This is a genomic window from Mycobacterium bulgaricum, assembly GCF_041287165.2.
Lineage (GTDB): Bacteria > Actinomycetota > Actinomycetes > Mycobacteriales > Mycobacteriaceae > Mycobacterium > Mycobacterium bulgaricum.
On the sequence record NZ_JBGGKV020000005.1, the window covers coordinates 57672 to 115342 of the forward strand.

Consider the following 57671-nt stretch of genomic DNA (forward strand, 5'->3'; position numbering starts at 1 on the left):
CACGCTGGGGTTGCGGTGCACGCAATGCATCACCAGCGGCTCGCCGAGTTCGCCACCGTCCAGTAGGGCCTTGAGGCGCATGTACTCGTCGTCGAAGCGGCGCATGAAACCCACCTGGATCAGCGGGCGCTCCAGTTCGGCTTCCCGCCTGACGATCTCCAGTGAGGTCGCCACATCCGTCGTCAGAGGCTTCTCGCACATGACAGGCTTGCGGTGCTCCAGGCAGGCCAGGAGTTGCTTCTCATGCGTAGAGCCGGGGGTGGCGAGCACGACGGCGTCGACGTCGGGGTCGGCGATCGCGTCGAGTGGGTCGGCGACGGCCCGGCAGCCCTCGATCTCGGAGGCGATCTGTTCGGCCTTCTCGGCGACGTAGTCGTTGACCACAGCCACCCGGGCACCCGAGATGCGAGAAGCGATGCGCGCGACGTGATCGGCGCCCATGACACCGACGCCGAGGACGGCAATGCGTAAGTCGGACATGATCAAAACCTCATCCTCTGTGTTCTCGAGGCTAGCGGTCGGACGGGTTGATCAAGGGCCGCTGGACCTTCTTCCAGTCCGCGTACCTCTCGTAGGCCTGCTGCGTCGATTCCAGCGTCGACACCTCGCTGACCGGCACGTCCCACCACGAATGGCTGTCCGGCGCGTAGATCAGCGGATCGGTCTCGACGTAGATGACCGTGGTGCGGTCACTGGCCTTGGCGACCTTCACCGCATCGGCGAACTCCGCCGGGGTGCTCACCTTGATGACGTCTGCGCCGAGGCTGGCGGCGTTGGCCGCCAGGTCCACGGGCAGATGCCCGCCGTCGAGTCGGCCCTCTTCGCCGCGGTACTGATACGAAGTGCCGAATCGCTGCGAGCCCAACGATTCCGACAGCCCGCCGATCGAGGCGAAGCCGTGGTTCTGGACCAGGACGGGGATGACCTTGACCCCTTCCTGCACCGCGGTGACCAGCTCGGTGGCCATCATGAGGTAGGAGCCGTCACCGACCATGATGAACACATCGCGGTCGGGCGCGGCCATCCGTACCCCGATGCCGCCGGCGATCTCGTAACCCATGCAGGAGAAACCGTATTCGACGTGATACCCCTTGCGGTCGCGCATGCGCCACAGCTTGTGCAGATCGCCGGGCATGGAGCCCGCGGCGCACACCACGACGTCGCGCGGATCGGACAGGGTGTTGACCAGACCGATCACCTGGTTCTGGTTCAGTGCCACACCGTCCTCGGCGCGGAACGCCTCCGACACGGTGTCGTTCCACTCGTCCATCAGTTCACGGACACGCAAGGTGTATTCGTCGCTGACCGCGTAGTCGCCGAGTAATTCGGTGAGCGCATCGAGCGCCTCCCGGGCGTCGGAGACGACGCTGATCCCGCCTTGTTTGACCGAGTCCAGCGACGCCACGTTGATGTTGACGAAGCGGACGTCGGGATTGTTGAACGCAGTTCGCGACGCCGACGTGAAATCGCTGTAGCGGGTGCCGATTCCGATGATGACGTCGGCGTCGCCGGCCAACGCGTTGGCGGCGGTGGTGCCCGTCGAGCCAACAGCGCCGACCGAGCGGGGATCCTCGTGCAGCAGTGACCCCTTACCCGCCTGGCTCTCGCATACCGGGATCCCGGTGCCCGCCACGAAGCGGGCCAGAGCTTCGTTGGCGCCGGAGTAGATGACACCGCCGCCGGCGACGATCAACGGCTTGGTCGCCGATCGGATGACGTCGGCGGCCTTGGCGATCACGGAACGCTCCGGCAGTGGGCGCGCGATATGCCAGGTGCGTTCGGCGAACAGCGACACGGGCCAGTCGAAGGACTCGGCCTGAACATCTTGGGGGAGTGCCACTGTCGCCGCGCCGGTCTCGGCCGGATCGGTCAGCACGCGCATTGCGCCGAGGAGCGCAGCAGGCAGTTGCTCCGGGCGCCATACCCGGTCGAAGTAGCGGGACAACGGCTTGAACGCATCGTTGACGGTGACGTCGCCCGAAGACGGCAACTCCAGTTCCTGAAGCACCGGGGAGCTCACTCTGGTCGCGAAGGTGTCCGAGGGCAACAGCAGCACCGGGAGTCGGTTGATCGTCGCCAGCGCCGCGCCGGTCAGCATGTTCGTCGAGCCGGGGCCCACACTGGCGGTCACGGCCCAAGCCTGCGTGCGGTCCTGCTGGCGCGCGAACGCGACCGCGGTGTGCACCATGGCCTGCTCGTTGCGGCCGAGCACATACTTGAGACCGGGATCGGTACCCGCCTGCCGGGCCTCGACCTCGTCCTGCAGCAGAGCCTGGCCGATGCCCGCCACGTTGCCGTGGCCGAAGATGCCGAAGCACCCGGCGAAGAATTTGTGCCGTTCGCCGTCGTGTTCGACGTACTGGTTGGCCAGGAAGCGCACGGTCGCCTGCGAGACGGTGAGCCGTACGGTGGGTTCGTTGTCGACGAGCTTCTCGGTCGACTTCGGCGCGGTGGAAACCACGGTGTCATTCCCCTTTTCGCGAAGACGGAGTAAACGGCAGGCGCGGGTCGATCTCCTGGTGCTCCCAGCTGCCACGCAACCAGGTGTGGTCGGGATCGTCACAGATGAGCCAGGCGCGGGTGGGTCCGGAGCCTGCCATCACGTTCAGGTAGTACATGTGGTGACCGGGTGCCGCGATGGACGGGCCGTGGTAGCCGTGGGGCACCAGGACGACGTCACCGGTGCGGACCTCTTCGAGCACCTCGATGGGGCGTTCCGGGGTGCCGTACACCCGGTGATAGCCGAATCCCGGTGTACCCGCCGGAGAGTCGTCGACCTCGAAATAGTAGATCTCTTCGAGCTGGGTCTCCACGTCGGTGTTCTCGTCGTGCTTGTGCGCGGGGTAGCTCGACCAGTTCCCGCCGGGCGTGATCACCTCGCACGCGATCAGCGAGTCGGCGTCGAACGCGGTCGCGGTGCCGAAGTTGTGTACCTGGCGGCTGCAGTTGCCCGCACCGCGAAGTTCGACGGACACGTCGGCCGCGGCGACGCGGCGATTCGGGAACGCGTTCGTCGCTCGCGCGCCGCAGATCGCGATGCGTCCGTGGCCCGAGATCGTGTAGGTCTGCCGGACACCGAGATACACCATATCGGCAGGGCCATCGAACACCGACGCGCGCGGCGACAGTTCGAAGCTCTCCTCGCCACACGTGACGGCACCGCCGCCGGACAGGGGCAGGATCATCACCTCGGTGTTACCGGTCTCCAGCGACACGGAGCCCTCACGGCCGAGATCGACCACATGCAAGGATGATTCGGCCCACCCAGCGTCCTCTGGCGTGATCGCCACGGTGAACGGAGCCGGCGCGCTGTTGGCGGGGATGTAGAGCTTGGAGTTCATCGGACCATCGCCACTGCGGTCGCGACGGCGGAGCTGACGTCGTCGTCGGGTGGGTACAGCAGAGTGCGGCCGACGATCAGGCCGCGCACCGACGGAAGCGACAGCGCCTTCTCCCAGCTGGCGAACGCCTCCTCGGGATCGGTCGGGTCGCCACCGAGCAACAGCGTGGGCATGGTGGTCGACTCCATGACGCGATCCATCTCGTCCACGACAGGCAGTTTCATCCAGGTGTAGGCCGACGTCGAGCCGAGGCCCTGGCCGATGTGCACCGACTTGATCACGGCATCGGGGGAGAGGTCGTTCTTGACCTTGCCGCCGACCCGGGAGGACATGAACGGTTCCAGCATCGCGATCAGGCCGTTGGCGGCGAGTTCGTCGACGGCCTTGGCGCATGCCGCCATCGTCGCGACAGTGCCCGGGTCGTCGAGGTCGATGCGGCACAACATCTTTCCACCGTTCATGTTCGCTGCCGCAGTGGAGGCGGCCGTGGCACCGGTCATCCGATCGTCGAGCTCGAACGAGGCGCCGGCCAGGCCGCCCCTGTTGAACGACGAGAACACGACCTTGTCTTCTAGCGCACCGAGCAGCACCAGATCGTCCAGGATGTCGGCGGTGGCGAGCACGCCGTCCACGCCGGGATCGGCGAGTGCGGCGCGCAGCCGGTCGAGGAGGTCGGTGCGGCTGTTCATCGCGGTGGGACGCGATCCCACCGCGAGCGCACCGCGTGCCGGGTGATCAGCCGCCACGATCATCAGCCGTCCGTTGCCACGCACGGTCGGGCGTGCTGAGCGATGCTCCCAAGCGCGCGCGACGGCGCCCGGGTCGGTGGCTCGGAGCTCATTGATCTGGACGTAGTCAAGGCACATGGCGGACTTAGACATTGACGGCCTCCACAGCGGTCTGTTCGGCCAGTTCCGCTACCTCGGCGGCAGTCGGCATGGCGGTCGAGCACTCGAGCCGGCCGGCGACGATCGCTCCTGCGGCGTTGGCGTAGCGAAGCGTCTTCTCCAGCGACCATCCGTTGAGGAGGCCGTGGCACAGGCTTCCGCCGAACGCATCACCGGCGCCCAGGCCGTTGATGACGTCAACCTCGTTGGGCGGCACTGTGACCGATGAGTGGCGGGTCTTCCCAAGAACTCCGCGCGGCCCCTGTTTGACGATCGCCAGCTCGACACCGAGGTCGAGCAATGCCTCCGCAGCCTTGTGCGGGTTGGACTCGCCAACGGCGATCTCGCACTCCTCCCGGTTGCCGACGGCGACGGTCACGTGTGCCAGCGCCTTGCGCACCTGCTCGGTGGCGGCGGCAGGTGTCGCCCAGAACATCGGCCGGTAGTCCAGGTCGAGCACGGTCAGCGGTGCCCGTGAGCGTGCCTCCCACGCTGCGAAATGCGCACTGCGACTGGGCTCTTCGGACAAACCTGTGACCGTCGACCAGTAGAGGCGCGCCGAGCGCACCGCGTCGCCGTCGATCTCGTCGGGTCGGATCTGCAAGTCCGGCGCACTGGGCCTGCGGTAGAAGTACAGCGGGAAATCGTCGGGAGGGAAGATCTCGCAGAACGTCACCGGGGTGGGGAACTCGCCGTGCGTTGCGACGTAGCGGTTGTCGACGTCGAGGCGGGCGAGTTCCGCGCGGACATAGCGGCCGAACGGATCGTCGCCGACGCCGGAGATCAATGCGGAGCGATTGCCCAGGCGTGCCGCGGCGACCGCAACGTTGGCGGCGCTGCCGCCGAGGAACTTCCCGAACGTCTCGACCTCCTCAAGGCCGACTCCGACCTGGAGGGGGTACACGTCGACGCCGCTGCGCCCGATGGCGAGTACGTCATATGGCTGATTGGTCATCACAAGTCACTCCGACGGAATAGGTGTGGGTGGCTGCCTAAGACTGTGCCCCGGGTCACGGTGCCATGTCAAGACTTTGTCCTGACATTCTATCTTTATCTCAATCGGTGTTAGTATTCAGCTACTGTTGACTGGCCCAACACGAGATCGGAGCCGACGTGCCCTTGACGGTGGAGCTCGACAGGTCAAGCCCGGTTCCTCTCTACTATCAGCTCGCCCAGGCGATCGAGGCCGCCATCAGAGATGGCGAACTCTCACCCGGGGATCGGTTCGAAAACGAACTCGCGCTGGCCAAGCGGCTGACACTGTCTCGCCCCACCACGAGGCGCGCCATCCAGGAACTCGTCGACAAAGGTCTGCTGGTCCGCAAGCGGGGGGTGGGCACCCAGGTCGTCCAGAACCCGGTCCATCGACGCGTGGAGCTCACCAGCTTGTTCGACGACCTCGCGCGGGCAGGCCAGGAGCCCACCACAAAACTGCTGAAGTACCAGATCGGGCCCCCGGAGGAAGAGGTCGCGCGCGAGCTGAACATCGCCGAGGATCGCGAGGTGGCGTCCATCCACCGGCTGCGGTGCGCCAACGGCGAACCGCTGGCGCTGATGGTCAACCACCTGCCCGCCGACATTGCACCCGATGCCGAAGAGCTTGAGAGCAACGGCCTCTATCAGTCGCTGCGGGCGCGCGGGGTGCACATTCGACTCGCCCGACAGCGCATCGGCGCCCGCAGCGCCACGCGCGCCGAGGCGCAGCTGCTCGACGAGAAGCAGAACGCTCCGCTGTTGACCATGGCGCGCACGGCTTTCGACGATTCCGGCGCCGCGGTGGAGTACGGCAACCATTGCTACCGCGCGTCGCGCTACTACTTCGACACCACGCTCGTCGACCGCTGACCGAGCCCGGCAACGGTCAGCTGAAGGCGACGCGGAATGCCTCCAGTGCTGTCTCGCTACCCGCGACGCCGGCCCCTGAGGCCCAGGCCTCCATGCCGATCGTTCCCGTATAGCCGATTTCGCGCAGCGCCGCGGCGACGGCCGCATAGTTGATCTCACCGGTTCCGGGCTCGCATCGACCCGGCACATCGGCGATCTGAACCTCGCCGATGGCATCGGAGCACCGGCGCACCAACTCGATGAGGTTTCCCTCACCGATCTGTGCGTGGTAGAGGTCCAGCATCATCTTGACGTGGGGATGGCCGACACTCTCGATCAGGGCGAGCGTGTCCTTGGCGCGGGCCAGCGGAACCCCGGGGTGGTCGACGATGGTGTTCAGGTTCTCGACGCAGAACGTCACGCCGGCCGCGGCCCCGAGCTCACCGATGCGCTCCAGGGTGCGGGCCGCGGTCAGCCACATCTGGCCGGTGGCACGCTGCCGGGGCCGCGCCGCCTGACCGTCGACGAGTTCGGCGGTGTGCAGGTTCAGCCGCGTGACGCCCAGTGTCGCAGCGGCTTTGATGCTCAGCTCGGCGGTGCGAACCACCTCGTCACAGGTGGCAGGGTCGATCAGGTCGCCGTGCAGGTAGCCCGTCATCGACGTGAAAGTCGCGCCCGTGGCAGCCAGTGCGTTCAGGTCCTTGTCGTGCCAACTCCAGATCTCCGCGGCGAAGCCGAGCTCGTCGATGCGCTTGACGCGATCCACGATCGGCAGGTCCCGGAACACCATCTCCGAACACACCGCCAGCTGAAAGCTCACTGCAGCACTCCGTTCAGGACGATGGGGGTCTTGGTTTCAACCGATTCCTGTGCCGCAAGCGCGATTTCGAGGGCTTTCCGGGCGTCTACACCTGTCACGGACGGTTCGACGCCAACGGCGGCAAGGCGCGTAGTGGGCAGGCGGCCGGCCAGTGTCTCGCCCTGGAAGCTGCCGATCCACCCGGCGCCGGTGAGCCCGAAGGACAGGGGAGCGGGCATATGAGCCTCCAGATGTGGCTGAACAACTAGAACGTTCTAGTACGGTAGGGCCTCGCGGGGGAATTCGTCAATGACAACGCTGGAACGTTCTAGGCTGTAATGCGTGAATCGCCGACCGACGTTGGAGGACGTCGCCGCCCGTGCCGGCGTCTCGCGCGCCCTGGTCTCGATCGTGATGCGCGCCGCTCCCGGTGCCAGCAGCCAGACCCGCGAGCGGGTGAGGCGCGCGGCCGACGACATCGGTTACCGTCCTGACCCCCGGGCCCGCAGGCTGCGGCAGCACCGCTCGCATCTGATCGGCCTGACTTTCGCTGCGGGGCAGGAGTTTCACGCCGACTTGGTCGACGGTGTGTACGTCGCGGCCGACGCGCTGGGGTACGACGTCGTGCTCAGTGCGGTCACCCCGCACCGTGACGAACTGCGCGCGGTGCGCACCCTCGTCGACGACCGGTGCGAGGGGCTCGTCCTCATCGGGCCGCAGATGCGCGCGGGTCGGCTCATCGACCTCGCATCGCGAATGCCTGTCGTCGTGATGGCGCGCAGGGTTCGCGGCGTGGATGCGGTGCGCAGCGACGATGTGACGGGCGCCCTCGTGGGCACGGATCATCTTCTCGGGCTGGGGCACCGCCGGATTCTCTATCTCGACGGGGGTGGCGCTCCCGGAGCGGCGGAACGGCTGCGGGGCTACCGGCGGGCGGCCAGGAGAGCCGAGGTAGCCGAGCTCGTGCGGCCCGGCGGTCTCACCGAACGGGAGGGCGCCGCCGCGGCGGCGGCGATGCTCGACGCCGGCGACCTGCCCGACGCCGTGTTCGCGTTCAACGACCGGTGCGCACTCGGGGTGATGGACGTTCTGATCAGATCCGGAGTGTCTGTGCCGCAACAGATTTCGATACTGGGTTTCGACGACAGCCCATTGGCCGGGTTGGCGCACATCCAGTTGACCACCATCCGGCAGGACTCGGCGGGCCTCGCGGCCGCGGCGGTGGGCCGTCTTGTGGCCCGCCTGGACGGCGACGACGCCGGTGGTGCGACAGCCGACATCGTTCGTGAGCCCACCTTGGTGGTCCGCGGATCGACAGCGCCGCCGATCGCGTGATCTGCGACGATGCCTGCGCAATTATGACTTGCAGTCCTAATGTCAGGACAAAGTCTTGACTTTCGGGTGTGAGGCGTATTACATCACCAAGGAGGCGTGTCGCCCGGCACCACCCCGGGAGGGCGATGAGGGCGTCGCGACAGTCTCGACGACAAGGAGAAGCAATGACGTTCAAGCGGCTCGCGGCGATCGCCGGAGCGGGCATCGTGGCCCTGGGCATCGTGTCGTGCTCGTCGACCGGCGGTGCACCCGAGCAATCCGGTGAGGGCGGCGGGGGCGGCACCGTCGACACCCCGCGGATGACGATCGCGATGATCACCCACGAGGTTCCCGGTGACTCGTTCTGGGACCTGATCCGCAAGGGGGCCGAGGCCGCGGCGAAGAAGGACAACATCGAGCTGCGCTATTCGAACGACCCCGAGGCGCCGAACCAGGCCAACCTGGTGCAGACCGCCGTCGACAGCGACGTGGACGGCATCGCCCTCACGCTGGCGAAGCCGGATGCGATGCAGGCCGCCGTCAAGGCAGCTGAGGCCAAGGGGATCCCGGTCGTCGCGTTCAACGCGGGCATGGACGCGTGGAAGCCGATGGGTGTCAAGGAGTACTTCGGACAGGACGGTCGTATCGCGGGCCAGGGTGTCGGCGACCGCCTGCGCGGCGAGGGCGCCACCAAGGCGATCTGCATCATCCAGGAGCAGGGTCACGTCGACCTCGAAGCCCGCTGCGCAGGCGTGAAGGAAACCTTCCCTGCCACCGAGATTCTGAATGTCAACGGCAAGGACATGCCGTCGGTGGAGTCCACGATCACCGCCAAGCTGCAGCAGGACCCGAGTGTCGACTACATCGTCGCGCTCGGCGCTCCCTTCGCGTTGACCGCGGTGCAGTCGGCGAAGAACGCCGGCAGCACCGCGAAGATCGGCACCTTCGACACCAACGCCGCCCTCGTCGAGGCAATTCAGGCCGGCGATGTCCAGTGGGCCGTCGACCAGCAGCCGTATCTGCAGGGCTACCTCGCCGTCGACTCGCTGTGGCTGTACCTGAGCAACGGCAACGTCATCGGTGGCGGCCAGCCCACGCTGACCGGCCCGGCCTTCATCGACAACTCGAACATCGACGCGGTGGCCGAGTACGCGAAGGGCGGCACCCGCTGATGAGCGCTCGCGCGAAGAGGGGGCAGCACTGATGACTACCCAGGAGGCTCTGGACGTCGCCGGCCACAAGGTGGTGCGCGACGAACGTGTCAAGGAGCGGAACCGACTGCAGCGCATCCTGATCCGTCCCGAGATGGGTGCCGGTATCGGTGCCATCGGCATCTTCATCTTCTTCCTGATCGTGGCGGCCCCGTTCCGTGAGGCGGCCTCGTTGGCGACGGTGCTCTACGCCAGCTCGACGATCGGCATCATGGCGTGCGGTGTCGCGGTGCTGATGATCGGCGGAGAATTCGACCTCTCGGCCGGCGTCGCCGTGACGTTCAGCTCGCTGGCGGCGTCGATGCTCGCCTACAACCTGCACCTGAATCTGTGGGTGGGCGCACTGCTTTCGCTGATCCTCGCGCTGACGGTCGGCTTCTTCAACGGCTTCCTGGTGATGAAGACGAAGATCCCCAGCTTCCTCATCACGCTGAGCACGTTCTTCATGCTCGCCGGCATCAACCTCGCGGTGACGAAGCTGGTATCCGGTCAGGTCGCCACCCAGAGCGTCAGCGACATGCAGGGCTGGGACTCGGCGCAGAAGGTCTTCGCGTCCTCGTTCACGTTGTTCGGGGTCAGCATCCGCATCACCGTCGTGTGGTGGTTGGTCTTCACCGCGGTCGCCACCTGGGTGTTGTTCAAGACCAAGATCGGCAACTGGATCTTCGCAGTCGGCGGCGACGCGGACAGCGCACGCGCCGTGGGTGTTCCGGTCACGAAGGTCAAGATCGGGCTGTTCATGTTCGTGGGCTTCTGCGCGTGGTTCGTCGGCATGCATCTGCTGTTCGCGTTCAACACCGTGCAGTCCGGCCAGGGCATCGGCAACGAGTTCTTCTACATCATCGCCGCTGTCATCGGAGGCTGCCTGCTCACCGGTGGCTACGGCACCGCGATCGGCGCGGCCATCGGTGCGTTCATCTTCGGCATGACCAACCAGGGCATTGTCTACGCGGGCTGGGACCCGGACTGGTTCAAGTTCTTCCTCGGCGCCATGCTGCTGTTCGCGGTCATCGCCAACAATGCCTTCCGCAACTACGCAGCGAAGAAGTGATCGATGACCATCTCAGTCGAAAAGCCCACCAACGATTCACAATCCGGCGGCAAGGTGCCCCTGGTCGAGCTGAAGAACGTCGGTAAGTCCTACGGCAACATCACCGCGCTCAAGGACATCTGCCTGCGGGTACATGCCGGCGAGGTGACCGGCATCCTCGGTGACAACGGCGCGGGCAAGTCCACGCTGATCAAGATCATCGCCGGCCTGCACCAGCAGACCGAGGGGGAGCTCCTGGTCGACGGCGAGCCCACCAAGTTCGCATCGCCGGCCGACGCCCTGGGCAAGGGCATCGCGACGGTGTACCAGAACCTGGCCGTCGTGCCGCTGATGCCGGTGTGGCGCAACTTCTTCCTCGGCCAGGAGCTGCGCAAGAAGTCGTTCCCGTTCTCTCTGGACGCCAACGCGATGCGCGCGACCACGCTGACCGAGCTGTCCAAGATGGGCATCGACCTGCCCGATGTGGACGTGCCGATCGGCTCGCTGTCCGGTGGGCAGAAGCAGTGTGTGGCGATCGCGCGGGCCGTGTTCTTCGGCGCCCGGGTGTTGATCCTCGACGAGCCGACGGCCGCGCTCGGGGTCAAGCAGTCCGGAGTGGTGCTGAAGTACATCACCGCGGCCAAGGAAGCCGGCTTCGGCGTCGTGTTCATCACGCACAACCCGCACCACGCACACATGGTCGGCGACCACTTCGTGCTGCTCAACCGCGGCCGTCAGAAGCTCGACTGCACCTACGACGACATCACCCTGGAGCACCTCACCCAGGAGATGGCCGGCGGCGACGAACTGGAAGCCCTCACCCACGAACTGCGCGGCGCCAAGAACTGAGTCAGCGCCGAACTGGGATTCCCGGTTGTGATGTGCCGTGTCCGCACAACCGGGAATCTCAGTTCGGCGTCGGCATGCGTCAGTGGGTGAACACTTCGATCAGCTGAACCTGGATCTCACCGACCGCGCCACCGAGCACGGCCCCGACGGCGATCATCAGGGGTTCGTCGTCCTTGAACACCGGCCGCAGGATGGACTCGTACTCCTCGTTGGTCAGCTGGCTCATCTTCTCGATGATCGTGTTCTCGAGGTCGATCACCCTGGTGGCGTAGTTCTGCGCCTCCTCCAGGGTTTCCGGTAGCCGCTCCAACGTCAGCTCGACCACCCGGTCCTTCATCGCCCGATAGCGCCTGGTGCCGATCGTCAGCGCGACGATGGGGCCGGCGATGCCGGTCTGCTTGTCCATCGCCGCCTCGATTTCTCTGGCGACGAGCGCGAACAGCTTGTCTGAGCCGGGACCCTTGATGATCGCGTCGAAGAGAATCTCAGGTGCGAACAGATCGTCGGCGAGGATCTTGGCGTAGTCGCGGGTGATCTTGTCCCGCTCGGCGTGCAGCAGACCCTGGAAAGGGTAGATACCGAACAGCTTCCGCGGCTGCACCGGACGGAACAGCATGTTCAGCGCGATGTAGTCGCTGATGAAGCCGACCGCGAAGCCGAACGCGGGCATGATCCAGGGGTTCTTGAACAGCGCCCACGCCACCATCTGCACGAGGCCGATGACGAGCCCGAAGTAGATGCCGCTGCGCCGCACGAACGCCATGGCGTCGGTGGTGACGCTGCGCATGAGCTTGACCAGCTTGTCCTTGTTACGCACCAGCGTGGTCACGGCGAGGAACTGGATGTCGAGATAGCGGCTGAGGTCGGATTTGATCTCGTTCAGCATGTTCTCGGTGATGCGCGGAACCTGCGCGGCTATCCGGGCCTGCACGGCTTGGCGTCCGGCCTCGGGCAGGGCATCCCACAGGCCGGGCCGGATCTGCTCGGCGAGGTCACGGGATATGTCGTCGACTGCCTGGGTGAGCGGCTCGCGCAGCGCGTCCATCGCCTCGTCGACGTCGATGCGGTCGAGCAGCTCCTCGGGTTTGAGCAGGTTGGATGTCAGGAGTTCGATGGTCTTCGACCCCACCTTTCCGGCTCGGCGCGGGACTATCCCTTGCCAGCCGAGCGGGCCGATCCCCTTGAAGTCGATGGGTCGGTAGAGCATCTCGAGCGCGACGATCTTGGTGCTCCAGCCCACGAAGGCCGCGACGATCGGCATGGAGAGGTACACCCACCAGTAGTCGCTGAAATCCTGCGTGATCTCCGTCCAGCTGGACAGCGCGACCGAGGTGGTCGTCATCCTTGCTCGGATCCTTCCACGGCGGCCTGCCACAGAGCCTTGCCCAGCGGGGACAGCGCCAGGGTGAATCTGTCCACCCTGGCGGGCACCGGTCCTCGTGACGCTGTCTTGATGGCTGCCAACACCGTCGACTCGGCGAGCAGTACCTCATAGTCGGTGTCGAGGGTGGCGTCCTCGGGGCCGATCTCGACGAGTCCGAGTGCCAGCAAATGGCTGATGTACTGCGAGACCATGTGCGGGAGAGCGACATTGGCGGTGCGCCCGATCAGTGAGGCGTTCTCCAGAACGGGTCTGCCCTGGGTGCGCGGCTTGAGCCAGCCGTAGACGTTGACCAGCGGTGAGCTGGAACCGTCCGAGAGCGCACCGAGGATGCGCGCTTCATCGGCGACCAGCTGATCGAGCAGGTGATGGTAGAGCTCGGTCTGGCTGCCGCGGGTGTTCTGGTCGAGCGCCCGGTCCAGCAGACGCGCCATCTTGGCGCCGAGCGAGTCGGTGTCGGCCGCCGCTGCGACGGGCTCCCGCGGCGCCGTGGTCTCGCCGGGGTCGGTATCCACCGCGTCGTCGGAGGGGGCGAGCGCGTCGAGTCCCTGCCGAATCGCTTCCACAACCTTCCGTTCGGTCCAGCTGTAGACGTGCAGGCCGGTGCGTGCCGCGCCGAGCGCATGACCGAACAGCTCACGCGGGTCGTAGGGGTTAGGCATACGGAGAACGTAGCGGCGTGCACGGCCTGTGTGCCGGGGACCCGCGGATTGACGGCGGGGGGCGCCGGGTACGTGTCGCCTATGACTATCTCCACCCTCAAGACAGAAGACGCCGGACCGAAGGCCGTCAGTCGCAGCGTGCAGGTTTCGGCTCCGGCCTCCACGCTGTTCGATCTCATCGCCGACCCGCATCGCCATCCCAAGATCGACGGGTCCGGCACGGTACGCGACATCGACGTCAAGGGTCCGCACCGGCTGAACGCGGGCGACAAGTTCACCGTGGGGATGACGCAGTACGGCCTGCCCTACAAGATCACGTCCAAGGCCACCACCGTCGAGGAGAACCGCGTCGTGGAGTGGGAGCATCCGCTCGGGCACCGCTGGCGCTGGGAACTCGCCGAGGTGGGCCCCGGCGCGACCAAGGTGACCGAAACTTTCGACTATTCGACTGCGAAGGTTCCCCTCGTCATCGAGCTCCTGGGCATGCATAAGAAGAATGCCGACGGCATCGAGTCGACCCTGCGCGCGTTGGCCGAGAAGTACGACGTGCACTAACTGGGCATTTGCGCAGGTGGGCGGGCGTGGGTTGGGCTTCCCACCCCGCTCACCAAGCGTTCATGGTCTCGACATGGTGTCGGTCGCCATGTCGGCGGGCCCGAGCCGACCGTGCCCGGCACAATGAAGGCATGGACAGTGATCGCGAATACCGCGTGCACGCACCGGTCTGGCGTGACCCGCTGTCGGCGGGTTGGCGTGCGCACCGCGGGCTGCTGCTGCTGCGGTTGAGGTGGCATGAGCGGCGCGCGGAGGCCCCCGAACCGACGAATCAGGGCTGACCCGCCAGATCGGCGCTGTGCAACGCGGCGCCGATGTCGACTCGCAACTTGGCTTCTCGCCAGTATTCGCTGTGACCGCGTAGCGGCTCGTCACGTCTCTCTGTCACGTCACGGTCAGTGGCGCGGGGCAGGGAAGTTGCGATCGGATCGGTCAGACGCCAGTAGTTGAACCATCGTCCGCCTGCCGAATTGCGTGCGACGTTGTCGAAGAAGTCACGACCGAAGTGGGTCGGAAAGAACGCCGCGTATAGCGACCACAGCGGAGACCCGCAGGTGTACAAGGTGATTCGGTTCTGCGGCGCCTGCCGGGTCACCATGTACCAGGCGCAGATCACCGACCCCTGGCTGTGCCCCACCAACGCAACCGGTTGTCGTCCGGCGCGTTTGACCGCCTCGTCCACGCCCTCCATCAGGATGAGGCGGTAGGACGCGCCTGCCAGCGGCACAGACCTCGGCGCCCAGAAACCCGCGATGTCGGCCGCCATCTGAAACACGCCCTTGATCCACTCCGCCGCTCGCTCGGGTCGGCGGACGACGACGAACCCCAGCACGACGACGCCGACGACGAGGATCACGTTGCGACACAGTTCGATCCAGGCGCCATCCATCGAGTGAAGGCGCACCCGCAGATAGGCCCAAGCTCCGAGCGTCATTGCCGACGTCGACAGAGCAACGAAGCTCAGACATCCCGGTACATGGCGTAACACGTTGTGGCTGAGTGACATCGGTCGTCGGGTGTGGTCGGGACGCCCGGTCGGGGTGGTGCTTCCCAGTACCCGTTTGATCCCCGCCGCCGCGAACACGTTCATTGCCAGGATGAGCATGAGAACGAGGAAGAAACCCAGCAGTAGATCGAGTCCACTGAGGTTCTCGGTGTTGGGCAAGAGCATGTGCGTCGCTTCGCCCGCCCAGAACCCTGCCTGCTCGGCGACACCGGCTGCGCCGTCTCGGGCCCCTGACGTACCCCCGAAACTGTGCTTCCCGCCCCAGATCCCGGCCAGCAGGGCCGTCGACCATTCGGCGATGAGGCGCAGCAGCGATGCGGCGGTGTGCAGGATGGCGGTGGCCACCAGCGTCAACAGTGCCGCACCTGCCAGGGCAGAGGAGTCACGCGTGGTCCACGCGTCATGGGCGGTGACACGGGAATGGACTGCGGCGCCGGACAATACGAGTGACACGAGAAGTACGAGGCCGGCACTGCCGATCAGCACGCACGCCATCGGATCGAACTTGTCGGACATGGCGTAGTCCCATGACGCCGGTCTTCTGAAGCACACGGCAGCGAGCGCCAGCAACGCCACGAGGTGCACCGACGAGTACACGGGACCACAGCGGCTCGTCTCGTCGGTACGTCGCATGCGTTTCACGATCACGGCGCCGACAGCCACCGGCCCGGACACGCACAGCGCGAGCCGGGTCCACAGTGCGTCCGCCGAGGTTGCGAATGCCAGCCAGATGGTCTCGGCGATGACGGTCACCCATGCGGCGAGGGCGACGGTCAGGACGACGCTGACGACCGAGATGCTGGCGCGCAACGCCTTCGCCTGCAGGTTTCTTCGCGGCGTCATGTATCCGGCCACGTTGATGAGCGTGAACGGGAACAGCAGATACCACCACAGCGTGCGGGTCAACCTGCGGTTGGCGCGGCTCCAGGCAATCAGCAGCAGGTGGTGCCTGGGCAATTGCGGCGGTTCGCAGATGACGACCTGGCTTTGACGGCGGTTCTCGTAGCCGGGCCGCCCGAGAGCGCTGAACGTGGCGTGGTCGCCGACGCCATGAACGCGGATTTCGGTGCCTGCGGCGGTGATCGCGTTTCGATGGCCGTCGTCGGCGATGAAGTCGATGGCTGCCGAAGCGGCGGACGCGGCGTCCCTGACGCCGTTGTCGAGTTTTCTCATGGCGAAGTCCCCCGTTCGGGTGCGGAGAGCCCACCGCACCGTGGTGGCGACGCTATGGCGCCGGGTGTCGGCGCACCTGCGTAGTCGACTACCTGACTTCAGCGGTTGGCGGCGGCAGCGAATGAGGACGACGCCGAACCACGATCGGTTCAGGCCCCCGCTCGATGCGGGGGCCTGACACTGTTGGTCAGCGCGGTTGCATGCCCGCCGCGCGGTAGACCTCGTCGATGAGCGCCATGTTCGCCACCGCGTCGGCGACATCGATGGGAAGCGGTGCTCCCTCGTGGATGTGTGCGGCGAACGCCTCGAGCTGATATGTGTACGACGCGCGGTTGCCGAAGTGTTCGACGGCCGTGTCGTCCCCGGTACGAAGAGTCAGCCTGTCGTCGTCGCGGGGCTTGATGAAGTTGTGCACGAACGCTTCTCCGCGCGTACCGAGCAGCCGCAGCGTGAACGAGTACTCGTCGTCGACCATGGAGTTGGTGGTCAGCGCCGTCACTCCCGAATCGAACACCAGCTCGGCATCGAACCGTTCGTCGATACCGGCGGAACGTTCCGTCGCCGTCGCGCTCACCACGGAGGGCTCACCGAACCTACGCATGAGGTGAAGCGCATAGCATCCGAGGTCCATCAACGCGCCACCGGCGAGCTCCAGCGACCACCTCGGATCGTCGGGCTGCGGCGTGGGCATGCCCATTCGGACTTCGATGCGGGTCAGGTCACCGATGGTTCCATCTCCGGCCAGCGCCAGCGCCCGCTGATTGACGGGGTGGAAGAGGTAGTGGAACCCCTCGAGCACGGTGATGCCGGCGGCGTCGGCGGCATCCGCGACGCGCGTCGCCTCGTCGCGGTTGCGGGCGAACGGCTTTTCGGTGAGGACCGGTTTGCCCGCCGCCACGGCAGCGAGATTCCACGGTGCATGCAGCGCGTTGGCCAATGGGTTGTAGACCACGTCGACCTCAGGGTCTGACACCAGATCCTGATATGTCGGCACGATGCGATCCACGCCGTACTTGTCGGCGAAGATCTGGGCGCGCTGTGGATCTCGTGCCGCGACGGCGACCAGCCGGTGCCCCAGTTCCTGCGCGGGTTCGACGATGGCCGATTCGGCGATCCGTGAGGCGCCCAGGATCCCGATGCGCAACGTCATGACGTGACGCTGGCGGTGGCATCCTGCAGGAACGCGACGCTGGCCAGCACATCGCCGAGCGGGCCGTCACCCGCCGGTTCGCCGTCGAGTATGTTGTCCTGCTCCATCACGTACCAGCCGTCGAATCCGTTGTCCTCCAACGTCTTGACGATGCCCGCGATGTCGACGTCGCCCGCGCCGAGCGGCACGTACATGCCGGCCGCCACCGCCTGCGTGTACGTCATCTCGCCCGACTGCACCTTGGCGGCGAGCGCGGCGTCGACGTCCTTGAGGTGGGCGTGTTTGATCCGCTCCGGCACCTCCTTGGTCAGCGCAAGCGGGTCGGTGCCGCCGATCAGCAGGTGTCCGGTGTCGAGACACAACGGGATGCGCGACCCCGTGAGCACCCGATCGACCTCGGCCCTCGACTCGACCATGGTGCCGACGTGGGGATGCAGCACCGCGGTCAAGCCGCGGGCGGCGACGATGTCGGCCAGTCGGTCGAGATTGGAAAGCAAGGTGGCCCATTGCTTCTCATCGAGCACCGGGCGCGCGTCGTAGCCGTCCAGGCCCGTTGCCGCGGCCAGCACCACGATGCGTGCGCCTGCGGCGACCAGCGACTCCAGCGGGCCGGCGAGGTCCTCGGCCGGATCATGGTCATCGTCGAACAGAACCACCGGCACGAAACCGCCGACGCACGCGAGGCCGTAGCCGTCGAGCAGTCGCACCAGTTCGCCGGTGTCGGACGGAAGAAAACCCTCAGGCCCCAATTCGGTTGCGGTCAGGCCCGCCTGACGCATCTCGGTCAGCACGCGATCCGAGCTCAGCTGGTGCCCCCAGCCGGGAACCTCGCACACCCCCCACGAGATCGGTGCACCTGCGATCTTCACTGTTGTACCTCCTCGATGCGCACCGGGACACCCCGGCGCAGGGACTCTGATGCTGCCTCGGCGATCCAGGCCACCGCCACCGCGTCTGCGACGGTTGCCCCCTGAATAGGGCCTCCCTCAACGACTTTGACGAACGCGGAGAGCTCCGCACGGAACGCTTCGGTGAAGCGGTCCATGAAGAAGTGGTGCGGCTGACCGGTCGGGAAGTCATTCGCAGGATCGGCGTTGAGTACCGGGGCGCCCTGATCCCACCCCGCGACGACGGAGTCGTCGAACCCGTGGACCTCGAGTCGGCAGTCATAGCCGCGGCCGTTGTACCGGGCGGCGGACACCACGCCGAGCGCTCCGCCGTCGAAGCGCACCACGATGGCCGCGGTGTCGACGTCACCGTATTCGGTGAACAGGGGATCCCCCTGCACGCTGCCTGTCGCGTAAACCTCCACGACCTCCTGCCCGGTGATCCAGCGGATGACGTCGAAATCGTGCACGGCGCAGTCGCGGAAGATTCCGCCGGAGCCCTTGATGTAGTCCATCGGCGGGGGAGCAGGGTCCATCGTGGTGCTGCGCACCGTTGTCAGGGCGCCGAGCGAACCGCTGTCGACGGCGTGTTTGACCGCGGCGAACGCCGCATCAAAGCGACGTTGGTAGCCGACCTGCACCGGGACGCCCGACCGGGCGATGACGTCTGCGATGCGGGCACTTTCGGCTGCGGTGGAGGCGATCGGCTTCTCGCAGAACGTGGGGAGGCCACGTTCGACGGCCGCCAGGGTCAGCTCGGCATGGGCGGGGGTGGCCGCCGCGACGACCACACCGTCGATGCCCGAGGACAGCAGCGCGTCGACCGACTCGACAGCAGTAGCACCGTATTTCGCGGCGACCTCACGGACGACCTCTGGCCGCTCGTCGGTGATCACCAGGCCGGAGACGTCGGGCAGAGCGGTCAGGGTGTCGGCATGGAAGGCGCCGATTCGGCCGAGCCCGATGAGGCCGAGGGTGGTCATGGCATTCTCCGTTCGTTCTGATCGCGAAGCGCGACGTCGAGGTCTTCTGCGGTGAGGTTTTCGGCCAGCGCGTCGAGCACGGTGTCGACCTGACTGGGCGGTGCCAGGCTGCCGATCGGCTGATCGCTGTCCAGGTTGGTGGGAAAGGCGTATCCCTCTGCCGCGGCGACGACGGCGTTCTCCACCTCTCGGTGCGGACGTCCTGCGCTCTGCATCGCCAGGAGCGAAGGATAAATGGCGCGCACCATCGCGGTGCGATCCATCGCCTCCATCGCCCGCCCGAAGGGTGAGCTGATCTGCATCAGGTTGGCGATGCGCTTGATCGCCGAGGTCCCCGTCGAAAAGTTGGTTCCGGCACCGTGATACAGCGCCGGGTTGAAGAACACGGCGTCGCCCTTTTGCAGCGGCAGTTGCACGCGATGGGCGTCGAAGTAGTCGATGAACTCCGGGCGGTTGAACGCGATGTAACCGCCGGCGAAGCGCTGCGAATGGGGCAACAGCATCGTCGGGCCGCTTTCCACCGGCATGTCGCAGTGCGCGACGGCGCCCTGCAGCGTCAGCGTCGGTGAGGTGCGGTGGATGTGTGCCGGATAGCTGGTGAGATGTTCGTCGGGTACGAAGCCGAGGTGGTAGTCCCGGTGGGGGACCTGAGCTTTGCCACCAGGGTTGACGACGTTCACCTGTGAGGTGACCTGGTAACGCGGACCCAGCCACGCCTGGCACACGACGGCAAGAGCGTCGTTGGCGTAATAGTCGGCGAACACCACAGGGTCGTGCAGCGCGAGCTTCTGGGCTGCGTTCCAGATGCGGTCGTTGGCGCCGGGCTTGCCGAAGTGATCGCCTGCGGCAAGGCCGCCGGCCCGCTGGGCGTCGATGATGGCGAAGAACGCCTCGCTGGCACGGTCGACCACGTCGGCATCGAAGGCGCAGGTGAACACCACCACGCCGGGGCCGTCGGCCAGGGCGCGGATCAGTTCTGCCTGCAGCGCCCGGCGATCAGCCACCCGCGGCATGGCTGCGGCGTCGTAGACGAGCACGTTGTCGCGGACGTCCTCGGCATGTGGGTAGTCGGAGACGTCGGTGTCGCATTCGACTTGGGTGCGGAACTCCTCGAGGTCGAAGTCCGAGTCACTGAGCCAGGGCGGCTGTGCAGAGCGGAAGCGTTGCTGGATGGACGTGGCCATGGCAGCTAGTCTTGCTGTGATCGGCACCGCAATCAACGGCAGAAAACCATCAAAAAAGCCTCAGGAGCACGAGTGCCCCACCGGTACAAGGTCCGCGAGATAGCCCAGCAGTCCGGGCTGAGCGAGGCGACTGTCGACCGTGTTCTCAACAACCGGCCGGGGGTTCGGGAGAACACCATCGCGGAGGTCAAACAGGCGATCGCAGACCTGGACAAACAACGCGCTCAGTTGCGTCTGAACGGCCGTCGCTACCTCATCGACGTCGTCATGCAGACGCCACGGCGCTTCTCCGACGCGTTCCGTGCCGCCGTCGAGGCCGAGCTTCCTGCCTTCGCGCCGGCAATGGTGCGAGCCCGATTCCACCTGTGGGAGTCGGGATCGGCGTCCCAGATGGTCGAGGCTCTGAGCGGTATCCGCGGAAGTCACGGCGTGGTGCTCAAGGCGCAGGACGACCCCGATGTCGCAGAAGCTGTCGACCGCCTCGTTGAATCGGGCGTTCCCGTGGTGACCTACACGACCGACGTACCTGCCAGCGCCCGGTGTGGGTACGTGGGCATCGACAACCACGGCGCGGGCGTCACCGCCGCATACCTGGTCGAGCAATGGCTGGCAGGCTCCGCGTCTGGCGTCCTCATCACGCTCAGCCGCACCGTCTTCCGCGGCGAAGGCGAACGCGAAGTCGGCTTCCGTTCCGCGTTGCGCACGTCGGGACGCCCGGTCGTGGAGGTCAGTGAGAGCGACGGTATCGACGCCACCAACGAGCGGCTGGTGCTCGAAGCCCTCGAGGCCAACCCGGGCGTGGAGGCCGTCTACTCGGTGGGCGGGGGCAATCTGGCGACCGTGGCGGCTTTCGACAAGATCGGCCGCGAGTGCAAGGTGTTCATCGCCCACGATCTCGACGCCGACAATCGTCGCCTGCTGCGGGAAGGGCGCATCTCGGCTGTGCTGCACAACGACCTTCGTGCCGATGCCCGCATGGCGCTGCGGCTGATCCTGCAGGAGCGAGGCGCTTTGCCCGTGGAGCCCGCCCGGCCGGTGCCGATTCAGATCATCACGCCCTACAACGTGCCGACGCATTACTAGGAGCATCTTCGGTGCTAGCTGGCTGCTACTGATTGGTAACTATTTCTAAGAGTCGGCGGGCGTTGCGACATGCCTCCCAGACGTGACGAAAACCACACTTTTGTCTCATGTCTGTCGTTTGCGTCGCGCTGAACAGTGCGTTCTGTCGCCGTCCACACGCACGCAACCTCCGCGCCCGGTATAGGACTAACTAAGAGAAGTGCAATAATCGGTACTGACAGTGACACCAAACTTTGGTGAGCTCCCGCTGGCGGCGCGTCACATCGACTGCGACTCGGTGGAGATTCGCCAGACGTAGGCCCCGACCGCACCCGGGGACGACACGAAAGGCAGGCGAGTGGGAGAGAACGGCAGCGTGGCCAGCCCAGTCTCAGGAGCGCCTCGGCAGAAGCTCGAAAAGGTCGTCATCCGGTTCGCGGGCGACTCCGGCGACGGTATGCAGCTCACCGGCGACCGATTCACCTCCGAAGCCGCCCTGTTCGGCAATGACCTTGCCACGCAGCCGAATTACCCCGCCGAGATCCGGGCGCCCCAGGGCACGCTGCCCGGTGTGTCGTCGTTCCAGATCCAGATCGCCGACTACGACATCCTGACCGCGGGTGACCGTCCCGACGTGCTGGTCGCCATGAACCCGGCCGCACTCAAGGCCAACGTCTCCGACCTCCCGCGCGGCGGTCTGATCATCGCCAACTCCGACGAGTTCACGAAGCGCAACCTCGCGAAGGTGGGCTACGACGCCAACCCGCTCGAGACCGAGGAACTGTCCGACTACGTCGTGCAGGCCGTCCCCATGACGACGCTGACGCTCGGCGCGGTCGAGTCCATCGGAGCGACGAAGAAGGACGGCCAACGAGCCAAGAACATGTTCGCCCTCGGGCTGCTGTCGTGGATGTACGGCCGCGAGCTCGAGCACAGCGAGTCGTTCATCCGCGAGAAGTTCGCCCGCAAGCCCGACGTCGCCGAGGCGAACGTTCTCGCATTGAAGGCCGGCTGGAACTTCGGTGAGACCACCGAGGCCTTCGCGACCACCTACGAGGTGTCTCCCGCGAAGCTCAAGACGGGCGAATACCGCCAGATCTCGGGAAACACCGCGCTCGCGTACGGGTTGATCGCCGCCGGTCACCTGTCGAACCTGCAGATTGTGCTCGGGACGTACCCGATCACCCCGGCGTCGGACATCCTGCACGAACTGTCCAAGCACAAGAACTTCAACGTGATGACGTTCCAGGCCGAGGACGAGATCGCCGGCATCGGTGCCGCCATCGGAGCCTCCTACGGCGGCGCGCTGGGCATCACCAGCACCTCGGGACCCGGGATCTCACTGAAGTCCGAGGCCATCGGCCTCGCCGTCATGACCGAGCTGCCGCTGATCGTCATCGATGTCCAGCGCGGCGGTCCTTCGACGGGTCTGCCCACCAAAACCGAGCAGGCCGACCTGCTGCAGGCCATGTTCGGTCGCAACGGGGAGTCGCCGGTGGCGCTGCTGGCCCCGAGGTCGCCCTCGGACTGCTTCGACATCGCCGTTGAGGCGGCGCGCATCGCGATCAACTACCACACCCCGGTGATGATCCTGTCCGACGGCGCCATCGCCAACGGCTCCGAACCATGGGCCATTCCGGACATCTCGACCTACGAGGGCATCGAGCACACCTTCGCCAAGGAGGGTGAGCCGTTCCAGCCCTACGCCCGCGATCCGGAGACGCTTGCGCGTCAGTTCGCCGTGCCCGGCACGCCGGGACTGGCGCACCGCATCGGCGGCCTGGAATCGGCGAACGGGTCGGGCAACATCAGCTACGAGCCCAAGAACCACGACCTGATGGTGCGGCTGCGTCAGGAGAAGATTGCCGGCATCGCGGTGCCCGATCTGGAGGTCGACGATCCGACCGGTGACGCCGACCTGCTGATGCTCGGCTGGGGCAGTAGCTACGGCCCGATCGGCGAGGCGTGCCGACGCGCGCGGCGCAACGGAATCAAGGTCGCGCACGCACAGCTGCGGCACCTCAACCCGTTCCCGGCCAACCTCGGCGACGTGCTGACGAAGTACTCCAAGGTGGTCGTGCCGGAGATGAACCTCGGCCAGCTGGCGCTGCTGCTGCGCGGGAAGTTCCTGGTCGATGTGCAGTCGGTGACCAAGGTCGAGGGAATGGCGTTTCTCGCCGACGAGGTGGAGGGCATCATCAACTCGGCGCTGGAGGGCACTCTGGCCGAAAAGGAAATCGAGAAGGCGAAGTTCGCGCGATTGGCGGCGGCCACCGTTGAGGGGGTAAGCGTATGACTGACGAGCGCTTGCGCGAGGAGGCGAAGTGACTGACTTGATCGGCAGTGACCTGGGCTTGACGGATGCGGGGCTGACGAAGACCAGCCTGGTCCCCAAGACCGACGAGCCGCAGAAGGGCAAGGATTTCACCAGCGACCAGGAGGTCCGCTGGTGCCCCGGCTGCGGTGACTACGTCATCCTCAACACGATCCGCAACTTCCTGCCCGAGTTGGGGCTGCGCCGCGAGAACATCGCGTTCGTCAGCGGCATCGGCTGCTCGAGCCGTTTCCCGTACTACCTGGAGACCTACGGGTTCCACTCGATCCACGGTCGCGCCCCGACGATCGCCACCGGTCTCGCCCTGGCCCGCGAGGATCTGTCGGTCTGGGTGGTCACCGGAGACGGCGATGCGCTGTCCATCGGCGGTAACCACCTGATCCATGCGTTGCGACGCAACATCAACATCACGATCCTGCTGTTCAACAACCGGATCTACGGTCTGACCAAGGGTCAGTACTCGCCCACCTCGGAGACGGGCAAGGTCACCAAGTCGACGCCCATGGGCTCGCTGGACTACCCGTTCAATCCGGTATCGCTGGCACTCGGCGCCGAGGCCACCTTCGTCGGCCGTGCCCTGGACTCCGACCGCAAGGGTCTGTCCGAGGTGCTCCGGGGCGCCGCCCAGCATCGTGGCGCAGCGCTTGTGGAGATCATGCAGGACTGCCCGATCTTTAACGACGGGTCGTTCGACGCGCTGCGTAAGGAGGGCGCCGAGGAGCGGCTGATCAACGTCGTGCACGGCGAGCCGATCACGTTCGGAGCCGATGCCGAGTACTGCGTCATCAAGTCGGGCTACGGGCTGGAGGTCGCCAAGACCGCCGACGTCTCGGCCGACGAGATCGTGGTTCACGATGCGGCGCTGCAGGACCCGGCCTACGCGTTCGCGCTGTCCCGGCTCTCGGAGCAGAACCTCGATCACATGGTCATGGGGATCTTCCGTCAGGTGAACAAGCCCACCTACGACGATGCGGCGCGTCAGCAGATCGCCTCTGCGCGTAGCAGCCGGGCACATGACACTGCTGCGCTGCAGTCGCTGCTGCGTGGAAAAGACACCTGGACCGTCGACTAACTGACCTTCGCTATCGGCTGCGCTAACGTCACGGGTGTGACGTTAGCGCTGCCGTTGGCTGCTGTGGTACTCGCTGGTGGGGCATCGAAACGGATGGGCCGCGACAAGGCCACCCTGCCGGTCGACGGTAGGCCTGGGTCGCCGACGCTCGTCGAGCGGGTGACATCGGTCGTGAGCGCGAGATGCGAACCCGTGTTCGTGGTCGCTGCTCCGGGCCAGGCGCTGCCCGCTCTGGATGCGGCCGTGCTGCGCGACGAGGTCATCGGGGTCGGGCCTCTCCTGGCCACCGCGAGAGGGCTTCGAGCCGCAGCGGAGGCGGGTCGCGAGCACGCATTCGTGTGCGCGGTCGACATGCCGGCGCTCACCATCGACATCGTTGATGCTCTCGCGGGCCCGGCGCAACGTCTCGACGTCGACGTGGTGCTCCCGTGGGACGGGCGCGATCACTATCTGGCCGGCATCTACCGCACCGCGCTGCACGCCGTGATCCCCGCGCTGCTGGACGCCGGGCAGCGGAGCATGCGGGCGCTGGTCGATTCTGTGGACACGCAGCGCATAGTGCTGCCCGAGCAGCAGGCCGCCCTCGCCAACGTCAACACCGCCGCCGATCTCGAAGCCGTACTACCGCCGCGGTTGCCCAGCAAAGCCCGTAACTGAAATTGCAGAATTCAACCCTGTTATAGCGCAATTGTTCGGTCCCGAATTGTGTCACGTTCTATCGTGATAGAAGGCGGTGCCTGGTGAAAGAGGGGAAGTCGGCGGTGTGCGCCCGCGCTGCCATGCGGCAGCGGAAGCGCCTGCGCGCGAAGCGGTTTCGAAGTGACCGCTTACCAAAGCGCGTTCATTCGAGCGCCTTTCGTGGATGTGGCGCAATGGCGTGGTTCAGATATGCGCCGAAGTGCCCGTGTCCATAGTGAATTGAATTATGTTTCCGGTCCGCGGGTAGGCCCGATGGCGCATGGTCACGAGCTCAAAGAGCGCGGAATATGTTGTACCACAATTGTTCTGAGCTTCGAGGTGCGGATATCGGGACAAATGCACGGTTGTGAATATGCACGCGACGGCAGGCGGTATGAGACGAAAACTGTTGCGCTGCACCGTGTCAACGCAGTTAGAGACCAATAGATAAAACGCCGCCATCCAGCGAACATTCAAGCACCCGAACGGTGCCACGGGATGTGTTGTGGCCGCCTTCAAGCTCTTTCGCCTCGCTTTGCCCATGTCCTCGGCCCCCGGTCCGTGGGCCAGTTCACAAAATGCCAGTGATTTGGCTCACTTCCAGCGTGCGGGGAGGCGCCGCTGCCGTCTGCGTCAAACACACGGTTGACCTGCGTGGACGCCGAACATATCCGGCCGTGATCATTCCGTGATCTGATCGCGACACGTTCTCGATCGGGATGACTTTGCGCAATCGGGTTTGTACGGTCCCAAACAGCTTCTTACGGAGCAAATAATTCAAAAACCACGAACCAGCGTGTGAGTGGAGCCCGGGTGGCTTGTGACTACCCGCGCTGCCGGGTTCATAACCCGGTGAGGTCCAGGCGACCTCCCCTGCCGTGCCTGACCGAGACGGCACGGCCCAACCACCCCGCCTGCTTGCAGGCAGCACGCCCGCACGACACGACACGTCGTTGCGGGTGTCGATGGCGCGCGCGCGGCGAAAGGATCGAAGTTGAAGAACATCCGCAAAACGTTTGGGCTGGCCACCATCGCCGGAGCGCTCGCAGTGGCGCCCATGGCCCTCGGAGCCGGCACCGCGAATGCGGACGGCGTCAACTGGGACGCTGTGGCCGCCTGTGAATCGGGCGGTAACTGGGCCATCAACACCGGCAACGGTTACTACGGCGGCCTGCAGTTCACGATGGGTACCTGGCAGTCCAACGGCGGCTCGGGCTCCCCGCACAACGCCAGCCGAGAAGAGCAGATCCGCGTGGCCAACAACGTTCTGCAGACTCAGGGCATCGGCGCCTGGCCGGTCTGCGGTTCACACGGCTGACGCACCCCACAGCTGACAAAGGGCGGTGCCGACTTAGGTCGGCACCGCCCTTTTCGTGTTGCGAGGCCCCTTGGCCTCGTTGTTCTCAGACGCCTCTTACGTCATATAAGCAACTTCTAAAACTTTGCTCTCTTCGGTAACAGGTGACCTGCATCACTCGACAGTCCGGGTAGCCGCATCGTGAAACACAGCTCCATTTCACTTTCGGGCCTCAAGTCATAACGGTCGGGGAAGGACCGCAGAGATGAACGTTCGCAAGGTTGTCAGCAAGGGCCTCCTGGCCGCCTCGATCTCCGGCGCTCTCGCCGTTGTGCCGATGGCGATGGAGGGCGGCACCGCGACCGCCCACGCCGATTCGGTCAACTGGGACGCGATCGCGCAGTGCGAGTCGGGTGGCAATTGGTCGATCAACACCGGAAACGGCCACTTCGGAGGCCTGCAGTTCAAGCAGGCCACCTGGGCGGCCAACGGTGGCGTCGGCAACCCGGCGTCCGCGCCGCGACGCGAGCAGATCCGCGTCGCCGAGAACGTGCTCCGCACCCAGGGCCTGAAGGCGTGGCCGAAGTGCGGTGCCAAGGGCGCCGCGGCTCAGGTGTGGGGCAACCCTGCCCCGGCCGCTCCGATGCCGGCCTCGCGGCCCGCGGCCGCCAACGGCTGCTCGACGATGCCGACGTCGGTGTTCGGAGGCATCGTCGACCTCCGCAAGATGTGCACTGCGCTCTTCGTCCCGCGCTCCGCGCGCTGAGGGAGCACTAGGAGACATCCGCCGCGGTCGGCAGAACGAAGGCTGACCCGGCAGCGATCCACGCCAGGTGCGACGTCACCACCCGCTCCGGAATCAAGGCCGTCGCCCGGCTGGCCAGTCCGCTGAGGAACGCCGGACGTAGATTGACGACCCGCCCGATCGTCGACGACTCCCGTACCAGCGCGCGGACGCGGCGCCTCCGGAAGGAGCCGAACAAGTCGAATGCCGTCGTCAGATCGGGTGACAGCTCGATGAAACGAGCAAGGATCGCCGCATCCTCGATGCCCTGACAGCCGCCCTGGCCCAGGTGCGGCCGCATCGGATGCGCGGCGTCGCCGACGATCACGGCCCGACCACGTGACCAGTGCCGGGGCTGAGCACGGTCGTAGAGGTCGTTGCGCAGCAGGTCGCGGGGGTCGGTCATGGCGATGAGCGTGGGGATCGGGTCGGCCCAGCCGGCCAGCTTGGCCGTGAGGTAGGAATGTTCCCCGCCCGGGGAGCTGCTGCCCTCGACGGCACGCTCCGTGGCGAACCAGTAAGTGTGGTCGTGCCCGAGAGGCACGTGACCCACTTCGGCTCCGGCGGCCATCGTCTCGCCGGCAAGGTCGGGATCCAGCGTGTACGCGGCGACCCCGCGCCAGGCCGTGTATCCGGCGTAGCGAGTCCGCAGGGGGCCGTTGAGCGTCCGCGCCACGATCGAATGAATCCCGTCGGCGCCCACGACGGCATCGGCCTCACGGGATGTCCCATCCGACAGCATGACCCGCGACGAGGATCCGGTGACCGACACGCCGACCGCGGACCGGCCCGTCTCGACGGTCCCCGGTGGAAGCGCACTCCACAGAATGTCGGTCAGCGCGGACCGGCGGACGACCACCAGAGGTTCCCCCAGTGCGGCGACGATCCGCTGCGCCGAGGGGCGACGCAACCACGTCCCGTCGCGCCATCGGATCGCCCCTGCGGTCACCCGTCCGCCCGCCTGTCTGACCTCATCACCCAGGCCGATCTCGTCAAGCGCCGCCAACGCGTTGGGCCAGATGCTGATACCCGCCCCCGAGCCGACGTCCGCGCGCTGCTCGATGACGTTGACCGTGTGACCGGTGCGCCTCAATGCGACAGCGGTGGCCAGGCCTGCGATTCCCGCGCCGACGATCGTGATGTGCGCTGGCATGCAGCGACCCTAGCGGGCTCGCGACGCCAGCCGACGAAGCGGCACTGTGTTACGAAGAGGCATGGCCGCAAACTCGGTATCGCCGACGCCCTTTCACGATCTCGACAGCTACCTCGCATTGCCCCGGGTTTCGGCGCTCGCGGTGTCGCCGGACGGGTCCAGGGTCGTCACGACGGTCGCACAGCTCAACGACAAGCGCACCGAGTTCGTCTCTGCGCTGTGGGAGCTGGACCCGGAAGGAAAAGGGCCCGCCCGCCGAATCACCCACGGCCGCACAGGAGAGTCATCTCCCGAGTTCACCACCGACGGCGACCTTCTCTTCCTTGCTGCGCGGCCCACTCCCGACGACGACAAGCCACCGAAATCGCTGTGGTGCCTGCCCGCGACCGGCGGCGAGGCCTACGAGATGTGCGCTCTGCCCGGGGGTGTGGATGATGTCCGGTCCGTCGGCGGGGCCACCGTCGCAGCATCGTCGATGCTGCCGTCGGCGGCCGACATCGACGCCGATGCCACGCTGCGGGCAGCTCGCAAAGACAACAAAGTCTCGGCGATCCTGCACACCGGCTACCCGGTGCGCGCCTGGGACCACGACCTCGGACCCGCCCAGACGCATTTGTTCCTCGCCGAGGGTGCGGGCGCACGAGATGTGACCCCGGGACCCGAAGAAGCGCTGCGGGAGGCGCATTTCGACATCAGCCCCGACGGCGCTTTCCTCGTTACATCCTGGAGCGTGCCCGCTGCCGGTGCGGCCCTGCGCAGCACCCTGGTCCGCGTCGACCTGACCTCCGCCGAGAGGTCCACGATCGTCGACGATCACGCCGCCGATGCGGGATTCCCGGCGATCGCACCGGACGGGCGATCTGTGGCCTATCTTCGCGAGACGATCTCGACGCCGCAGGAGGCTCCGCGAATCACGCTGTGCGTCCTGGACTTCGGGCAGGAACCGCGGGAGATCACGGCCGGCTGGGACCGGTGGCCGACCGCGGTGACGTGGTCGGTGGACGGCACCGCGCTGATCGTGACCGCTGATGAGAACGGACGCGGCCCGATCTTTGCGGTGCATCCCGAGACCGGCGCGGTGCGGTCGCTGGTGTCCGACGACTACACCTACTCAGATGTGCGCACAGCCCCCGGCGGCGTGGTGTTCGCCCTGCGCAGCTCCTATGCCACCCCCGCGCACCCGGTCCGCGTCGACGCCGACGGATCGGTCACCGTCCTCGATTGTGTCGAGCTCCCGGATCCGCCCGGTGAACTGACCGAGGTCGTCGCGGTCGCCGACGATGGAAGAACGGTTCGCTCGTGGATGGTCCTCCCGCACGGCGCGGACCCCGCACCGCTGCTGCTGTGGATTCACGGCGGTCCGCTGGCGAGCTGGAATGCCTGGCACTGGCGTTGGAATCCGTGGCTGATGGTCGCGCAGGGCTACGCGGTGCTGCTCCCGGACCCGGCGCTGTCCACCGGCTACGGCCAGGACTTCATCCAACGAGGCTGGGGTGCATGGGGTCTCACGCCGTACACGGATCTGATGGCGGCCACCGACGCGGCGTGCGCTCACCCCCGCGTCGACGAGACACGGACCGCGGCGATGGGTGGGTCGTTCGGCGGGTACATGGCGAACTGGATCGCCGGCCACACCGACCGCTTCGCGGCCATCGTCACCCACGCCGGCCTGTGGGCCCTCGACCAGTTCGGCGGGACCACCGACGGCAGCTACTGGTGGGCCAGAGAGATGACACCCGAGATGACCAGTGCGAACTCACCGCACCTCTTCGTCTCCCAGATCCGCACGCCGATGCTCGTCATCCACGGTGACAAGGACTATCGGGTGCCGATCGGCGAGGCTCTGCGGCTCTGGTACGAGCTGTTGAGCCGCTCCGCCCTTCCCGCCGGCGGCTCAGGCCCCGAGGCAGGCACCACCGTCCATCGGTTCCTCTACTTTCCCTCCGAGAACCACTGGGTGCTCAGTCCGCAGCACGCGAAGATCTGGTACCAGGTCGTGCTGGCGTTCCTGGCCCAGCACGTGCTCGGACAGGACGCCGACCTGCCGGAGCTGCTCGGGTAGCGTCCAACACATGAGCGCAAGCAACGGAGCAAGCGACGGCAACCACGACCGCGAGCACGACATCGTTCTCTACGGCGCCACCGGATTTGTCGGAAAACTGACGGCGCAATACCTCGCCTCCGCGGGTGCCGGCGCGCGGATCGCGTTGGCCGGCCGTTCCACCGACCGCCTGCTGGCGGTGCGTGAGTCGCTGGGTGACGCGGCGAAGGACTGGCCCTTGATCGTCGCCGACGCGTCCGAACCCTCCACCATCAACGCGATGGCCGCCAGCACCCGGGTCGTCATCACCACCGTGGGCCCCTACCTGCGCTACGGCCTCCCGCTTGTCGCCGCATGCGCGGCAGCAGGCACCGATTACGCGGACCTGACCGGCGAGACGCTCTTCGTCCGCAAGGCCATCGACCTCTATCACAAGCAGGCCGTCGACACCGGGGCGCGCATCGTGCATGCGTGCGGATTCGATTCCATCCCTTCCGATCTCACGGTGTTCGCGCTGTACCGGCAGGCCGAGCGGGACGGCACAGGCCAGCTCGGCGACACCAACTTCGTGGTCCGCACGTTCGCAGGAGGCGCGTCGGGCGGCACGATCGCGTCGATGGTCGAATTCGCCAGGGAGGCCTCCGGAGACCCGGACGGACGCCAACTCGTCAACGACCCGTACACCCTGAGCCCCGACCGCAGCGCCGAACCCGAACTGGGCGCCCAGCCCGACGCGCGCTGGCGGCGAGGGCGCGACATCGCTCCCGAACTCAACGGCTACTGGGTGGGAGCGTTCCCCATGGCGATCCCCAACAGCCGCATCGTGCGCCGCAGCAATGCGCTTCTGGAGTACGCCTACGGAAGGCGGTTCGAGTACGCCGAGCAGATGAGCCTGGGCCGTTCGGTGGGCGCACCCGTCATCGCCGCGATGGCCACCGCAGGCAATGTCGCGACGATGGAGCTCGGCACCCGCTACATCAACCGGGTACCCCGCGCCGCTCTGGAGAAGGTGCTGCCCAAGCCGGGCACCGGTCCGAACGCGCAGACCCGTGAGCGCGGCCACTACACGGTTGAGACGTACACCACGACGACCAGCGGCGCGCGCTATGTCGCCCGGATGTCCCAGCAGGGTGATCCCGGATACAAGGCCACCTCGGTGTTGCTCGGGGAGAGCGGGCTGGCGCTCGCACTGGACCGCGACAAGCTGTCCGACCTGCGCGGGATCCTGACGCCTGCCGCCGCGATCGGTGACGCACTGCTGGCCCGGTTTCCCGCATCGCAGGTGTCGCTCGACGTGTCGCGACTGAACTAGCCCGTCGGGCGCGACGCACCATCTCGCAGCCACTTCCTAGAATGGCGCGGTGACCTCCCAGCCCCACGCCGACGGTGACGCGCGCGGCGTCCCCGAGCTCGATGCCCTGCCCAAGTCCTGGGACCCGGCGGCGGTAGAGAGTGACCTCTACGAAGGCTGGGTCGACGCGGGGTACTTTACTGCCGACCCGGCGAGCGGAAAGCCGCCGTACTCGATCGTGCTGCCGCCGCCCAACGTGACCGGCAGCCTGCACATGGGCCACGCTCTGGACCACACGCTGATGGACGCGCTCACCAGGCGCAAGCGCATGCAGGGCTATGAAGTGCTGTGGCTGCCGGGCATGGACCACGCGGGTATCGCGACGCAGACCGTGGTGGAAAAGCAGCTGGCCGTCGACGGGAAGTCGAAGGAGGACTTCGGCCGCGAGCTGTTCATCGAGAAGGTGTGGGACTGGAAGCGTGAGTCCGGCGGCACCATCGGGGGACAGATGCGCCGCCTCGGCGACGGCGTGGACTGGAGCCGAGACCGGTTCACGATGGACGAAGGCCTGTCTCGTGCGGTGCGCACCATCTTCAAGCGTCTTTTCGACGCCGGGCTGATCTATCGGGCCGAGCGGCTGGTCAACTGGTCTCCGGTGCTGGAGACCGCGATCTCGGACCTCGAGGTCAAATACGAGGACATCGAAGGCGAGCTGGTGTCGTTCCGCTACGGCTCCATGAATGACGACGAACCGCATCTCGTCGTCGCCACCACCCGGTTGGAGACGATGCTCGGTGACACCGCGATCGCGGTGCACCCCGACGACGACCGCTACCGCGACCTTGTCGGCAAGACCCTTCCGCACCCGTTCCTGGATCACGACATCGTCGTCGTCGCCGATACGCATGTGGACCCCGAATTCGGCACCGGCGCAGTCAAAGTCACACCCGCCCACGATCCGAACGACTTCGAGATCGGGATGCGCCATCAGCTGCCGATGCCCACGATGCTCGACACCAAAGGCCGCGTCGCAGGTACCGGCACCCGGTTCGACGGCATGGACCGCTTCGAAGCGCGCGTCGCAGTGCGCGAGGCGCTGGCCGCCGAAGGGCGCATCGTCGCCGAGAAGCGACCCTACCTGCACAGCGTCGGGCATTCCGAGCGCAGCGGCGAGCCGATCGAACCGCGGCTGAGCCTGCAGTGGTGGGTCAAGGTGGAGGCGCTGGCGAAGGCTGCCGGTGACGCGGTCCGCAACGGCGACATCGTCATCCATCCCAAGAGCCTCGAGCCGCGCTGGTTCGGCTGGGTCGACGACATGCACGACTGGACCATCTCTCGGCAGCTGTGGTGGGGCCATCGCATCCCGATCTGGCACGGACCCAACGGCGAGCAGGTGTGTGTCGGACCCGATGAGACACCGCCGGAGGGCTGGGAGCAGGACCCCGATGTGCTCGACACCTGGTTCAGCTCGGCGCTCTGGCCGTTCTCCACGATGGGATGGCCCGACCGCACACCCGAGCTCGAAAAGTTCTACCCGACAAGCGTTCTGGTAACCGGCTACGACATCTTGTTCTTCTGGGTGGCGCGCATGGTGATGTTCGGGACGTTCGTGTCGGGCGACGAGACGATCACGCTCGGCGGGGCGCGCGGGGCGCAGGTGCCGTTCGAGAACGTCTTCCTGCACGGGTTGATCCGCGATGAGCACGGCCGCAAGATGAGCAAGTCGAAGGGCAACGGTATCGATCCTCTCGACTGGGTCGAGATGTTCGGCGCCGACGCGCTGCGATTCACCCTCGCGCGCGGCGCCAGTCCAGGCGGCGACCTCTCGATCGGTGAGGACCACGCCCGCGCGTCCAGGAACTTCGCCACCAAGCTGTTCAACGCCACGCGTTTCGCCCTCCTGAACGGGGCCAGACCCGCGGCGCTCCCGCCGGCGGGCGAACTCACCGACGCGGACCGCTGGATTCTGGGAAGGCTCGAAGTGGTTCGGGCCGAATCAGATGATGCGTTCGACTCCTATGAGTTCAGCCGGGCGTGCGAAGCGCTCTACCACTTCGCCTGGGACGAGTTCTGCGACTGGTACGTCGAGCTCGCGAAAGTGCAGCTGAGCGAAGGGATCTCGCACACGACCGCGGTGCTCGCGGCGGTCTTGGACACCTTGCTGAAGCTGCTCCACCCGGTGATGCCGTTCGTCACCGAGGTGCTCTGGAAGACGCTGACCGGGGGAGAGTCGCTGGTCATCGCGGACTGGCCGACGCCAAGCGGGTTCGACATGGATCACGCTGCGGCTCAACGCGTTGCGGACATGCAGAAGCTGATCACCGAGGTGCGCAGGTTCCGCAGCGACCAGGGTCTCGGGGACAGGCAGAAGGTGCCTGCCCGGTTGTCGGAGATCTCCGCGGCGGGCCTGGATGCCCAAGTCCCGGCGGTCACCGCGCTCGCGTGGCTGACCCCGCCGGCCGACGATTTCAGCGCCTCGGCATCGGTGGAGGTGAGGTTGTCGGCCGCGACCGTGGTCGTCGAACTCGACACGTCCGGGACCGTGGATGTCGACGCCGAGCGCCGCAGGCTGCAGAAAGATCTCGCCGCCGCGGAGAAGGAGCTGTCGGGGACCTCGGCGAAGCTGGGCAACGACGCATTCCTGGCCAAGGCGCCCGCCGATGTCGTGGACAAGATCCGGGGCCGTCAACAGGTGGCCGGCGAGGAAGTGGAGCGGATCAAGGCCCGCCTCGCCGCACTCCCGGCCGGCGGGTAGCGGAGCGGATTCCCATGTCATCTGTGGAACCCACCCCTGACGAGGTCGCAGCCCTGTTGCAGGTCGAGCACCTGCTCGATCAGCGATGGCCCGAGACCAAGATCGAGCCGAGCACGGCACGGATCTCGGCGCTGTTGGAACTGCTCGGTTCGCCTCAGCAGGGCTATCCGACGATCCACATCGGCGGGACGAACGGCAAGACATCGGTGGCCAGGATGGTCGACGCACTGCTGACGGCGTTCAGTCGCCGGACCGGGCGCACCACCAGTCCGCATCTGCAGTCGGCCGTCGAGCGCATCTCCATCGACGGCAAGCCGATCAGCCCGGCGACCTACGTCGACACCTATCGCGAGATCGAGCCGTTCGTCGAGCTCGTCGACCGACAGGCAGAGGCCGCGGGCGGACCCCGGATGAGCAAGTTCGAGGTCGTGACCGCGATGGCGTTCGCCGCGTTCGCTGACGCGCCCGTGGACGTGGCCGTCGTCGAGGTCGGCCTCGGTGGCCGCTGGGACGCGACCAACGTCGTCAACGCGCCGGTCGCCGTCATCACACCGATCTCGATGGACCACGTCGACTATCTCGGCGACACCATCGCCGCGATCGCCGGGGAGAAGGCCGGGATCATCACCAAGCAGGCCGACGACCTCGTTCCCTTGGGTACAGACTTGAGCACCGTCGCGGTGCTCGCCCGCCAGGTGCCCGAGGCGATGGAGGTTCTCCTTGCGGAGGCGGTCCGGGCCGACGCGGCCGTAGCCCGGGAGGACTCGGAGTTCGCCGTCCTCGGCAGGCAGGTCGCCATCGGCGGACAGGTGTTGGAACTGCAGGGGCTCGGCGGGGTGTACTCCGACATATTCCTGCCGCTGCACGGTGAACATCAGGCCCACAACGCCGCGGTCGCCCTGGCCGCGGTGGAGGCGTTCTTCGGTGCCGGTGCCGACCGCCAACTCGACATCGACTCTGTACGTGCCGGCTTCGCGTCCGTGAAATCGCCCGGCCGTCTTGAGCGGTTGCGCAGCGCGCCAACGGTTTTCATCGACGCCGCGCACAATCCGGCGGGGGCGGTGGCACTGTCGGAGGCCTTGCGCGACGAATTCGACTTCAGGTTCATGGTCGGCGTTGTGTCCGTCATGGGCGACAAGGACGTCGACGGCATCCTGGCCGCCCTCGAACCGGCGCTCGATCAGATCGTCGTCACCCACAACGGGTCACCGCGTGCCTTGGACGCCGCCGAGCTGGCCGTCAAGGCCGAGGAGATCTTCGGGCCCGAGCGCGTCATCACCGCGTCGACGCTCCCGGATGCCATCGAGACCGCCACCGCGGTGGTTGAGGAGTCCGGGAATGACACCGACAGCGCGGGGATGAGCGGGGCGGGAATCGTCATCACCGGTTCCGTGGTCACCGCGGGCGCGGCGCGCACCCTGTTCGGAAAGGACCCGGCATGACGACCCAGGCGCCGGACCCGTGGAAGAGCTTCCGCGGCGTCATGGCCGGCACGCTGATTCTTGAGGCCATCGTGGTGCTGCTCGCGCTGCCGGTGGTCGGCGCTGTCGGCCCCGGCCTCACCGGGTTCTCGATGGCCTACGTCATCGGCGTCGCGGTGCTCCTGGTGCTCATGTCCGGCGTGCAGGGCCGGTCCTGGGCCATCTGGGCCAACCTCGGTGTCCAGCTGCTCCTGGTCGCGGGTTGGTTCATCTATCCCGGCGTCGGCTTCATCGGGCTGCTCTTCCTGGTGGTCTGGCTGCTCATCGCGTACCTGAGGGCCGAGGTGCTGCGTAGGCAGAAGCGGGGCCTGCTTCCGGGCCAGCGCCCCGCCGACGACTGAGCTCAACGCACCTCCTCCGTCGGTGCTTGATCGTCGTCCGACTGAGTTGGATGGTCGGACTCCTCAACGCACCTCCTCCGTCGGCGCTTGATCGTCGTCCGACTAGGCTGTCGGGCGTGACTGAGCGAACTCTCGTCCTGATCAAGCCCGACGGTGTGCAACGCCGCCTCATCGGAGAGATCATCAGCCGAATCGAAGCCAAAGGCCTTACCGTCGCAGCCCTGGAGCTGAAGAACGTCAGCGACGAAACAGCTCGCGCCCACTACGCCGAGCACGAAGGCAAGCCGTTCTTCGCATCGCTGCTCGAATTCATCACCTCGGGTCCGGTGGTCGCTGCGGTTCTCGAAGGCCCGCGTGCCATCGCCGCGTTCCGGCAACTCGCCGGTGGTACCGACCCCGTCGAGAAGGCCACGCCCGGCACCATCCGCGGTGACCTGGGCCTGGAGACCCAGTTCAACCTGGTTCATGGATCCGATTCACCGGACTCCGCCGCCCGCGAGATCGAGCTCTGGTTCCCCGGTCTCTGACGGCGTCTCGCCCGAGCTAACCCAGCCTTCTCGGATCACCCTCCGGGATGTGGGATACTGGTCGCGGGTGATCGGCCTTACAACCCGGGTCGGCCATCCGAATGAAGACTTTGACGAGCGCGACCACCGTTACATCGGTGCGGCGCAGCCGTCCAGCCATCATTCAGACAGGCACCGAGACCGTTCCTTCGGGATCACTCGGAGCGAGACCATAAAAAGTTCGGGAGTAGGTAGCCCGGATACAGAATCGGAAGCCCTCGCGTGGCCGCGTCAGCAAACTGACGCGCCCGGGGGCTTGAGGAGAATACGTGGCCGACAATGAGAATTTTCAAGCACCATCTCACGACCTCGCGGAAGAGCCTCAGCACGTAGCTGACGCCCCCGCCGAAGCAAAGGATGCGCCGGCGCCGGAGAAGCTCAGGGTGCATTCGCTGGCCAGGGTGCTGGGCACCACCAGCAGGCGGATCATCGACGCGCTCGCCGAATTCGACGGCCGAGCCCGCAGCGCCCACTCGTCAGTGGGGCGCGAAGAAGCCGACCGCGTTCGTGAAGCATTGGCCGCGTCCGAGGGGGCGGCCGTGCCCGAGCCGGTGACCGAGGTCGCCACCGACGCCGTCGAGGCGCAGACCGAACCAGAGCCCGCCGCAGCAATCCCGGAGGCCGAGGAGCCGCCCACCGAGGAAGAGCCGGAGTCCCGGCTGATCCTGGAGGCGCCGAGTTCCCCTTCCACCGCCGAGCCCGCCGATTACCTGCCGCTGTTCGTCGCGCCGCAACCCGTCCGCTTCGAGGAGCGGTATGCCGACAGCGACGACGACGACGACAGCACGGACGCCGACGATTCCGACGACGCGGACGGCGACGCGGACGACGACCAGTCAGGACGGCCTGCCGCCAAGCGCCGCAGGCGCGGGCGCCGGGGCCGCGGACGTGGCCGGGGCGAGCAGAACGGCGACGAGTCCGGCAGCGACGCCGACGGGGACGGCGAGGCCGACGAGAAGTCGCAGTCGGACGATGCCGGCGAGGATGCCGACGACGACACCGGAGACGACGACGGCTCCGGCGGTGATGCCAGCAACCGCAGGCGACGTCGTCGCCGGCGCCGCAAGTCCGGCTCCGACGACGACGGTGACAGCAGCGGTTCGCCCGACGATCCGCCCAATACGGTTGTGCACGAGCGCGAACCCCGAAAGTCCGGCAAGGGCGACAAGGCAGACAAGAGCGACGAGATCCAGGGGATCAGCGGCTCGACCCGGCTGGAAGCCAAGCGGCAGCGCCGCAGGGATGGCCGCGACGCCGGACGGCGCAGGCCCCCGATCTTGTCCGAGGCCGAGTTCCTTGCCCGCCGCGAAGCCGTCGAGCGCACGATGGTGGTCCGCGACAAGGTCCGCACCGAACCTCCGCATGAGGGGGCTCGCTACACGCAGATCGCGGTGCTCGAAGACGGCGTCGTCGTCGAGCACTTCGTGACATCGGCGGCGTCCGCGTCGCTGGTCGGCAACATCTACCTCGGCATCGTGCAGAACGTGCTGCCCTCGATGGAGGCGGCGTTCGTCGATATCGGTCGCGGCCGCAACGGTGTGCTCTACGCGGGCGAGGTCAACTGGGAGGCCGCCGGACTGGGCGGTGCGCAGCGCAAGATCGAGCAGGCGCTCAAACCCGGCGACTACGTCGTCGTCCAGGTCAGCAAGGATCCGGTCGGCCACAAAGGTGCGCGGCTGACCACCCAGGTCTCCCTGGCGGGCCGCTACCTCGTCTACGTGCCGGGGGCGTCGTCCACCGGCATCAGCCGCAAGCTTCCCGACACCGAGCGGCAGCGTCTCAAGGAGATCCTGCGCGAGGTCGTCCCGTCCGATGCGGGCGTGATCATCCGAACCGCGTCCGAGGGCGTCAAGGAAGAGGACATCCGCACCGACGTCGAGCGATTGCAGAAGCGCTGGACCGAGATCGAGTCCAAGGCCGCCGAGATCACCGGGAAAAAGGCCGGCGCGGCCGTCGCCCTCTACGAAGAGCCCGACGTGCTGGTCAAGGTCATTCGCGACCTCTTCAACGAGGACTTCTCCGGTCTGATCGTGTCGGGTGACGACGCATGGAAGACCATCACCGACTACGTGAACTCGGTGGCGCCGGAACTCCTCCCGCGGATGACGCAGTACGAACCCGCGACCCCCGACGCCCCCGATGTGTTCGCCGTGCACCGCATCGACGAGCAGCTCGCCAAGGCGATGGACCGCAAGGTGTATCTGCCGTCGGGCGGCACGCTGGTGATCGACCGGACCGAGGCCATGACGGTCGTCGACGTGAACACGGGCAAGTTCACCGGCTCGGGCGGCAACCTCGAGCAAACCGTCACCCGCAACAACCTCGAGGCCGCCGAGGAGACGGTGCGACAGCTGCGCCTGCGCGACATCGGCGGCATCGTCGTCATCGACTTCATCGACATGGTGCTGGAGTCGAACCGCGATCTGGTGCTGCGCCGCTTGACCGAAGCGTTGGCCCGTGACCGCACCCGGCATCAGGTGTCGGAAGTGACGTCGCTGGGTCTGGTGCAGCTCACCAGGAAACGGCTGGGCACGGGGCTGATCGAGGCGTTCTCGACGACCTGCACGCATTGCGCGGGCCGCGGGATCGTGCTGCACGGCGACCCCGTGGACACGGCCGCCGCTCCGAATGCTCGCAAGTCCGATACAGGCAACGGCGGCGGCGGTGGGCGGCGCGGGAAGCGCGGCAAGCGCGGCGGCCGCACCGAGCAGGAAGTCCAGGTCGCCAAGGTGCCGTCGCATTCACCCGGTGACCACCCGATGTTCAAGGCGATGGCCGCGGCCAACGGTAAGCACGAGGACGACGAGCACGAGCACGATGAGGACGGCGAGGACACCGCCGTCGCCTCCGAAGGCGTCGCGGAGCTCGATGCCGATACGGCGGTGGTCGACGGACAAGACGAGGGCGACGACGAATTCGGCAACGAGGAAGACTCCGATGAGGACGAGATCGATCTCGACGACGAGGACGAGGACGATGAAGACGACATCGACCCTCTCGACGACGAGGACGAGGACGACGACGAGGACGACGCCTCGGACGACGAGTTGGATGATGACGAGGACGACTCGGATGACGACGACTCGGATGACGACGACTCGGATGACGAAGACGAGCAGGAGCGCGTCGCCGTCGCCGCCCCGGTGGGTAGGCAGCGCAGACGGGCAGCCGCCCGACCCGCTGGTCCGCCCAGCCACGACTGAGCGGTTTGACCCTCTACCCGCTGGTCACGTACCCTTGACCAGTTGTCTCCAGGGCCTGCCCACAGCCGGCCGGAGAAGGGACGAGATCCCACCCAGACCCGCACGCACACCCGCGGTGTTGCGCGCCCGCACGTAGAGCAGAGGAAGACCAAGCGATGGCAGCGAATACAGCCACGTACGCGATCGTCAAGACCGGCGGCAAGCAGTACAAGGTCGCCGCCGGCGACATCGTCAAGGTGGAGAAGCTCGATGTCGAGCCCGGCGCCTCGGTCTCGCTGCCCGTCGCCCTGGTCGTCGACGGCGCGAACGTGACCACCGACGCCAAGGCGCTGGAGAAGGTCGCGGTCACCGGCGAGGTCCTCGAGCACACCAAGGGCCCGAAGATCCGTATCCACAAGTTCAAGAACAAGACCGGCTATCACAAGCGCCAGGGTCACCGTCAGCAGCTGACGGTGCTCAAGGTCACCGGCATCAAGTAACGACGGGAGCGACAGACATGGCACACAAGAAGGGCGCTTCCAGCTCACGCAACGGTCGCGACTCAGCCGCCCAGCGGCTCGGCGTCAAGCGGTTCGGTGGGCAGGTCGTCAAGGCAGGCGAGATCCTGGTCCGCCAGCGCGGCACCCACTTCCACCCCGGCGTGAACGTCGGTCGCGGTGGTGACGACACGCTGTTCGCCACGGCCCCGGGAGCCGTCGAGTTCGGCACCAAGCGCGGTCGCAAGACGGTCAACGTCGTGCGTCCCACCCCCGTCGCCGAGGCCTAGGTCCTTACGTCGGAATCGACGTCTTGCGCCGACCGCCTCCGCGTTCCGGCCCGCAAAACGTAGATTTCGTCATGGAAAGGACCTCCGATGCCTCGCTTCATCGACCGCGTCGTCATTCACGCGCGGGCGGGCAACGGCGGCAACGGCTGCGCCTCGGTCCACCGCGAGAAGTTCAAACCTCTCGGCGGTCCCGACGGCGGTAACGGCGGACGTGGCGGCAGCATCGTCTTCGTTGTCGACCCGCAGGTCCACACCCTTCTGGATTTCCACTTCCATCCGCACGTTGTCGCGCCCTCCGGCAAGCAGGGGGCGGGCAGCAACCGTGACGGTGCTGCGGGAGCCGACCTGGAGGTGAAGGTTCCCGACGGGACCGTCGTCCTCGACGAGCACGGCCAGATCCTGGCCGACCTGGTTGGCACGGGCACCCGATTCGAAGCTGCCGCCGGCGGTCGCGGTGGCCTAGGTAACGCCGCGCTGGCGTCGCGGGCCCGGAAGGCGCCCGGCTTCGCTCTGCTGGGTGAGCAGGGCGAAACCCGTGACCTCACCCTTGAGCTGAAGACAGTGGCCGATGTCGGGCTGGTCGGGTTCCCGTCGGCGGGCAAGTCCTCGCTGGTCTCCGCCATCTCGGCGGCCAAGCCGAAGATCGCCGACTACCCGTTCACCACATTGGCCCCCAACCTCGGCGTCGTGTCGGCGGGGGAGAACACCTTCACCGTCGCCGACGTTCCCGGTCTCATCCCGGGCGCGTCGGAGGGGCGCGGTCTCGGACTCGATTTCCTGCGACACATCGAGCGCTGCGCGGTGCTGGTCCACGTGGTCGACTGTGCGACGCTGGAGCCCGGTCGCGATCCCATCTCCGATATCGAAGCGTTGGAAGCCGAGATCGCGGCCTATCAGCCGACGCTGCAGGGGGATTCGACGCTCGGCGACCTCGCCGACCGCCCACGCGCGGTGGTGCTGAACAAGATCGACGTGCCCGATGCGCGCGAGCTGGCCGACTTCGTCCGCGAAGAGGTGGCCACCCGGTTCGGCTGGCCCGTATATGAGATCTCGACGGTCGCACGAGAAGGCTTGCGGCCGTTGACGTTCGCCTTGTGGGACATGGTGGCGGCCTACCGCGCTGCTCAGCCGGCTGCTGTTCCCCGACGCCCCGTCATCCGCCCCATCGCCGTCGACGAGACGTCGTTCACCGTTGCGCCGGACGGTCACGGCGGGTTCGTCGTCAAGGGCACCCGGCCGCAGCGGTGGGTGGCGCAGACCAACTTCGACAACGATGAGGCGGTCGGCTATCTGGGCGACCGGCTCGCCCGCCTGGGCGTCGAAGACGAACTTCTCAAACTGGGGGCGCGACCCGGCTGTGCGGTGACGATCGGTGACATGACGTTCGACTGGGAGCCGCAGACCCCCGCCGGTGTCGATGTGCATCTGTCCGGCCGCGGCACCGACGTCCGACTCGAGCAGAGCGACCGCGTCTCCGCTGACGAGCGCAAGGCCGCGCGCAAGGCGCGCAGGCAGGGTGGCGACGACACGGACGCCGAGTGATGAGCGCGCACCGGGACGCTATCCGCAACGCGCGCTCGATCGTCGTCAAGATCGGCACGACAGCGCTGACCACGCCGTCGGGCGTGTTCGACACCAGCAGGCTGCAGTACCTCGCCGACGCGATCGAGGCGCGGATGAAGGCCGGGTCCGACGTGGTGATCGTGTCCTCCGGCGCCATCGCGGCGGGTATCGAGCCGCTCCGTCTCACCAAGCGACCCACCGACCTCGCGACCAAGCAGGCGGCAGCCAGCGTGGGGCAGGTCGCTCTGGTCAACTCGTGGAGCACGGCGTTCGGGCGCTACGACCGCACTGTCGGCCAGGTGCTGCTGACCGCGCACGACATCTCGATGAGGGTGCAGCACACCAACGCTCAGCGCACACTGGACCGACTGCGCGCGCTGCATGCCGTGGCCATCGTCAACGAGAACGACACGGTCGCGACCAATGAGATCAGGTTCGGCGACAACGACCGGCTGTCGGCTCTGGTGGCCCACCTCGTCGGCGCCGACGCCCTGGTCCTGCTGTCCGACATCGACGGCCTGTACGACAGCGATCCTCGCAAGAGCGACGCGCGCTTCATCTCCGAGGTGTCCGGGCCGGACGATCTCGACGGGGTGACGGCCGGCCGCGGCAGCCATCTGGGCACCGGCGGAATGGTGTCGAAGCTGTCGTCGGCGCTGCTGGCCGCCGACGCCGGGGTGCCGGTGTTGCTGGCCGCGGCGTCGGACGCCGCCGCGGCGCTCGACGACGCGTCGGTGGGCACGGTGTTCGCGCCGCGGCCCGAGCGGATGTCGGCGCGCAGATTCTGGGTGCGCTATGCCGCGGAATCGGCCGGGGCGCTGACCCTCGATGATGGGGCCGTCAGAGCAGTTGTGCGGCAACGTCGTTCGCTGCTACCCGCAGGTATCACGGGCCTGTCAGGACGGTTCTTCGGAGGCGACGTGGTCGAATTGCGCGACCAGTCGGACACGATGGTGGCCCGCGGCGTGGTGGCCTATGACGCTGCGGAACTGGCGACGATGCTGGGACGGTCCACCTCAGACCTACCGGCCGAGATGCGCAGGCCCGCCGTGCACGCCGACGACCTGGTCGCGGTCTGAGGGCAGCTCGTCGGCGAGCAGCGCCAGCATGGGCGAGCAACTGTTGTCGATCTTGACGGTCGCCAGGTCATCTCCGCGTGTGGGGCCGCGGTTGATGATCGCAACGGGCATGCTCGCCGCGGCGGCGTGGCGGACGAAGCGATATCCGGAGTACACCGTCAGCGAAGACCCCACGACCAGCAGGGCTTCCGCATCGTCGACGAGTGAATAGGCTTGTTCGACACGTTCTTTGGGGACACTCTCCCCGAAGTAGACGATGTCGGGTTTGAGCATGCCGCCACAGCGCGGGCAGTCGACGACCCGGAAGGATGCGGTGTCGGCGACCACCGCGTCGGCATCGGGGGCCACCGCGATTCCGCCGACAGTTGCGGCCATCTCGGCGAACCCCGGGTTGGCCTCTTCGAGCAGGTCCGCCAAGACCGCGCGCGGCATGGTGAATGTGCAGTCCAGGCACATCACCCGTGCGTACGTGCCGTGCAGGTCGACGACCGTCTGGCTGCCCGCCTTCGAATGCAGCAGGTCGACATTCTGGGTGATCAACCCGCTGACCACACCGGCTCGCTCGAGTGCTGCCAACGCTCGGTGTCCGGCGTTGGGTTGCGTGCGGTCCATGTGCCGCCACCCGAGGTGGTTGCGGGCCCAGTACCGCTGCCGGAACACCGCATCGGAGGTGAACTGGCGGATCGTCATCGGGTTGCTCGGCGGGGAGTCGGGGCCCCGGTAGTCGGGAATCCCCGAATCCGTGGAGATCCCCGCGCCGGTCAGCACCGCGACGCGTCTACCCCGCAGCAGGGCGACGAGTTCGGGAGCTTCCACCCCTCCGAATGTAGGCGATCGGTCCGGGTGGCTGTGTTCACGCTGGTCAAACGACTCGCCGCTGCCATTGCCGAGGTGAAAAGCGACGTGGTCGAAGCCGACGATCTCGACCGTGGCTAGGTGCTCAAGACCTGGGGTGAAAGCTCCTTGAGCATCGCGTTGGCCCAGCGCATCTGCCGCAACGACTGCGGGTGGCACCGTTGCGTCAACGCGACGAGATCGTGGTCGTTGACTGCGAATGCGCCCTGGGCCAGCAGCTCCCAATCCAACGACACGCCCGCCGCGAGCCGATGCGCTCGTCGCAGATCGGCAAGCAGGAGGACACCGGGTTCGGGCCGGCGGCCGGCGCGATCGCTCAGCCAAAATTGCACCTGTTCGGTCAGCGCCGTCGTGCGGGGATGTTCGTTCATCCGCGCCCCGTATCGCGCGCCTGTCTGCGCGATCAATGCTATGTGCTCACGCGACCACACGGCGAGATCCACCGCAACGTGGTGGACCCCGTGGTCGTTGTGGTGGCGTGCCGCGATCGAGTTCAGGGAACGTGCGAGCCGCAGCTCGGATCGATGGAGTTCACGCATCGCGAGGGCTAATTTCATCTGCGTTTCCCCGTCATCGGTGCCGACGCCGTCGCCGTGGGGGCGACAGCGGGCCCCGAGACGCCGCGGATCCGCCTTACCCGGGCGGCCGCGGTCTTGAAGATGGGTTGCTTGGACACCGGATCCCAATCGGTGAGTGTCAGTTCGTTCGCGGCCCGGTGATGCCCCGTGTGTGGTGCGACGTCCCAGTATCCGTAGTGGAACGGGACGAAGACGACGCCGTCTCGGATGCCGCTGATCCGGCACTGCACCTGGATCGTGCCGCGTGGGGTCGTCACCTCGACGACGTCCCCCTCGGCGATTCCCGCAGCTGAGCTGTCGGCCGGCGACATCTCCACCCAGGGTTGGGGTGCGGCCCGGTTCAGCTCGGGAGAGCGGCCGGTCTTTGTGCGGGTGTGGAATTGGTAGAGGGTTCGTCCGGTGATGAGCACGAAAGGATATTGCGCGGTGGGAGGTTCGTGCGCTTCGAGATAATCGGCTGCCTTGATGACAGCGCGTCCTTCGGGGTTCATCGCGCGGTATTCCGTCGGTTCCAGCGGTGTACCGGTGACCAGATCCTTGCCGTACGCCTCGCAGTAGTCAGGTGTCGCCCAGAATCGGCCGTCCGCGTAAAGACGCTCGGTTCCGTTCGGATGTTCGGTGTTGCAAGGCCATTGGATGCCGCCGCGCTCACGGAGCAGGTCGTAGCTCAGGCCCGTGTAGTCGCAGGGTCGTCCTGCGCTGCATGTCTTCCAGGCGTCGAATGCCGACTCGGCATCGGTCCACGGTGGCAGCCGCGCACCGTCTTTGTCCCGAAAATCCATCCGGCGCGCATAGTCGAGAAAGATGTCGAGGTCGGCTCTCGCCTGACCGGGAGGATCGATCGCACGCTCGGAGAGGTGCACGGTGCGATCGGCATTGGTGAAGGTGCCGAGCTTTTCCCCCCATCCGGCGGCCGGCAGCACCACGTCAGCGAGATCGGTCGTCTCCGTGGCGAACATGTCCTGTGCGACGACGAACAACCGCTCCTGGGTCAGGATGTTGCGTATGCGACGGAGGTCGGGCAGGGACACCGCGGGGTTGGTCGCGCTGATCCACAGCATGCGGAGGGTGCCTTGTTCGGCATAACGAAACATCTGCATCGCGTGGGTCGGCGGGGCGTAGTGCGGGATCTGACCCGGGTCGACGTTCCATACGCGGGCCAAGTCAGCGATGTGACTGTCGTTGGCCCAGTTGCGGAATCCGGCCAGGTCCCCGTCAGCGCCGCACTCTCGGGTGTTCTCCGCGGTGGGTTGGCCGTTCATCTGCAGGACGCCGCAGCCCGGCCTCCCGAGCATGCCGCGAACCAAATGGATGTTGTTGACCTGCACTGCCGCCGCGGTGGCTTGGTGGGATTGGTAGAAGCCCTGCAGCACCGTCGACATCAGCGCCGTTGCGGTGCCGATCAGCTCAGCCGCGCGCCGAATGTCATCGCCGGGGACCCGGCAGATTCCAGCCACCCGGTCGGGTGGAAACTCCTCGACGCGTTTGCGTAGTTCGTCGAAGCCCACGGTGTGGGCGTCGATGTAGTCGCTATCGATCCATCCATGGTCGATCAGCTGGTACAGCAGGCCGTTCATCAAAGCGACGTTGGTGCCCGGCAGCGGAGCGAGATGGACGTCGGCACGCTTCGCCACAGGTGTCATCCGCGGGTCGACACAGATCAACTTCGGTGGATCCGGCCCTTCGAGGCGGTCGAGCATCCTCATCCACAGCACCGTCTGGGTCTCGGCGACGTTGTGTCCGTAGAGCGCGAGGACGTCGGCGTGATCGACGTCGGTATAAGACCCGGGCTGGCCGTCGCAGCCGAACGACTCCTTGAGCGCTTCAGCGGCGGTGGCCGTACACAGCCTGGTGTTGCCGTCGACGTGGTTGGTGCCGATGGCGCCATGCGCGATCACGCCCAGTGTGTAGTACTCCTCAAGGAACAGTTGCCCGGAGGTGTAGAAGCCGATCGCAGCGGGGCCACAGGTGTCGAGAAGTTCGGTGCTGCGAGACACGATGACATCCATGGCCGTGTCCCAGTCGGTTGGTACGAGGCGGCCGTCCACGCGGATCCACGGTGTGGTGAGCCGGTCTGGGGAGGCATTGGCCCGCCATCCGAAGAGGTCTTTCGCGTCGACCCTGCCGTGATTCACCCGGTCCTCGGGCCGACCCCGGACGCCGACGATGCGTCCGTCCTGCGCGGCGATGTCGAGTGCATCGCCATTGGAATGCAATACCGATGCCGACCGAGTCCAGGTGACCTGCCCCGGATCGACGCCGTCGGCCAGGCGGCTGTTGATGCGCTGCGGCCAAAGTTCACCCCGGCCGTAAGGTGTTCGCTCACCCCATGGCGACGAGATGGGATCGCTGGCCACAGTGCCCGCTTACCCTGAGCCGATCCCGCGAAACGCGGCCCCACCCGCCCTGTTGCCGTGGCGACGAATAACGACGCCGATCGCGGGCAACAATGGGGCCATGGATTTCTACTCGGCGTACCGACACGGTTTCGTCCGCGTCGCGGCGTGCACGCAGCAGGTGGCCCTCGCTGATCCTGCGGCGAATGCCGCCGCGGTACTGGAGGTTGCGCGGGAATGCGATGCCGACAGCGTCGCGCTGGCGGTTTTCCCGGAGCTCACTCTGTCGGGCTATTCGATCGAGGACATCCTGCTTCAGGACGCATTGCTGGACGCCGTGAACGAGGCCGTGCTCGACGTGGTCGCGGGCAGCAGCAGCTTGATGACGGTCCTGGTGGTGGGCGCACCGTTGCGGTTCGGCCACCGCATCTACAACACGGCCGTCGTGATCCACCGCGGCCGGGTGTTGGGGGTCGTTCCCAAGTCCTACCTGCCGACCTACCGAGAGTTCTACGAGCGCAGGCAGGTGGCTGCCGGTGACGACGTGCGTGGCGTGTTGCGCATCGGGGACGTGGACGTGCCGTTCGGTCCGGACCTGCTCTTCGCCGCAACGGACCTGCCCGGATTCGTGCTTCACGTCGAGATCTGCGAGGACATGTTCATGCCGATCCCGCCCAGCGCGGAGGCGGCATTGGCCGGAGCGACCGTCCTGGCCAACCTCTCGGGCAGCCCGATCACCATCGGCCGCGCGGAGGATCGCACGCTGCTGGCCCGTTCGGCGTCGTCCCGGTGCCTGGCTGCCTACATCTATGCCGCGGCGGGCGAGGGGGAGTCCACCACTGACCTGGCCTGGGACGGCCAAACCATGGTGTGGGAGAACGGTGTCTGCCTGGCTGAGTCGGAACGGTTTCCGTCGGGCGCTCGGCGTTCCGTCGCCGACGTCGACCTGGAACTGCTGCGCGCCGAGCGGTTGCGGATGGGCACATTCGACGACAACCGTGTCCATCACGGCATCACCGCAGACGACTACCGGCGCGTCGAATTCCTCCTCGACCCGCCGCCCGGTGATATCGGACTGCGCCGCGAGGTGGAGCGTTTTCCCTTCGTGCCGGCGGATTACTCACGGCTGCAGCAAGATTGCTACGAGGCCTACAACATCCAGGTGTCCGGCCTGGAGCAGCGGCTGCGGGCGATCGGCTCACCGAAGATCGTCATCGGGGTGTCGGGTGGTCTCGACTCGACACATGCGCTGATCGTTGCAGCCCGTGCGATGGACCGGTTGGGCCGGCCACGCAGCGACATCCTGGCGTTCACGCTTCCGGGCTTCGCCACCGGAGATCGGACGAAGGGCAATGCGGTTCGCCTCGGCGAGACGCTCGGAGTCACGTTCTCGGAGATCGACATCAGGGAGACGGCGCAGCTGATGCTCGCCGAGATGGACCACCCGTTCGCCCGTGGTGAGAAGGTCTACGACATCACGTTCGAGAACGTGCAGGCCGGTCTGCGCACCGACTACCTGTTCCGGTTGGCCAATCAGCGCGGCGGGATCGTGCTCGGCACCGGTGACCTCTCAGAGCTCGCCCTCGGCTGGTCCACCTACGGGGTAGGCGACCAGATGTCGCACTACAACGTCAACGGGGGTGTCCCGAAAACGTTGATCCAACACCTGATCCGGTGGGTGATCTCCTCGGAGCAGTTCGACGAGGCGGTCAACGAGGTGCTGCAATCCGTGCTCGATACGGAGATCAGCCCCGAGCTGGTTCCCGCGGGCGAGGACGAGGAGATTCAGAGCAGCCAGGACAAGGTGGGTCCCTATGTGCTGCAGGACTTCTCGTTGTTCCAGGTGTTGCGATTCGGTTTCCGGCCGTCAAAGGTCGCGTTTCTCGCATGGCATGCGTGGAGTGACGCTGCCAAGGGAGACTGGCCACCCGGGATCCCGGAGGATCAACGACCTGCTTACTCGCTGAAGGAGATTCGGCACTGGCTGCAGGTCTTTGCCCAGCGGTTCTACTCGTTCTCTCAGTTCAAGCGCTCGGCGCTGCCCAACGGACCCAAGGTGTCGCACGGGGGGTCGCTGTCGCCGCGCGGGGACTGGCGCGCACCGTCGGACATGTCGGCGCGCACCTGGCTCGACGAAATCGAGAAGTCGATTCCCGCGGAGTAGGTGGCGCTCCCGCGAGACCGCGCCCGCTACAGCCTGCCGTCGATCCGCAGGTCGGGATGCACCCAGTCCGGCGACCGGCGCTCCTTGAATGCCATGAAGCCCTCGATGGATTCGGGCGCGCCGAGGCTGGCCTGCATCCCGATCCGGTCGTAGAGGCCGATGTAGTCGTCGATGCTCGACTTGATGACCGACCTGGCCTTGGGCGCGGTCCTGCAGCAGGCAGCCAGGATGTCGCGCGCCGTCTGTTGCAGATCGTCGTGCGGGACGATCCGCGCGACCATGCCCCACTCGTGGGCCTCGGCGGCCGTCAGGGTCCGCCCGGTGAACATCAGGTCGCGGGTGCGCACCGGACCGATCAACCGGGCGAGCATGTGGCTGTAGTACGTATCGGCGATGCCGCGGTACAGCTCGGGAACGCGGAAGGTGGCACGGTCGCTGACGACCGCCATGTCGGCGCACAGCGCGATCTGCAGACCCCCGCCCTGGCAGAGCCCGTTGACGGCCGCCACGACCGGCTTGGCCGACTGACGAAGCGTGTCGAATGGCAGCGCGTCCATGCCGAGGGCGGGGCCGAACGTCATCCAGTTGTCCGCGCCGCCGCCACCCATGTCGCCGCCCGGCGCGAAGACGTCTCCCGTGCCGGTGATGAGCAGGCCAGCCAGGTCCGGGTCGGCCTCCACGTGCTTGACGGCGTACTTGATGCCGAAGTACATCGCCGGGCTCATCGCGTTGCGCGCCTCCGGCCGGTCCAGCCGGCACACCCCGAACGGGCCCTCGCGGGTGAAGTGGAGGTAGGGCGTCCCGAGCCAATCGCCTTCCGGGGGGCGGGGGGCGGTGGTCATCGTGTGGTTCTCCCGTCGCCTCAGGACGCTCCCATGACGTCCTCGATGGCCTCACTGTAAGGCGCACAGTCGCCGGCTCCGTGGGCCAGTGTCGCGAGCGCGCCTGCCGCGCATGCGCGGGCCAGCGCGTATTCGACTCCGTCGGGCCAGCTGGCCGCCAAGACACCGGCGAACACGTCGCCCGCACCGGTGGTGTCCACCGCTTCCACGTCGGGCGACGCGACGTCGAAGCGCTGTTCGCCGATATGCCGAGCGCCTTCGGATCCTCGCGTGACGACCAGGTGAGGCACCGCTCGCCCGGTCCACGGGGCAGCCTCCTCCTCGTTGACGACGACGACGTCGAACAGGTCCGCCAACGCGGCCGGGTCCTGGGGGGTGGGTGATGCGTTGAGGATGGCCACGGCTCCCGACGAGCGTGCGATCCGGGCCGCGGCTACGGCGGTGTCGACCGGTATCTCCAGCGAGACCAGTACCACGTCGCTGTCGGCGACCACGGCCTGGACAGCCCGCGAGCTGAGGCTCAGGTGGCCATTGGCGCCCGGCGCGACCACGATGCAGTTCTCGGCCCGGGCGTCGACGAGGATCGTGGCCGAGCCGCTGGGACCGGGGATCTCGACGACGCCGTCGAGGCCGACGCCGTTGGTGGTCAGATGTGTCCGCAGTTGGTGGGCCGCGCCGTCGGTGCCCAGCGCCGCCACGAGTTGGACAGCCGCACCTGCGCGCGCGGCCGCCACCGCCTGATTGCCGCCCTTGCCGCCCGGCGACGACAATAGCGAGGACGCGAGGATGGTCTCGCCGGGCCGCGGCAGGGACTCCACGGTGAACGTCAGATCGGCGTTGACGCTGCCCACCACGCAGAGTCTGGTTGCCATGACCGTCCAACCTAGTGGGCTTGTACGCTAGACACGTGTCGAACTGATCGGGCACGTTCGATACGCTGGCCTGATGAGTGTCCAGGCACCCTCCGTCCCCGACCTGCGCGCGCAGGTTCACGACGCCGCGCGCCGTGCGCGGACCGCGTCGCGCGGACTGGCGACACTGAGCACCGAGATCAAGAATCGCGCGCTGCGCACGGCCGCCGACCAGGTCTTGCTGAACACCCGCACCATCCTGGAAGCCAACGAGGCCGATCTCGACGTGGCGCGCGCCGCAGGGACGCCCCCGGCGATGCTCGACCGGCTTGCGCTGAACCCGTCCCGGGTCGAGGGGATCGCCGACGGACTGCGGCAGGTGGCCGGGCTCCCCGATCCGGTCGGTGAGGTGCTGCGCGGTCGGACGCTGATCAACGGGCTGCAGCTGCGCCAGCAGCGCGTTCCGCTCGGGGTGGTCGGGATCGTCTACGAGGGACGCCCCAACGTCACCGTCGACGCGTTCGGTCTGACGCTGAAGTCCGGCAATGCCGTTCTGCTGCGCGGTAGTTCGTCCGCAGCCAACTCGAACACCGCTCTGGTGAATGCCCTGCGCGCAGCGTTGGCCACGGAGGGACTCGACGTCGACGCGGTGCAGTTGCTCCCCAGCGACGACCGGTCGAGCGTCACGCATCTGATTCAGGCGCGCGGGCTCGTCGACGTCGTGATCCCGCGCGGTGGTGCCGGTCTGATCGATGCCGTCGTGCGGGATGCGCAGGTGCCGACCATCGAGACCGGTGTGGGCAATTGTCATGTCTACGTTCACGAGTCGGCCGACCTCGACATGGCCGAAGCCATCCTGTTGAACGCCAAGACGCGCCGGCCCAGCGTGTGCAACGCCGCCGAGTCACTGCTGATCGACGCCGCCATCGCCGATGTGGCAGTGCCCAGGCTCACCGATGCGCTGCACGCGGCAGGCGTGACCGTGCACGCCGACCCGACCGAGGACGAACTGCGCGCCGAATTCCTGTCGATGGACATCGCCCTGGCGGTCGTCGACGGGATCGACGCGGCCATCGCCCACATCAACGAATACGGCACCGGCCACACCGAAGCCATCGTCACGACGAACCACGCTGCCGCGCAACGCTTCACCGAACGGGTGGACGCCGCCGCGGTGATGGTGAACGCGTCCACCGCGTTCACCGACGGCGAGCAGTTCGGTTTCGGCGCCGAGATCGGCATCTCCACCCAGAAGTTGCATGCCCGAGGCCCCATGGGTCTTCCCGAACTGACATCGACCAAATGGATCGTGTGGGGCGACGGCCACACCCGACCGGCCTGAGCCTGAGGAGAAACTTTGAGCGTCCCCGCGCCTACGGAGCCGCTGTTCGCCGACATCGACGATGTCGCACGCCGATTGGCGGAGACCGGCTACCTTCCGGACACCGCCACGGCAACCGCCGTGTTCCTCGCCGACCGGCTGGGCAAGCCGCTGCTGGTCGAGGGTCCCGCAGGTGTCGGCAAGACCGAGCTGGCCCGCGCGATCGCACAATCGACGGGATCGGGCTTGGTCCGGCTGCAGTGCTACGAGGGGGTCGATGAGTCCCGCGCACTGTACGAGTGGAACCACGCCAAGCAGATCCTGCGCATCCAGGCCGGCAGTGTCGCATCTGCCGGCTCAACCGGCGGCGACTGGGACCAGACGCGCGACGACGTCTTCTCCGAGGAGTTCCTCCTGACCCGTCCGCTGCTCACCGCGATCCGGCGCACCGATCCCACCGTGCTCCTGATCGACGAGACCGATAAGGCCGACATCGAGATCGAGGGCCTGCTGCTGGAAGTCCTCAGCGATTTCGCGGTGACGGTGCCGGAGCTGGGTACGATCACCGCCGAACGCAAACCTCTGGTGGTGCTGACGTCGAACGCGACGCGTGAGCTCTCCGAGGCTCTCAAGCGTCGATGCCTGTTTCTGCACATCGACTTCCCCGACGCCGAGCTCGAGCGGCGCATCCTGCTCTCCCGGGTTCCCGAGCTGCCCGAACGCCTCGCCGAAGAATTGGTGCGCATCATCGGCGTGATGCGCGGAATGGCGTTGAAGAAATTGCCGTCGGTCGCCGAGACCATCGACTGGGGCCGCACGCTGCTGGCCCTGGGCATGGACACCATCGACGACGAGGTGATTGCTGCGACGCTGGGTGTGGTCCTCAAGCACCAGTCGGACCAGGTCAAAGCCGCCGGGGAGCTGAGGCTCAACTGATGCCGCCCCGACGTACCCGCCCACAACAGCCCCTGGCGCCCCACGGAATTCCCGGCCACCTGGTCGAGTTCGTGGAAGCCCTTCGTGGGCAGGGCATTTCGGTGGGTCCGTCGGAGACGGTCGATGCCGGCCAGGTGATGGCCACCCTAGGCCTGGCCGACCGCAGCGTACTTCGCGAAGGTCTGGCGTGCGCGGTGCTGCGCCGGTCCGATCACCGCGAGACGTATAACGCGCTGTTCGACCTGTACTTCCCGGCCGCACTCGGTGCCAAGACCGTGCTCGAGGATGACGTCGACGACGAAGGCCTGCCGCCCGAGGACATCGAGGCGTTGCGCGACGCACTGGTGCAGATGCTCACCGACAACCAGGAGTTCGCGAACGTCGACGAACGCCTGGCGGCGATGATCGCCCAGATCGTCGAGGCGTACGGCCGATACAACTCAAGCCGTGGGCCGTCGTACTCCTCGTATCAGGCGCTCAAGGCGATGAGCCTCGACGATCTGGAGGGCAGGCTGCTTGCCGGTCTGCTCGCCCCGTACGGCGACGAACCCACCCCGACGCAGGAGCAGATCGCCAAAGCCCTTGCCGCCCAGCGGATCGCGCAACTACGCAAGATGGTCGAGGGGGAGACCAAACGGCGTACGGCCGAGCAGCTGGGACGTGATCACGTCCAGATGTACGGCGTGCCCCAGCTCGCCGAAAACGTCGAGTTCCTCCGCGCCTCGGGCGAGCAACTGCGCCAGATGCGTCGCGTCGTCGGTCCGCTGGCTCGGACACTGGCCACCCGTCTGGCTGCGCGCCGTCGACGCTCCCGGGCCGGGGAGATCGACCTGCGCAAGACGCTGCGCAAGTCGATGTCGACCGGCGGAGTGCCTATCGACGTGGTGCTCAAGAAGCCGCATCCGGCCAGGCCCGAGCTTGTGGTGCTGTGCGATGTGTCGGGGTCGGTCGCCGGCTTCAGTCACTTCACGCTGCTGCTGGTCCACGCGCTGCGTCAACAGTTCTCCCGGGTGCGCGTCTTCGCGTTCATCGACACCACCGACGAGGTCACCGAGCTGTTCGGCCCCGACGCCGATCTCGCCGTCGCGGTGCAGCGCATCACCCGAGAAGCGGCGGTCTACACCCGTGACGGACACTCCGACTACGGCCACGCGTTCGTGTCGTTCCTCGACAAGTTCCCGAATGTCCTGTCGCCGCGCAGCTCGCTGCTCGTCCTCGGCGACGGCCGCAACAACTATCGCAATCCCGAGACGGACCTTTTGGCCCACATGGTCAACGCCAGCAGGCACGCGCACTGGCTGAATCCAGAGCCGAGGCATCTCTGGGGCAGTGGCGATTCGGCGGTTCCGCGCTATGAGGACGTCATCACGATGCATGAGTGCCGTTCTGCCAAGCAGCTCGCCTCGGTCATCGACGCGCTGCTGCCCGTCTAGTTTCCGAGGTACGTGCTGTGTCGCGTTGGCGATGACGCGGCGGGTACCCCTGAGCATTGCGCATGTCGCGCGTCAACCTGGGTGTCTCCTGTCAGCTTTACTGGGTATTTCCTGTCAGTCGGCAAACAATATTGACGCTGTTCACCCATGCAATCAGCAGCGAATTGCCAGGAATCGACAAGGTTTCGAACAGCTTGGTCATCGTCGTCGGAAATCATCAAACTAGTTGGTTTGCAACGGGTTTCGGCCAATATGAACAACTGTCGAATGGCAGTGTGTCGTGTTACGGGCATTGTGATTTCGATGCGCGCAACAGGGTGGACGCTGCTAATCTAGCAATGCCTGAACAACCAATACTCGGACACTCATGTCCCTCCGATCGAAGGAGAAGCTATGGCGAAGCACGCCAAAGCGCCCGTCCACGGCGTGACGAAGCTGGGTGCCGTCGGCCTGGGGTCGTTCCTGATGGCCGCAGCTTTCTCCGGGCTGAGCGCGGGCACTGCGAGCGCCGACATCCAGGAGATCGCTCCCGGCCCGCAGGTGACGAGCAGGCAGGCCTCGGAGAACGCGGTCATCCGGATCAACGACTTCGGCGTCGCCCGCGGCATCTCGGAGGCGCGCCTCGGAGATGCCGGCGAGGTTTCCGCCACCGGCAGCAGCTCGACCGAGGTCCGCGACACCAGCAAGGCCGTCGTCGGCACCAAGGCCTCACCCTTCGAGGGTGAGTACCCGGTCGGCCCGCCCATCGGCGACTTCTGATCGCCTGACCGACGCTCGGTTCTGAGCCGGTCGTCACGCCAGCGTCAGCGTTACCGCTCCGCCTTTCGGATCGGCATCGGCCACCAACGACCACGGCGCGCGGAAGATCCGTCCCGGCGCCGCAGGCCAGGGGGTGCGCTTCGTGGCGAGGACCTTTCCGTCCTGCACGGCGCGCAGCTTGGGTAGCCTGCGGTATTCGTCGGTCCAGAGCAGCAGGTCGCCGCGGGCGGGCACGCCGCCGTCGGAGGAGAGCAGCTGCGGTGTCACCCACCTGAACGGTGCTTCGGCTCGGATCGGCGCACCCGACGTGCTTGCGGGGAGGTCGTCGCCGCGGCGCAGCCACGCCCTCACCGCTGATGCGGCGTGGCGCCCGTCGAGTGCCGCCCCGTCGGCGGTGTCCACCGGATGCAGCAGGTTTCCCACCGCGAAGACCCCAGCACGGCTCGTTCGCAGTGCAGCGTCCACGACGGGCCCCCGGGTGGCCCGGTCGATCTGCAGCCCCGCGGTCCGGGCCAGTTCGTGGTCGGGTATCCAATCCCCGGTGAACACAACTGTGTCGCAAGGGATTTCGCGGCGCGCACCCGAGCCGATGTCTTCGACCGTCACCGACCGCACGCGGTGCTTCCCGTGGATGCCGACGAGCCTGCTGCCGGTCATGACGGGCCCGTCCATCAGCAGGCGGCCTGCCGAGCGGAACGCCGCATACGCCTCGGCACGGGGATATCCGCTGACCATGGCCACCGTCGCGCAGCCGGCTTCCCGCAGGGTCAGCACTGCCGACCAGCTGACCAGTTCGGCGCCGATGATCACCGCTCGGCGACCCACCTCGGTGTGATGCAGGTGGACCAGGTTCTGCAGCTGACCGGTGGTGTAGACGCCCTCGGGTCGATCACCGGGTACGAGCCGGGCGGGTCGGGGCCGTTCGCGCGCACCCGTGGCGAGGACGACGGCGTCGGCGGTCACGGTGCGGACCCCGCGCGGCGACGTCACCTGCATGACGCGATCGCCGGCCCAACCGGTGACCATCGCCTCCGTCTCCAGTGTGGCGCCTGCGTCGATCGCCGAGTTCGTGAGGCGACGCGCATAGCTCGGCCCGGAGATGAAGCGGTGCAGGTCCCGCATGCCGTAGCCGAGATGGTCGCTGTGTCGCGGAATGCCGCCGGTGTGGGATTCCCGCTCCAGGACGAGCACCTCGCCGTCGATGTGGGGCGCAAGTGCTGCGGCGGCGGTCAGCCCGGAGGGCCCGCCACCGACGATGGCCACGGCGACGTCGCTCATCGTGTCACCCCGGCCTGCAGCAGCGCCTGGGTGTTTGCCCCGCAGTAGAACCCCTGGCAGCGTCCGTTCATCACGCGGGTTCGCCGCCGCAACCCGTCGAGGTCGGCCGGCGGGATGGGGGAGTCGAAGGTGTCACGGATCTCGCCCGCGCTGACGCGCTCGCAGAAGCAGACGATCCGGCCGTACTCGGGATCGGAGCCGACGCGTCCGCCGTCCTGGTACGGGCGTACCCCGGCTTCGCCGATATTGGGCATCTGCGGAGGTGAGGGCAGAGGGTGACGTTCGGTGACGTCGACGCCGGCCTCGGCGAGGAGTCCCGTGACGTACTCGGCGATCGCCATCCCCGAAGTCAGCCCGGTGGAACGGATTCCGCCGACAAGGACGTAATGCTGCTCGGCGTCGAGATCGATGAGGTAGTCATCGTGCTCGGTGGAGGCACGCAGTCCTGCGTAACTCGCCGTGATCTCCTCGTCGAAGAGGGTGGGCATCAGCGCACGGCCCTTGGACACCAGGAACTCGAAGCCGTCTTCGGAAGTTCCTGTCGCCGTGCGGTCTTCGAGGTTTTCCGACGTCGGGCCGACCATCACATTGCCGTAGATGGTCGGGCTGACGAGG

51 protein-coding genes (2 of these 51 cut by a window edge) are annotated in these 57671 nt (G+C 66.7%); 29 read left to right on the forward strand and 22 right to left on the reverse strand.

Annotated features, from left to right (window positions below):
* The 5 genes in view from ACAG24_RS15520 to iolC are tightly spaced (at most 31 nt apart) and all read right to left on the reverse strand, a layout consistent with a single transcriptional unit that may run on beyond the window.
* On the reverse strand, window positions 1-480 hold the beginning of the coding sequence (locus ACAG24_RS15520; protein WP_370473810.1) for a Gfo/Idh/MocA family protein. 525 nt of this gene lie to the left of the window's left edge; only the first 480 of its 1005 coding nucleotides appear in the window; it begins with the start codon at window positions 478-480; its stop codon lies off the left edge, out of view.
* Between the two features lie 31 nt (window positions 481-511).
* Window positions 512-2461 carry a 3D-(3,5/4)-trihydroxycyclohexane-1,2-dione acylhydrolase (decyclizing) gene (gene iolD, locus ACAG24_RS15525; RefSeq protein ID WP_370473809.1) on the reverse strand — a complete coding sequence of 650 codons (1950 nt, stop codon included), beginning with the start codon at window positions 2459-2461 and terminating at the stop codon, window positions 512-514.
* 4 nt (window positions 2462-2465) lie between these two features.
* Window positions 2466-3341 (reverse strand): 5-deoxy-glucuronate isomerase, encoded by an 876-nt coding sequence (gene iolB, locus ACAG24_RS15530; RefSeq protein ID WP_370473808.1) that lies wholly within the window; start codon window positions 3339-3341, stop codon window positions 2466-2468.
* Window positions 3338-4222: a Cgl0159 family (beta/alpha)8-fold protein gene (locus tag ACAG24_RS15535; protein ID WP_370473807.1), complete on the reverse strand. Its 885-nt coding sequence runs from the start codon at window positions 4220-4222 to the stop codon at window positions 3338-3340. Before ACAG24_RS15535 ends, iolB begins: the two co-directional genes overlap by 4 nt.
* On the reverse strand, window positions 4215-5183 hold the full coding sequence (iolC, locus tag ACAG24_RS15540; RefSeq protein ID WP_370473806.1) for a 5-dehydro-2-deoxygluconokinase: 969 nt from the start codon (window positions 5181-5183) through the stop codon (window positions 4215-4217). Before iolC ends, ACAG24_RS15535 begins: the two co-directional genes overlap by 8 nt.
* 158 nt (window positions 5184-5341) lie before the next feature.
* Here iolC and ACAG24_RS15545 point away from each other — a divergent pair, with 158 nt between their 5' ends.
* Window positions 5342-6073: a GntR family transcriptional regulator gene (locus ACAG24_RS15545; RefSeq protein WP_370473805.1), complete on the forward strand. Its 732-nt coding sequence runs from the start codon at window positions 5342-5344 to the stop codon at window positions 6071-6073.
* A 16-nt stretch (window positions 6074-6089) separates the two neighbouring features.
* Here the strand turns inward: ACAG24_RS15545 and ACAG24_RS15550 are convergent, their stop codons facing one another.
* Window positions 6090-6872, reverse strand: a complete 783-nt coding sequence (locus ACAG24_RS15550; protein WP_370473804.1) for a TIM barrel protein — start codon at window positions 6870-6872, stop codon at window positions 6090-6092.
* A complete protein-coding gene (locus ACAG24_RS15555) occupies window positions 6869-7090 on the reverse strand; it encodes a hypothetical protein (RefSeq protein ID WP_370473803.1) in 222 nt (73 codons plus the stop codon). Before ACAG24_RS15555 ends, ACAG24_RS15550 begins: the two co-directional genes overlap by 4 nt.
* 103 nt (window positions 7091-7193) lie before the next feature.
* Between ACAG24_RS15555 and ACAG24_RS15560 the strand changes: the two genes are divergently transcribed.
* The 4 genes from ACAG24_RS15560 (at window position 7194) to ACAG24_RS15575 (ending at window position 11255) form a co-directional block, all read left to right on the forward strand.
* Window positions 7194-8186 (forward strand): LacI family DNA-binding transcriptional regulator, encoded by a 993-nt coding sequence (locus tag ACAG24_RS15560; RefSeq protein WP_370473802.1) that lies wholly within the window; start codon window positions 7194-7196, stop codon window positions 8184-8186.
* A 164-nt stretch (window positions 8187-8350) separates the two neighbouring features.
* On the forward strand, window positions 8351-9337 hold the full coding sequence (locus ACAG24_RS15565; RefSeq protein ID WP_370473801.1) for a substrate-binding domain-containing protein: 987 nt from the start codon (window positions 8351-8353) through the stop codon (window positions 9335-9337).
* Between the two features lie 31 nt (window positions 9338-9368).
* Window positions 9369-10427 carry an ABC transporter permease gene (locus ACAG24_RS15570; protein ID WP_370473800.1) on the forward strand — a complete coding sequence of 353 codons (1059 nt, stop codon included), beginning with the start codon at window positions 9369-9371 and terminating at the stop codon, window positions 10425-10427.
* Window positions 10428-10430: 3 nt separating this feature from the next.
* Window positions 10431-11255, forward strand: a complete 825-nt coding sequence (locus ACAG24_RS15575; RefSeq protein ID WP_370473799.1) for an ATP-binding cassette domain-containing protein — start codon at window positions 10431-10433, stop codon at window positions 11253-11255.
* A gap of 79 nt (window positions 11256-11334) precedes the next feature.
* On the opposite strand, the gene ACAG24_RS15580 is transcribed toward ACAG24_RS15575, so the two are convergent.
* Window positions 11335-12597, reverse strand: a complete 1263-nt coding sequence (locus ACAG24_RS15580) for a DUF445 domain-containing protein (RefSeq protein ID WP_370473798.1) — start codon at window positions 12595-12597, stop codon at window positions 11335-11337.
* Window positions 12594-13298, reverse strand: coding sequence for an Abi-alpha family protein (locus ACAG24_RS15585; RefSeq protein WP_370473797.1), 705 nt, complete (start codon window positions 13296-13298; stop codon window positions 12594-12596). Before ACAG24_RS15585 ends, ACAG24_RS15580 begins: the two co-directional genes overlap by 4 nt.
* A gap of 81 nt (window positions 13299-13379) precedes the next feature.
* On the opposite strand from ACAG24_RS15585, the gene ACAG24_RS15590 reads away from it, so the two are divergent.
* Both ACAG24_RS15590 and ACAG24_RS15595 read left to right on the forward strand, forming a co-directional pair.
* On the forward strand, window positions 13380-13853 hold the full coding sequence (locus tag ACAG24_RS15590) for an SRPBCC family protein (protein WP_370473796.1): 474 nt from the start codon (window positions 13380-13382) through the stop codon (window positions 13851-13853).
* A gap of 131 nt (window positions 13854-13984) precedes the next feature.
* A complete protein-coding gene (locus ACAG24_RS15595) occupies window positions 13985-14134 on the forward strand; it encodes a hypothetical protein (RefSeq protein WP_370473795.1) in 150 nt (49 codons plus the stop codon).
* Here ACAG24_RS15595 and ACAG24_RS15600 read toward each other — a convergent pair.
* From ACAG24_RS15600 to ACAG24_RS15620, 5 genes are all read right to left on the reverse strand, one after another.
* Window positions 14125-16032, reverse strand: a complete 1908-nt coding sequence (locus ACAG24_RS15600) for a lipase family protein (RefSeq protein WP_370473794.1) — start codon at window positions 16030-16032, stop codon at window positions 14125-14127. The two genes, ACAG24_RS15595 and ACAG24_RS15600, sit on opposite strands and share 10 nt — an antisense overlap.
* A gap of 187 nt (window positions 16033-16219) precedes the next feature.
* On the reverse strand, window positions 16220-17182 hold the full coding sequence (locus tag ACAG24_RS15605) for a Gfo/Idh/MocA family protein (RefSeq protein ID WP_370473793.1): 963 nt from the start codon (window positions 17180-17182) through the stop codon (window positions 16220-16222).
* On the reverse strand, window positions 17179-18051 hold the full coding sequence (locus ACAG24_RS15610; protein WP_370473792.1) for a sugar phosphate isomerase/epimerase family protein: 873 nt from the start codon (window positions 18049-18051) through the stop codon (window positions 17179-17181). Before ACAG24_RS15610 ends, ACAG24_RS15605 begins: the two co-directional genes overlap by 4 nt.
* On the reverse strand, window positions 18048-19052 hold the full coding sequence (locus ACAG24_RS15615; protein WP_370473791.1) for a Gfo/Idh/MocA family protein: 1005 nt from the start codon (window positions 19050-19052) through the stop codon (window positions 18048-18050). The genes ACAG24_RS15610 and ACAG24_RS15615 overlap by 4 nt, the downstream gene beginning before the upstream one ends.
* A complete protein-coding gene (locus tag ACAG24_RS15620; protein ID WP_370473790.1) occupies window positions 19049-20236 on the reverse strand; it encodes a phytanoyl-CoA dioxygenase family protein in 1188 nt (395 codons plus the stop codon). Before ACAG24_RS15620 ends, ACAG24_RS15615 begins: the two co-directional genes overlap by 4 nt.
* A 72-nt stretch (window positions 20237-20308) precedes the next feature.
* On the opposite strand from ACAG24_RS15620, the gene ACAG24_RS15625 reads away from it, so the two are divergent.
* From ACAG24_RS15625 to ACAG24_RS15650, 6 genes are all read left to right on the forward strand, one after another.
* Entirely contained in the window at window positions 20309-21319 is a 1011-nt protein-coding gene (locus ACAG24_RS15625) for a LacI family DNA-binding transcriptional regulator (protein WP_370473789.1), read from the forward strand.
* Window positions 21320-21656: 337 nt separating this feature from the next.
* Window positions 21657-23594 carry a 2-oxoacid:acceptor oxidoreductase subunit alpha gene (locus ACAG24_RS15630; RefSeq protein WP_370473788.1) on the forward strand — a complete coding sequence of 646 codons (1938 nt, stop codon included), beginning with the start codon at window positions 21657-21659 and terminating at the stop codon, window positions 23592-23594.
* Between the two features lie 28 nt (window positions 23595-23622).
* The gene (locus tag ACAG24_RS15635; protein ID WP_370473787.1) at window positions 23623-24705 is read left to right on the forward strand and encodes a 2-oxoacid:ferredoxin oxidoreductase subunit beta; all 1083 of its coding nucleotides are present in this window, start codon (window positions 23623-23625) and stop codon (window positions 24703-24705) included.
* Between the two features lie 36 nt (window positions 24706-24741).
* On the forward strand, window positions 24742-25362 hold the full coding sequence (gene mobA, locus ACAG24_RS15640; protein WP_370473786.1) for a molybdenum cofactor guanylyltransferase: 621 nt from the start codon (window positions 24742-24744) through the stop codon (window positions 25360-25362).
* A gap of 1015 nt (window positions 25363-26377) precedes the next feature.
* Window positions 26378-26701 carry a transglycosylase family protein gene (locus ACAG24_RS15645; protein WP_445206197.1) on the forward strand — a complete coding sequence of 108 codons (324 nt, stop codon included), beginning with the start codon at window positions 26378-26380 and terminating at the stop codon, window positions 26699-26701.
* A 244-nt stretch (window positions 26702-26945) separates the two neighbouring features.
* Window positions 26946-27446, forward strand: coding sequence for a transglycosylase family protein (locus tag ACAG24_RS15650; RefSeq protein ID WP_370473785.1), 501 nt, complete (start codon window positions 26946-26948; stop codon window positions 27444-27446).
* 7 nt (window positions 27447-27453) lie between these two features.
* Here ACAG24_RS15650 and ACAG24_RS15655 read toward each other — a convergent pair whose 3' ends face one another.
* Window positions 27454-28617 carry an FAD-dependent monooxygenase gene (locus tag ACAG24_RS15655; protein ID WP_370473784.1) on the reverse strand — a complete coding sequence of 388 codons (1164 nt, stop codon included), beginning with the start codon at window positions 28615-28617 and terminating at the stop codon, window positions 27454-27456.
* A 61-nt stretch (window positions 28618-28678) separates the two neighbouring features.
* Here ACAG24_RS15655 and ACAG24_RS15660 point away from each other — a divergent pair, with 61 nt between their 5' ends.
* From ACAG24_RS15660 to proB, 11 genes are all read left to right on the forward strand, one after another.
* Window positions 28679-30679: a prolyl oligopeptidase family serine peptidase gene (locus ACAG24_RS15660; RefSeq protein ID WP_370473783.1), complete on the forward strand. Its 2001-nt coding sequence runs from the start codon at window positions 28679-28681 to the stop codon at window positions 30677-30679.
* 10 nt (window positions 30680-30689) lie between these two features.
* Window positions 30690-31970 carry a saccharopine dehydrogenase family protein gene (locus ACAG24_RS15665; protein WP_370473782.1) on the forward strand — a complete coding sequence of 427 codons (1281 nt, stop codon included), beginning with the start codon at window positions 30690-30692 and terminating at the stop codon, window positions 31968-31970.
* 49 nt (window positions 31971-32019) lie between these two features.
* Window positions 32020-34704, forward strand: a complete 2685-nt coding sequence (locus tag ACAG24_RS15670; RefSeq protein ID WP_370473781.1) for a valine--tRNA ligase — start codon at window positions 32020-32022, stop codon at window positions 34702-34704.
* A gap of 14 nt (window positions 34705-34718) precedes the next feature.
* Window positions 34719-36146: a bifunctional tetrahydrofolate synthase/dihydrofolate synthase gene (gene folC / locus ACAG24_RS15675; protein WP_370473780.1), complete on the forward strand. Its 1428-nt coding sequence runs from the start codon at window positions 34719-34721 to the stop codon at window positions 36144-36146.
* A complete protein-coding gene (locus ACAG24_RS15680) occupies window positions 36143-36526 on the forward strand; it encodes a DUF4233 domain-containing protein (protein WP_370473779.1) in 384 nt (127 codons plus the stop codon). The genes folC and ACAG24_RS15680 overlap by 4 nt, the downstream gene beginning before the upstream one ends.
* A 116-nt stretch (window positions 36527-36642) precedes the next feature.
* Window positions 36643-37053: a nucleoside-diphosphate kinase gene (gene ndk, locus ACAG24_RS15685; RefSeq protein WP_370473778.1), complete on the forward strand. Its 411-nt coding sequence runs from the start codon at window positions 36643-36645 to the stop codon at window positions 37051-37053.
* 308 nt (window positions 37054-37361) lie between these two features.
* Window positions 37362-40295: a ribonuclease E gene (gene rne / locus ACAG24_RS15690; RefSeq protein ID WP_370473777.1), complete on the forward strand. Its 2934-nt coding sequence runs from the start codon at window positions 37362-37364 to the stop codon at window positions 40293-40295.
* Window positions 40296-40450: 155 nt separating this feature from the next.
* On the forward strand, window positions 40451-40774 hold the full coding sequence (gene rplU / locus ACAG24_RS15695) for a 50S ribosomal protein L21 (RefSeq protein ID WP_278041282.1): 324 nt from the start codon (window positions 40451-40453) through the stop codon (window positions 40772-40774).
* A gap of 17 nt (window positions 40775-40791) precedes the next feature.
* Window positions 40792-41061, forward strand: coding sequence for a 50S ribosomal protein L27 (rpmA, locus tag ACAG24_RS15700; protein WP_370473776.1), 270 nt, complete (start codon window positions 40792-40794; stop codon window positions 41059-41061).
* An 87-nt stretch (window positions 41062-41148) separates the two neighbouring features.
* On the forward strand, window positions 41149-42603 hold the full coding sequence (gene obgE, locus ACAG24_RS15705; protein WP_370473775.1) for a GTPase ObgE: 1455 nt from the start codon (window positions 41149-41151) through the stop codon (window positions 42601-42603).
* Entirely contained in the window at window positions 42603-43703 is a 1101-nt protein-coding gene (gene proB / locus ACAG24_RS15710) for a glutamate 5-kinase (RefSeq protein WP_445206198.1), read from the forward strand. Before obgE ends, proB begins: the two co-directional genes overlap by 1 nt.
* Here proB and ACAG24_RS15715 read toward each other — a convergent pair.
* The 3 genes from ACAG24_RS15715 to ACAG24_RS15725 all read right to left on the reverse strand — a co-directional run bounded on the left by ACAG24_RS15715 (window position 43647) and on the right by ACAG24_RS15725 (window position 47493).
* Window positions 43647-44519 (reverse strand): NAD-dependent protein deacetylase, encoded by an 873-nt coding sequence (locus ACAG24_RS15715; protein WP_370473773.1) that lies wholly within the window; start codon window positions 44517-44519, stop codon window positions 43647-43649. The genes proB and ACAG24_RS15715 overlap by 57 nt on opposite strands.
* Before the next feature lie 116 nt (window positions 44520-44635).
* On the reverse strand, window positions 44636-45115 hold the full coding sequence (locus tag ACAG24_RS15720) for a hypothetical protein (RefSeq protein ID WP_370473772.1): 480 nt from the start codon (window positions 45113-45115) through the stop codon (window positions 44636-44638).
* Window positions 45112-47493, reverse strand: coding sequence for a molybdopterin oxidoreductase family protein (locus ACAG24_RS15725; protein ID WP_370473771.1), 2382 nt, complete (start codon window positions 47491-47493; stop codon window positions 45112-45114). Before ACAG24_RS15725 ends, ACAG24_RS15720 begins: the two co-directional genes overlap by 4 nt.
* 100 nt (window positions 47494-47593) lie before the next feature.
* Here ACAG24_RS15725 and ACAG24_RS15730 point away from each other — a divergent pair, with 100 nt between their 5' ends.
* Window positions 47594-49636: an NAD(+) synthase gene (locus ACAG24_RS15730; RefSeq protein WP_370473770.1), complete on the forward strand. Its 2043-nt coding sequence runs from the start codon at window positions 47594-47596 to the stop codon at window positions 49634-49636.
* 26 nt (window positions 49637-49662) lie between these two features.
* Here ACAG24_RS15730 and ACAG24_RS15735 read toward each other — a convergent pair whose 3' ends face one another.
* Together ACAG24_RS15735 and ACAG24_RS15740 are read right to left on the reverse strand one after the other, a co-directional pair.
* A complete protein-coding gene (locus tag ACAG24_RS15735; RefSeq protein WP_370473769.1) occupies window positions 49663-50478 on the reverse strand; it encodes an enoyl-CoA hydratase/isomerase family protein in 816 nt (271 codons plus the stop codon).
* 20 nt (window positions 50479-50498) lie between these two features.
* A complete protein-coding gene (locus ACAG24_RS15740; protein WP_370473768.1) occupies window positions 50499-51350 on the reverse strand; it encodes a ribokinase in 852 nt (283 codons plus the stop codon).
* A 73-nt stretch (window positions 51351-51423) separates the two neighbouring features.
* Here ACAG24_RS15740 and ACAG24_RS15745 point away from each other — a divergent pair, with 73 nt between their 5' ends.
* From ACAG24_RS15745 to ACAG24_RS15760, 4 genes are all read left to right on the forward strand, one after another.
* Complete coding sequence (locus ACAG24_RS15745) at window positions 51424-52671, forward strand: glutamate-5-semialdehyde dehydrogenase (protein WP_370473767.1); 1248 nt, start codon at window positions 51424-51426, stop codon at window positions 52669-52671.
* A gap of 15 nt (window positions 52672-52686) precedes the next feature.
* The gene (locus ACAG24_RS15750) at window positions 52687-53586 is read left to right on the forward strand and encodes an AAA family ATPase (protein ID WP_370473766.1); all 900 of its coding nucleotides are present in this window, start codon (window positions 52687-52689) and stop codon (window positions 53584-53586) included.
* Complete coding sequence (locus ACAG24_RS15755) at window positions 53586-55019, forward strand: vWA domain-containing protein (protein ID WP_370473765.1); 1434 nt, start codon at window positions 53586-53588, stop codon at window positions 55017-55019. Before ACAG24_RS15750 ends, ACAG24_RS15755 begins: the two co-directional genes overlap by 1 nt.
* A gap of 393 nt (window positions 55020-55412) precedes the next feature.
* Window positions 55413-55778 (forward strand): hypothetical protein, encoded by a 366-nt coding sequence (locus tag ACAG24_RS15760; protein ID WP_370473764.1) that lies wholly within the window; start codon window positions 55413-55415, stop codon window positions 55776-55778.
* 33 nt (window positions 55779-55811) lie between these two features.
* On the opposite strand, the gene ACAG24_RS15765 is transcribed toward ACAG24_RS15760, so the two are convergent.
* Both ACAG24_RS15765 and ACAG24_RS15770 read right to left on the reverse strand, forming a co-directional pair.
* The gene (locus tag ACAG24_RS15765) at window positions 55812-57056 is read right to left on the reverse strand and encodes an NAD(P)/FAD-dependent oxidoreductase (RefSeq protein WP_370473763.1); all 1245 of its coding nucleotides are present in this window, start codon (window positions 57054-57056) and stop codon (window positions 55812-55814) included.
* Window positions 57053-57671: the end of an NAD(P)/FAD-dependent oxidoreductase gene (locus ACAG24_RS15770; protein ID WP_370473762.1), read on the reverse strand. 755 nt of this gene lie beyond the right edge of the window; 619 of the gene's 1374 nt are visible here — the last part of the coding sequence; its start codon lies off the right edge, out of view; the stop codon is at window positions 57053-57055. Before ACAG24_RS15770 ends, ACAG24_RS15765 begins: the two co-directional genes overlap by 4 nt.

What these genes read in the sequence shown, in the direction of transcription:
- ACAG24_RS15680 (WP_370473779.1), top strand. Translation starts at nt 36,143, where the DNA reads ATGACGACCCAGGCGCCGGACCCGTGGAAGAGCTTCCGCGGCGTCATG.
- ACAG24_RS15760 (WP_370473764.1), top strand. Translation starts at nt 55,413, where the DNA reads ATGGCGAAGCACGCCAAAGCGCCCGTCCACGGCGTGACGAAGCTGGGT.
- ACAG24_RS15720 (WP_370473772.1), bottom strand. Translation starts at nt 45,115, where the DNA reads ATGAAATTAGCCCTCGCGATGCGTGAACTCCATCGATCCGAGCTGCGG.
- ACAG24_RS15650 (WP_370473785.1), top strand. Translation starts at nt 26,946, where the DNA reads ATGAACGTTCGCAAGGTTGTCAGCAAGGGCCTCCTGGCCGCCTCGATC.
- iolB (WP_370473808.1), bottom strand. Translation starts at nt 3,341, where the DNA reads ATGAACTCCAAGCTCTACATCCCCGCCAACAGCGCGCCGGCTCCGTTC.
- ACAG24_RS15615 (WP_370473791.1), bottom strand. Translation starts at nt 19,052, where the DNA reads ATGACCACCCTCGGCCTCATCGGGCTCGGCCGAATCGGCGCCTTCCAT.
- ACAG24_RS15555 (WP_370473803.1), bottom strand. Translation starts at nt 7,090, where the DNA reads ATGCCCGCTCCCCTGTCCTTCGGGCTCACCGGCGCCGGGTGGATCGGC.
- ACAG24_RS15605 (WP_370473793.1), bottom strand. Translation starts at nt 17,182, where the DNA reads ATGACGTTGCGCATCGGGATCCTGGGCGCCTCACGGATCGCCGAATCG.
- ACAG24_RS15590 (WP_370473796.1), top strand. Translation starts at nt 13,380, where the DNA reads ATGACTATCTCCACCCTCAAGACAGAAGACGCCGGACCGAAGGCCGTC.
- obgE (WP_370473775.1), top strand. Translation starts at nt 41,149, where the DNA reads ATGCCTCGCTTCATCGACCGCGTCGTCATTCACGCGCGGGCGGGCAAC.
- rplU (WP_278041282.1), top strand. Translation starts at nt 40,451, where the DNA reads ATGGCAGCGAATACAGCCACGTACGCGATCGTCAAGACCGGCGGCAAG.
- folC (WP_370473780.1), top strand. Translation starts at nt 34,719, where the DNA reads ATGTCATCTGTGGAACCCACCCCTGACGAGGTCGCAGCCCTGTTGCAG.
- ACAG24_RS15535 (WP_370473807.1), bottom strand. Translation starts at nt 4,222, where the DNA reads ATGTCTAAGTCCGCCATGTGCCTTGACTACGTCCAGATCAATGAGCTC.
- ACAG24_RS15565 (WP_370473801.1), top strand. Translation starts at nt 8,351, where the DNA reads ATGACGTTCAAGCGGCTCGCGGCGATCGCCGGAGCGGGCATCGTGGCC.
- ACAG24_RS15735 (WP_370473769.1), bottom strand. Translation starts at nt 50,478, where the DNA reads ATGACCACCGCCCCCCGCCCCCCGGAAGGCGATTGGCTCGGGACGCCC.
- ACAG24_RS15745 (WP_370473767.1), top strand. Translation starts at nt 51,424, where the DNA reads ATGAGTGTCCAGGCACCCTCCGTCCCCGACCTGCGCGCGCAGGTTCAC.
- ACAG24_RS15660 (WP_370473783.1), top strand. Translation starts at nt 28,679, where the DNA reads ATGGCCGCAAACTCGGTATCGCCGACGCCCTTTCACGATCTCGACAGC.
- ACAG24_RS15595 (WP_370473795.1), top strand. Translation starts at nt 13,985, where the DNA reads ATGGACAGTGATCGCGAATACCGCGTGCACGCACCGGTCTGGCGTGAC.
- ACAG24_RS15570 (WP_370473800.1), top strand. Translation starts at nt 9,369, where the DNA reads ATGACTACCCAGGAGGCTCTGGACGTCGCCGGCCACAAGGTGGTGCGC.
- ACAG24_RS15755 (WP_370473765.1), top strand. Translation starts at nt 53,586, where the DNA reads ATGCCGCCCCGACGTACCCGCCCACAACAGCCCCTGGCGCCCCACGGA.
- ACAG24_RS15585 (WP_370473797.1), bottom strand. Translation starts at nt 13,298, where the DNA reads ATGCCTAACCCCTACGACCCGCGTGAGCTGTTCGGTCATGCGCTCGGC.
- ACAG24_RS15765 (WP_370473763.1), bottom strand. Translation starts at nt 57,056, where the DNA reads ATGAGCGACGTCGCCGTGGCCATCGTCGGTGGCGGGCCCTCCGGGCTG.
- rpmA (WP_370473776.1), top strand. Translation starts at nt 40,792, where the DNA reads ATGGCACACAAGAAGGGCGCTTCCAGCTCACGCAACGGTCGCGACTCA.
- proB (WP_445206198.1), top strand. Translation starts at nt 42,603, where the DNA reads ATGAGCGCGCACCGGGACGCTATCCGCAACGCGCGCTCGATCGTCGTC.
- ACAG24_RS15665 (WP_370473782.1), top strand. Translation starts at nt 30,690, where the DNA reads ATGAGCGCAAGCAACGGAGCAAGCGACGGCAACCACGACCGCGAGCAC.
- ACAG24_RS15575 (WP_370473799.1), top strand. Translation starts at nt 10,431, where the DNA reads ATGACCATCTCAGTCGAAAAGCCCACCAACGATTCACAATCCGGCGGC.
- ACAG24_RS15730 (WP_370473770.1), top strand. Translation starts at nt 47,594, where the DNA reads ATGGATTTCTACTCGGCGTACCGACACGGTTTCGTCCGCGTCGCGGCG.
- ACAG24_RS15600 (WP_370473794.1), bottom strand. Translation starts at nt 16,032, where the DNA reads ATGAGAAAACTCGACAACGGCGTCAGGGACGCCGCGTCCGCCGCTTCG.
- ACAG24_RS15655 (WP_370473784.1), bottom strand. Translation starts at nt 28,617, where the DNA reads ATGCCAGCGCACATCACGATCGTCGGCGCGGGAATCGCAGGCCTGGCC.
- iolC (WP_370473806.1), bottom strand. Translation starts at nt 5,183, where the DNA reads ATGACCAATCAGCCATATGACGTACTCGCCATCGGGCGCAGCGGCGTC.
- ACAG24_RS15740 (WP_370473768.1), bottom strand. Translation starts at nt 51,350, where the DNA reads ATGGCAACCAGACTCTGCGTGGTGGGCAGCGTCAACGCCGATCTGACG.
- ACAG24_RS15620 (WP_370473790.1), bottom strand. Translation starts at nt 20,236, where the DNA reads ATGGCCACGTCCATCCAGCAACGCTTCCGCTCTGCACAGCCGCCCTGG.
- ACAG24_RS15580 (WP_370473798.1), bottom strand. Translation starts at nt 12,597, where the DNA reads ATGACGACCACCTCGGTCGCGCTGTCCAGCTGGACGGAGATCACGCAG.